Genomic DNA, 57,671 nt, shown 5'->3' with positions numbered 1-57,671 from the left:
ATTCTCTCCGCGGATGGAGGCCTTTCAGGCACGACCTTTGGCGAAGAAGTGACAACAGATCTGCCAGAGAATTTCGCCTCGCTTCTGCGATATGATGCCAATAATGTTTATCTTGATCTCGAAATGAGCATTGGTGGTTTGAATGTAAACCAGCAAAATGTTTCGACAGCGCTCGTCAACTTCTTCGATGAGAATGGTCAAATTCCTGTCGCCTTCGGAGCATTGGACGCGGATGGACTGAGCGCGGTTTCCGGAGAACTTGCAACAGCAGCGCAGCAAACCACCGTTGATGCTATGAGCCAGTTTATGAATACGCTTGCCGATCCGCTGGTGACGGGTCGAGCCGGACGTATCACAGCATCGCAAGTCACGGATGCGAAAGCATTTGAAAATCGCTGGAGTGTTTGGGGTGCTGGCTACGGTAGTGCTCGTTCCACCGATGGCAATGCGAGAATAGGTTCGCATGATGCTCGCGGTCGCGTTTATGGCGTCGCTGTTGGCGCGGACTATCTGGTTTCGCCCGATACGATTATCGGCTTCGCAGTTGCTGGGGGCGGCACCAAATTCAGCCTCGCAGATGGCATGGGTAGCGGTGACTCTGATCTGTTTCAGGCGGGTATTTACGGCAGACACAACATCGCTAATGCCTATATCACTGGTGCGCTGGCTTATGGCTGGCAGAGCGTTGATACCGAACGTACGGTTTCATTCCACGAAACGGATCAGCTCAATGGCAGCTATCGTGCCAATTCATGGTCGGGGCGACTTGAGGCTGGCTATCGCTTTGAAACGCCATGGCTCGGCATAACGCCTTATGCGGCGGGCCAGTTTGTGAGTTTCGACCTGCCATCCTATTCGGAAAAAGCATACGAAGGCAGCGACACCTATGCGCTTACCTATTCTTCTCAAAAGGAGACGGTTGGACGCAGCGAACTGGGCTTGAGCCTCGACAAGTCTACCGCACTCTCGGACGGTGTGTTTACAACCCGTGGACGCCTTGCTTGGGCCCGCAATTTCAACAATGAGCGTAATGTTTTCGCTGCAATAAACGCCCTGCCCGGAGCGGGATTTGGGGTCAATGGCGCATCGCAGCCCAAAGATGTTGGACTTGCCAGCATTTCAGCCGAGATGAGCTGGACCAGTGGCCTTTCACTCGGAGCAGCTTTTGATGCCGAGTTTTCAGGTTCCAGCGCCAATTATGCTGGCAAAGGCGTGATTCGTTACAAATGGTAAGAATAAGAGCCCGGGCTATTGTGGCCCAAGCTCTGCAGCAAGTTCGTGAACGCTTGAGCGAATATCATTGAACATCCCAAAATTAACGCGGTTTGCGACGACGAAAATACCGAGTTTACGGTTGGGTGAAAGTACCACATAAGTCATGAAACCGCCGAGGCCGCCGCTTTTACCGAGAAGCATAGGTGTACCATTGCGCGGCATCGTTACAACCCAGCCGAGGCCCATTCCTTCCCCGCCGGTCACTTCCGTGCCAACGACACGTTCTAGACCGTCGTAAGGCAGCCACATTGTATGATCGAGCGTATGTGCTTCCATTGTTGCAGCGGTTGGATTGAGATGCCATTGCATCCACTTCACCATATCCTCGGCTGTCGAATAAACACCGGCACTGGCGTACATGATGTCTGGTACGATGTTGTTCGGATCATTCTTATTGAATGGATCAAGACCAACCATCATGCGCTTTTTCTGCTCGTCGTTCAGCGCCGTTGTTGTGTCATCCATGCTTGCAGCTTCAAATACTCTCCTCTTCAGCAGGTCGGCAAAGCTGCTATTGTCTGCTTTGGCGAGTGCGTCCCCCATAAGTCCATAACCGAAATTGGAATAGAGCGTGGTCGTGCCGGGTGCATAAGCGGGCGCATTTGATGCGATCCATTTCCAGTAATAGTCGCGATTAAAGCCATCAAACGGATTGTCGGAGGGTTTTGCTCCTGGATCTGCAAGCTCGCGTGGCAAACCTGCAGAATGCGTGGCAAGATCAAGTAATGTAATTGGCCGACCCGTCTGCTTCACGGTTGAACCGTCTGGAGCGTATTTTGCGAGCGGGTCTGTCAGCTTCACTGTACCATCGGCTGCCAGCGAGGTAAGCACATCGGTTGCGAATACCTTCGAGATAGAACCCAATCGAAATATTGATTTCCCATTTGGCTCCGTATCGTTGCCAGGCACGGTCTCGCCAAAACCTTGTACGATACTTTCGTCACCGCGAACCACTGCGATGGTGAGTGCTGGCGCGCCGGAATTGAGAAACAGTGCCATACCAGTCATCGAGACGGCGTCTTTTAAAGCAAGGTCCTCGGCACTGGATTGCTGGGTCGCCATGACGACCAAACTGCTCGATATCAGCAAAGCGCGAATAATGCTTGAAGTACGATAGTCAAACGATTGGCTCGAACGCATCTCGATCCCCTGTACACAGACTGGCGTTACTATTTTGATGTTGCAAGCATTTGAAAACAAGCACCGCCTTGAGCAATGCCAGAAGGATGAATCAACCTACCCGTTGGATGAGTGACCATAAATTTTGGGCATCAAGGATTTGGGTTGTATTAAACGCCAAGTCGTTCGCGCAGGGGTTTCCGATAAACACGCGAAACTGGCCAGGATTGCTTGATTGCACGCATCTTGATCAGCCATCTGTCTGGTTTGCTGCGGTCCACGTCTGAGACATGCAGCGCATTGACGAAAGCCGTGCGGTGAACACGAAAGAAATAGCTTTCCGGTAATATGCTTAGCCAGATGCCAAGCGGGCGTGAATCGAGTACCATGGAACCATCGTTAAGCCAAATTTCACTATAATTTCCCGCCGAACGGACGCCAACGATAGTTTCAGGTGCGACACCGCGCACAACGCCGCGTTTTCGCAGATAAACTACCGGCGTTGTTTCATCCTCCGGAATATTCGCAACCTGATTGGTGCTCTTGCCGTACTTAGCTTGAGCGATCAACCTGGCGCATTGGAACATCGCCTTGATTTGAGCACCTGACCACCGGCGATACTCGCGGGTCATATCGAAGCCAATAATACCCCTTAGGCGTCCCTGATGGCTAATCGGAATGCTCAGTATGCTCTTGTTTCCCTGCCGTAAAAATTCGACCTGAATTGTGCGTGCTACACGCGGCAAGCCATGTATATCATTAACAGCGACGGCTTTGCCATCCATCAGGTGCCGATGCAGCCATCCGATAAGTGTTGTGGGAGCTTCCTGTAATTCTTCAAGAAATGATGTCGTACCTCCACGACACCACTCATGTGTGTTACGAAACCGCAGCATATCCTTTCCGTATTCTATCATCCATGCCCGGTCCGAGTGCGATGCATTGCCAACAAAATTCAAATACTCAGAAATAGCGGTATCTACGGGGTGTTTAAGCAACTCCATAGCGCAGTAATACGGCCAATCAGTTGTTGGTTCATCGACACAATCCTGCTCAGACCAGAACTGATAGGCTACAAATATCTGGTCCAACCCTAACTCCGAAACTGTGTTTATTCCGTTTTGGATAGATGTCAGGAAGATCTCCAAAACCGCACCTGACAAAGGAATGATATCTTGTTGTGCGACAATACTCTTTATGATCACAGTTTTTTGCACATAACAACTAATCATTTTAATTGCATTTATGTTAGCGAGAGAAACGCTAGATTTGATGAATGAGCAACACGAACATTGCGCGCTTACGCAATAATCGAGCGCATTAAATGAAAATCGCGCCTTTCTTTATCTAATCATATGCATGGAATAACGATTATTATCTAACTCAAAGCCAACAAATCTAACGAATAACATTCCATTTAAAATGTCAGCGATCATTACGAGCAGTTGATGCTTTAGGTTCACATAACCGGCTGAGCGTTTTCAATGCGCAGCCGGTTATGTAATATTAAGGACGATTAGAAATGATAATTCAACCCGATCTTCACCGAATGGAAATCCATCCAGTTTGAAGCTTGTCTGCCATTAACGTTTTTGTAAGTTCCATCGACATGAATCGGCAGGAACGAGTGACCGGTTGCTGGGCAACCCTCTGGCCTGTCGCCATCTGTACAGAAAATACTGTCATCGAATTCTGGAGTTGTGCCTTCTCGGGCTCCTTTGAATTCGAATTTTGATCGCCCGAAACGCGTGTATCCGTAATCAGCACGTACTGACCATTTGTCACTTAACGCGTATTCAACACCGCCACCCAACAAGAGACCCGTACGTAGCTTTTCGTCCTGTTCCGAGAATGAGAATTGAGTAACATTACCCGCTGGGCGCGTAAGGTTTGCATCAAAGCCCTTATATTGGCTGCGAACCTGTTGCTCGTTCAGAAGCGCTAGTCCCGCACTGCCATAAATCAACACGTTGTTGAAGGAGTAGCCCAACCGACCCTTAATGCCAGCTGACCAGTCATAGTTATATTGCGTGATTGACTGGAGTTGTCCCGTTGAGCGCTCTGAACCATCGGTAAATGAACGCGTCGAAGACGTAAGATTTGGTCGTGAAACATCGGCTTCAAAACCAGCAACCAATCCGTTGCTCAGCTGATAATTGTAGCCGCCCTGCAAACCAAATGATGCATTTTCAGCTTTAAAGTTGGCCGATTCATCCAACGTATTGCCATTTGTCGAGCCATCAGAAGCTGTTGTAGTGCCGCCGCTTCGGCCCATATCATAACCGATGTTGCCGCCGAAATAGAAACCGCTCCAGTTGTGCTTACTCTTTCTAGAATGCAACAAGTCCGACCACATATCCGTTGAGAACAAAGGAGCGTTACTGCCGAATTTTGTCGTCGCATCAAAACGGAAGGTTCTGCCGGGAGCAGGCATCAACGATGCGTTCAGTGCATCCATGTAGTAGCGGTCCGTCAGATTGTCGATCCCGACGTTGAATTCCCAGCTTTCGTTGGGTTTGTAATTAAGATAAAGATCTACCAGCGTATATGGGTTCCATATCGAGGGATTAATCTGTCCGCCCATATAGGCATCATCGCTACCATCGCCGATATCTTTTACGTTACGCTTGCCGACATACATAACGCGCCCGCCAACGGTCAGCTTTTCATCCAGGAAACGCGCCCCAAGATTAACCGTGATGGTGTCTTTGGGTGGGACTTGCTGCAGGGTATAACTGTTGTAAAGTCCACCTTCCGCGCATTGGGACCGGGTAGATTTCAATGTTCCCGGCTTCGCGCAATAGAGCGTTTCCAGATAATGGTTCCAAGAAATGCCTGCAAAATATTTTCCGGTATCGTAATCGGCATTCAATTCAAGACCGCGTGTTTTCACATAGTCAAGATTGACCATGGTGATTGTCTCGGCATAGAAGCCCGGAAAAATTTGGGTCGATTTGCCGACACGCGAGATGAAATTATCGATATGATTATCGAAATACGCGCCATGGAGGCGGAGTGTGTCACCTGCCAGGAAAACATCTTTGCCAAGATAGCTCGTACCCAGCTCAAAACTCTTGTTACGTTCGGGCTCAATTGCAACTTCCTGCAATGTCGTTGCGACTGAAAAGCCTTTGAGTGTTTCGAAACCACTTGGCGAGCGTAAAACGCTGCCTGCCTTACCGTAGACGAGCCATCCGTCCACTGGTTCAACAGTTAGTGTCGCAGTAGGAGACCAGCCTCCACCCTCGCTTTCTATAGGATCACCATAAGTAACTTCCATCCCATTATCGCCATATGTGATGCCCGAGTTGCGATCGAAAGAATTATAGTGGGAGTAACGGATACCTGGTGAGAATGTCAGCCAGTCTGTTGGCTTCCATTCGGAAGATGCAAAGACATTCCATTCTTTGCGATTGCCTTCGCGTGAAGGACCAAAACCATCATTGTCACTTAGTTTGTAATCATAACCGTCAGGAAAGCCCATATCTTCCCGCAGAAATCCCGCACCATAGTTGAACGAGATTCCGCCAAGGGCTGTATCAAACTTTGAGGTGTTTTCAGCCGTTATGCCTTTGCGCTTATTCGCGCTGTACCACTTAATCGGATTGACCGATGAGCCGTTCATCGTGGCTGCATTCATCTTCAGCTGAAGATCGGTATAATAGGCATTGACCTCGAGATCGATCAGGTCGTTGTCGTCTGGGTTCCAGCGATATTGAGCGGTGTAGGTATCGAGCGAAATATTGTGAAGGAAACCCTGATAGGGGCCACTGCCGAAGGTGGTCCAAATCTGCGTTGGCATGATTTCACCATAGGTACTTCTATAGCTGTTATATCCCAACTCCAGCGTATGACCATCGTCACTCTTTACTTTGCCTTTCAGCAATAGGCTGTCGTTGCTGTTTGATGTGTTGAGGACTTCTTCACCAGCGCGATGCTGATTGAGTCCACCATTGGTTATATTTGTCGTTCCATCGCCTAGTGATGTATAGACCGGATTGGCGGCATCATTGCCTTTGGCACCGGCATAATAATTGCCGTTCTTTCGCCGCGCTTGTGCTGCGACAATCTCGAAATTGTCCGTCTTTGCAGCAATTGCGACGCTACCCGATCCTCCGGTCGGTGTCAGAAATCCAGGGCGATCCATGCCTGCGCTGCCGCCGAACGTTGTAGGAATTTCGGAATTGCCGAATGTACCAATTCCACGTTGACCAGCCAAAGTACCCAGTGCCGGTACAGGTGCACTATTCGTATTGAAGCCGCCTTTGACACGAACGCCTGTGGTTTGTCCGGGTATCAGAATATCATCCGCGTTGATCGTGGTCATACGCACGACGCCACCAATCGCACCATTGGCATCAGCACCCGTGCTTGAACCTTTTTCGATTGACATAGAGCTGATAAAATCTGGATCAATGTAAGAGCGCGACTGAGCGCCGTTATACCCGCGATAAACTGTCGTTTCTTGCGTCGCGCCATCAACAACCACAGGAGCGCGACCCTGTCCTTGAATGCCGCGAATATTAATATCGACGCCGCCCGAATTGCGCGTTTCGGCATTCATAACGCCCGCGATGCCTGTAAACATATCGCCGGGTGAGGTGCCTCGGTTGCGCTCGATTTGTTCAGCCGACAGGTAAACACTCGAACCCGGTGTTTCATAAGGCACATTTGCCGGGTTCACGCCAGCGCCTGATGTAACGGTGATCGTATCGAGAACCGTTGTGCCAGCCCCCACGACATCACCAGTTGTCGTTGCCATTTTCTGTTCAAGAATGATTGAACGAGCGCCTGTCACACGATAGGTCACATTCGTGCCCTGCAAGAGGCGTGAAATTGCTTGTTCGGGTGCCATGTTACCAACAACGGCGGAACTGAAAGCAGACTTTGGGAGGCTAAACGCGTACGCGATGCGCCACCCACTGACCGCTCCAACATCTGCAATTGCCGATGCAAGCGGCTTAGCTGGAATATTAAAGCTAAATGTACCCGCTTCAGCAACTGTCTGCGCATGTGATGCCACTACAAAGGGCACATGAACCAAAGCTGCTGTGGTACACAGCAAAGTCATTGCCAGTTTATTTTGATGCTTTTTATGAAGTGGCCGCGCCATCTGTTAACTCTCCGTCCTGAGCGAGACTGGCTGTCTCTTATTTCAGTAAACGAGCGAGTGCGGACGAACCTCATCGCATTTACAAAATTATTACAAAAAAAGTCATGTTAAAAAATCAGTGTGACAAAAGGAACGCTACGCACAACATTTGCATTGAGCGCAGCAGCCAAGGTATCAACCGAACCATCAATGTCGGTCAATGAAAAGCTGCCCGAAATGGTCTTGCCGGCGAAGCTTCCGCGTAAGAAGAATTTTCTAGTACTGTGACGTGAAAGGGTGGATACGACGTCAGCGACCTCGGCTTGATTGACCACCAGACGTCCTGACATCCAGGTCATCGTCTCATCTGTATTGGCCGGTTGCACACTTCCTGCTGAGCCAGCAGATACCTTTATTTGCTCACCCGCAACCAACCGATCAGGCTTCTCATCGTAGGCACCTTTCACAGAAACGATACCTTCTGATACACTGACGGTTGTGGAATTGGATACATGGTCGACGTTGAAACGTGTTCCGATGACACGAATTAGGTCTCCATTGACATCAATCTGGAAGTCGGGGGCTGACCCCGGAACAACTTCAAAAAAGGCTTCACCGCGCAGCAGCTTCACATGCCTTTGGTTATGGTCAATCTCGAATGAAATGGCTGTATCTGCCCCCATTTTGACCACCGTACCATCTGGAAGTGTTTGTGAAGTCACATAATCACGACCTGATACAATGTCAGCCTGAAAATTCTGGATGAAACTGGGGTCAATTATCCAGACTGCGAGTGTGGCGGCGATGCCCGCTCCAGCGACTGTTATCCAGTTTCGAGACCTCGTAAGATGTCTTGCAACAGAAGTGCTGGGCGGAGACAGGCGTGCCACTCGCTTTGATGGTTCTTCAAGATGCGCCCAAAGCACCCGCATCTCATCCCATGCGAGACGGTTGAGGCGATCTGCATTCAGCCATTCTTCAAGCTCATTGAGATCGCTGGTCGACAAATGACCGCCAGTACGCTTAGCGAGCCACATTGCTGCCATATCGCGTTGCTTTTCAGATGGTTGCTGGCTCTGCGACATTATCCGCTGGCTGACCTTTTTTGAATGGCTATCTTTTTCGACCCGTAAAAGCCGTTTATAAAGATGTTTCTATATTTAGAAACGTTTCACGAGATGAATTCCTCATTTGCATAGCAGGAAATTTACTTGTCAAAATTGGACATTCGTTTTTGGCAATGCCTCATCGCTTTGGCGATATGCTTCTCTACTGAACTGATCGAAATACCATATCGCTGGGCGATTTCGGAATTCGACATGTTATTGACACGACGGAGTAGAAATATATCACGCGAAATTTTCCCCAATTCCATTAATATAGCATCGAGTTTTTCAAGGGACTGGCGTCCCTCAAGAATCGTCTCGGGTGACAATACAGACCCACTGATCTGCTCGGGAACAATTAATTCCATAATTTCACGGCGCCGAAGGGATGTTCTTATGTGATCAATGCTGGCATTTCGCGTTGCTACATAGAGTATTTTAACGTTTTCATCATGACTTTTATCAGATCCACCATCGACTATTTTTGAAAAAACATCCTGAACGATATCAGCGGCAGCTTCCTTGTCGCGCGTCATTCGCGTGACAATGGCTTCCAATCTTTTGCGATGATCTTGAAAGAGAAGCGTTAGTCGATGGCTCCAATTATTCATTTCTACACTCTGAGCCAAACGACCAAAAATACAAGATGGGATAACGACTGCACCTTTTTTGGCAATCCTATCTTCTAAAGTTAACTTCTTTAATCATGTTTATTTTAGTCAAGCAAGCCATGATATAGAAAGGATTGCCACAGCGCCGGACGACAGCACTTTGAGGCACCAGAATCGGTAAGCCCGCAGAATATCAGCAGTTTAAGAGCGCCGTTGCCTCTTAAGAGGATTATCCTTCGTTCAAATGATTTTCCCTCAAACCTCTAACCAGATTTGACCATAAATAGTAAACTGCTTGAAAGACGAAGCCTACCTCGTCCACCTCACAGCGAACTTCCGCGCAATCGTGCGCGGAAGTCCGGCTTTAGTTAATTTAGAAGCTGGCAGTCAATGATGCGTAGAATGTGCGCCCCGGTCCTGGCTGCATAAAAAGGCTCAGTGGATCAACGTAGTACCTATCCGTCAGGTTCTCTACCCGCACAGTGGCCGTGTAGTTCTCATTGAGTTTATACTCCGCAAATACATCAACAAGTGTGTATGGCTCCCATTCAATCAGTTTGATAAATTGCGACGCACCCACTGCAGTTGCGTCACCATGGCCAATCGCGCGATTGGAAACATAAGACAGACGCCCCCCTATAGTCAGAGCATCTTCCAATAACTTCTGGGACAAGGTCAGATCAATGCCATATTTCGGAGGGACGGCATTGGTTGCATAATCCGCATAAAGTGACTTATTTTCGCAAGTGTCAGCGGTACGGCAGAACTCCACGTTCAGATAATAATTGGCTGCAAGCTCTGCGCTAAATCCACCAAGATCATAGCGTGTGGAAAACTCAAGGCCTGAGAATTTAGCGCGATCAATGTTGAAGATACGCATATTCTGGTAGACTTTAGCTGGGTCTTTATACCACTCACGAGCAATATAATCCTGTACATCCCAGTTGAAGTAACCGAATTTCACCATCGCTTGATCGGCCTTGGCAAGAAGGCTTTCTTCCACGAAATTCACACCAACTTCCCAATTGTTGGATCGCTCTGATTTCGTATTTGTATTGACGCTCATATTAAATGCAGAGACCGACTCCATAATGCTCGGTGCACGAAGAGTGCTTGAGTAATTTGCGTAAAGCTGGGTGCCTTTGACTGGTTCAACCGTCACACTTATAGATGGGCTAAAGCCGCCTTCCTTGAAGGTTGCTGATCCATAATCAATTTCGGGTAGCCTGTTCGTTGGATTGCTTCGGTCTTGTGACCACATATGGGAATAACGAAGTCCGCCATTCAGTGTAAGCCAATCCACTGGCTTATATACTGCCTTGACGTAAGTGGCGACTTCTTCACGTTTGCCATCACGTAAGTCGATCATATAATCCCATTCGGCTGTGCCATCACCTGGGGATGTGTCTTCAAGCTTATAAGAGACACCATAAGTGAGATCGATGTCACCATAGGCAGTTACGTGGCGTGATTCATTACTCACATCCGCTCCCCAAGTCCAAAGATCCGGACCAGGTTTGAAACCAGCCGGTGGCTTCTTGCTAGGATCGGAAAACCAAAGTTCATAAGCAGGCGGGCTGCGCTGCTCAAGACGTGTAACCCATATGTTTGATTTGACGTTTATCAGGTCATTATCTTCGGGGTTCCAGCGATATTTGAATGTGCCAGTATGGATATCGGCATCGGTCGTCAAACTCTGCTGTTCAGCACGCACTGTTCTTCCATTAAGATTAGAAGCAATACGATCACCTGAAATGCTCTGGAAACCAGTGTATCCAAGCTGCACGCTATGACCATCTCCAAAGTTGACCTTCCCTTTGACCAGCCATGACTTTGTCTCAAGTTGCGTATTGAGAACCTGCTCACCTGCGCGATAATTTGTTAGTCCGCTCTGCTCCATATATTGGGGATACCAATACGAATTGTATGGGTCATTAGGGATCGTATCACACGAATATCTGCAGATGGACTGCCCGCCATGATTAATCAGCTCTGACGCAGGCCCATTCTTTCCCGCATGATAATTGCCACGTTTGCGATACGCGTAGCCTGCCAGAAACTCGTACTGCTCATCTTTCATTGCAGCAACAATGCTACCGGAGCCGTTTGTTGGCTTGAGAAATGCCGGTCTATCCATTGTGGCATCACTCGCATTTATAACAGGCGGGAAAAGGCTATCATAATCCGGCAAATCAGGATCATTCATTTGCGGGCCAGAGTAGCCTTTATTGATAAGTTCATAACCGGCCTTTTCACCAGCAACAGGCTTGCTTGAATTGGTGCCGAAGCCGCCTTTAACCCGAATGCCAAAACGATTGCCTTCTTTAACAATGTCACCCGCCTCAACTGTGCGCATAGCAACTGTACCGGCTATACCGCTTGATGCAGCATCTGAACCTTTCTGGATTTCAACGCCTGCAAGAAGATCTGGGTCGACAAAGGTGCGGTTCGAAACACCCTGATAACCCTGATAAATATTGATTGCATTCTCCGCGCCATCAATTGTCGTCTTAACGCGACCCATGCCTTGCATGCCGCGGATGTTCACATCAATGGAACCTGCACCATTGCGCGCTTCCGCAGACATCACGCCAACTGTGCCCCGAAAAATATCCGCAGGACTTGAACCTCTGAAACGCTCGATAGACTGCTCAGAGATAAATGCCGTTGGTGCAGCCGTATAATAAGGCGCGTCGACAGCGGAAATGCCGTTGCCGCCGCTCACCGTTATTGTATCGAGCAGAGTGGTGTTCAAAACATCCGGCGCAAGCTGAGTTTCACCAGCCGGGTCAGCAATCGTCACTGTTGTTCCGTTAATACGATAGTTGAGACCAGACCCAGTAAGCAGCCGCGAAAGTGCCTGCTCTGCTGTAAAGTTACCCTGGACACTCGGACTTGTTTTTCCTGCAACCACACTCGATTGCAGCAGCAATTTCAGACCGGCGCGATCCGCAAAGGCAGTCAAAGCACCGCCCATGCTTTGCGAACGAATGTTAAACGCAATTGTTTGTGCAGAAGCTTGTTGAGCATATGCGGCACCAAGCTGGGCCATTGGAGTTGTGCCAATGATTGCAACTGACGCGAATAGGCCAGCTTTAATTACAGCTCTTGAAAGAGACCGCTTATTATTTGTGGTTGATACACTGCGCATAAAATTTCGCCCGTCCTGATCATTATTCTCAGCTGATATCCGGTGCTTGCGCATCTTCAACAGCCCTCTCAGTTTCAAGGACGAAATCAATTTCTGAATCTTACACCGCAAATCTCAAAAAAGTTGATTATTATAATCATCTAATTTCATAGCTTTAAATTTTTATCGAAGGATCGTGACAAAAGGCATGCGTGTCACTGTAACAGGCAATGTTTTCTCAACCGTATCGAGCACTGTGTCAGGCTGTGTTAAATCAAAAACGCCGGTGACATTGAGCGATCGAAGCCGACCATTGGCGATGAAAATCTTACCGTACTGATAGCGCGACAATGCAGCGACAACTTCACCCAAGGGCTTTGAATTGAATATCAGCTTGCCGCGAAGCCAAGCCGTTTCCATTTCCGCATCAATATCCTCCGGCACCGAAGGCACGTTGTCAGGCCGATACGTAACACGCTGATTTGCCACTGCTCGGACACGATCACTATCTTGTTCAATAGGCTTCGAACTATTGGAAACGCTAACAATTCCTTCTGTAACAGTCACGGCAACGTTTTCAGGGCGGATATCGATATCAAACTCTGTTCCAATAGCACGCGTCTCGCCGCCACCAGCTTCAACGATAAACGGACGCGACGCATCTTTCGCCACCTTAAACAAGGCTTGCCCTTCAAATAAGAAAAGTCGGCGTTCGGACCCGGTTAGGCGCGCTGAAAACGCGGTATTTCCATTCATAAACACGGTCGAGCCATCGGATAGTAGTACGGTTTTCTGTTCGGCTGAGCTTGTTACATAATCGGCATATAGGCGTGGGCCAACAATACCGACACGCTCAAACGCTATGCCAGTAGCGCCAAGCACTGCAGCGCCCAGGATGGTCCGGCGCGTAATTCTGGTATTGCGTTCGGTCTTGCGTATATGGCTACCCGTTGAACCTATACCATACCAAAGGCTTTCGGCCTCCAGTGCTGCCAATTCGTGTTCATCGCTCTGCTGTCGCCATAAATCAAATTGTACTCTGTCCTCTGTCGTCGCACGTCCGGAACTGAGCTTCACCACCCAATCAATCGCGGTGTCACTGAGACCAATATCAGTATCAAATTTTTTTCTAGCAGAATTCATCAATTGATCAGCGCTCTAAAAACCGACGCTGCCAAAGAGTTTGGAAAGCGGTCGCATGAACTTACCTTTATAAGACGAAACACAAAGAGCAATCTTACACAGAGGAGGGATAAATTATTGCAGATTTCTGAAATGATCACGGCAATGACGAAGCGCCTGTGCAAGATAGCGAGCAACCATACTTTCAGAAACACCAAGCTGCTCAGCAATTTCCCGATGAGACAGCCCATCACAACGAGCGAGAAGCAAAGCCGAACGTGCCTTTTGCGATATCTGCATAAGCGCGATTACAAGTTGTCGAAGATTGTCACGATCTAAAGCAAACGTTTCAGGCGATGGATAGCTATCAGCTATCGCCGCCAGCACGTCCTCGTCGCTAATACATACAGCATTGTGGCGCCTGTCTTTGCGGAGCAAATCAATTGCGATATTGCCAGCAATTCTGAGGATAAACGCGCGCTGGTCACGAATTTCTGGTGGCTTGCTTTTTAATGATGCGAGCCTCAACCAGGTTTCCTGCAACGCATCTTCCGTCAACTCATGCGAACTTATTCGCCTTTTGAGTGCATCACGCAGCCATTTCAACTGACGGAAATAAACCGAAATAAGCTCTTCCGCGCTGTCTGTTGAATCTAGCTTCATTTGTACGAGATGCCTTGGATGAGGATTATCACAACCAGCATCGCTCATAATCCAAACGAATGAACTTCGCAATACAATACCAATTAACTCAACTTATAATTTGAACTTTCTGAACGTGCCGTTTTTGAAAGTTTTAAGAAGGGGTAAAAACCAGCCGGATAAGGCGTTGGTGTATAAGTACGCCTTTTTTTGCTGAGCGCCTAGGTATAAATCGCAAGGCTTTGGCTTCTTTATATACGAATTATGTCTATGTCTTTCACTTAAGATTTTTCGTCATCCCGACCGCGCTGTCATACGATGTTTTGAATGGCTGAGCCGCTTAACAACAATTCACCCATTCTGAGACAGCCAATTCAACCTTCGATTAACTTCATGCCCATATGTCCGAATCCTCTCGCATGCATTGCTGAAGGGAAAGCGGCGGGCTACTACGTCACGACTTTATCAATACCAGTTTACGCAAAAAGCCTCTTATCTCCTGTTGAAGCGAACGGGGGCAGTGATAGTCTTGTTCACGCCTGGCGGTGGCGCAGGAACGGGTGAAGCGCGCTGTACCAGCGAAAGAACTTCGTTATCCAATTCCGGCCAGCCCGAGGATCTAGCCAGCGAAGTCGATAAGACCTTGCCAGTGTCGTCTATACGAAAGCGAACATATACCACCCCCTCTTCACGACGTGATTTCGCACCGGAAGGATATTTCTTTCTGCGTTCAAGATGCGCCATAAGGCGGGATTGCCAACGCGCCGGTGTCACGGAAGATGCAAACAATCCAGAGGCCGTTTGCCGTGCCGCATTGCGGTTTGATTGGGTGACCTGTGCTTGCGCCTGCACGGCCTGCTTTGAAGCGACTTGCTGTTTCTGGCGTTTTTTTACCGGCTTTTCTTTTTTATCGATTTCTTTTTTTGGTTCAGGTGGCTTTGGTTTAGCAACTGGAAGCGGAACCTGGACGTTATCAAGCTGCGTCAATTCCTGCTCAGGCTCTTCTTGGTCAACAAGCTCCGGTTCGTCCTCAACGACTTCCTGTTCAACCGGCTCATCAATAGGTTCCTCAACTTTTTCAGCGGGAGCGCTAGCATCCGAAGTTTCCTGATCAGGCGAGATTTCATTCTCTTCGGTCATGGCCGCTTCCGGAGTGTCGGCGAGCTCAATCATAATGGCAGCGGGCGGCGTGTTATCAGCAGCCAGCATTTCAGGCTCGCGCAACAACCACATCGCTATTCCAATATGCACAGACAACACGATCAGCCCTGCTCCCACCCAAAGAGCGATATATGCAGCCCGGCTGACGGTTTGTACGCTATCGTCACCACCGGTCATTATGCGCCCTCCCCTGAATCTACCGGACGCTCCAGAAGATTACTACGTCCGCATGCGTCAACGAGAAATCCATGGCGGATTAGCTTCATCACGATCTGCGCTGCATGATTTTTCGTGGCGCTGGTCGCCAGCGCCACCTTATGCGTTTTCACGGCATTATAAGCGCCTGCCCATGCGCAAAGAACGAGGATCTCAATTAAAAACTCAACATTTCTGGCAAATTTCATCGTAAACATATTACTCTGTATCGTCTCTTATATTACTATCCTTCGGCCCCATAAATAGTATGAGAACAGCGCATAGAAGCCCATTCATCGAAAGTTCAAGCCCAGCCATACGCGGGTCAAAAGCCAACCCTGTAAGACAAATCAGGACGACGATTGCAAGCAGGGAGCACCTGAATGCCGAAGGCAAAGCGTTCAAGGCTTTCCATGCATTCATGATACGACGCGTAATACTTGTCGCTCGAACCCAAGCTAATATTTTGGGTGAAAGCTGCAAAAAGCAAAGCAAAGCATAAAAGGCAAAAATGGCAGACGGCATCAAAGGCAGTCTCTGGCCAATTAATGCTGCTACTACCGATAGAAGCCCCAATGAGAGATAGCCTGCGCGTTGGCGATCATTGGGATATGTCGACTGAGGCACACTGGTATCATTCGCGGTTAGATCTGATACGGTCATGAGAGTTTTTCGTTCGCCAAAGCATGAATGCTGCAAAATGCAAACTCCGCATCTTGATAAAGAGCATCACTGTCTCGATGAAACTGGTACTGCTTTTTTACAAGCATCGCAGAACGCTCGTCACTAAGCATCGCGTGCACTTTAAGGCTTGCAGCGCGAAGCAGGTTAACCAGGTGCCCCTGTATGACAGCATCAGTCATGTCGTTTGTCCCTCGTAGCGAGCAGATATTTCTGCCAATTTGGCTCGGAAATCAGCTCTCTATTACTAAGACGTTTGACGGCACTGTTTTTTGCACTGCCACGGCAAAAAAATGCGATGGCAAGAAATATCGGCCTTACGACAGACCTCATCAATAGGCGTGCCATCCTCTGCTTGCTTCAATACGAACGCAATCTGTGCTTCTGACAACTTCGATGCTTTTCATGGAACTCTTCTTCTCCCAGATAAGAGATCATAAGTTGAAAATTCCAGTTCTGAATGGTCTGATTTATCGGGTGTCCTTCGCGCCTGCACGATGTCGAGGCTCATGGCAAGCCGCTCCCAGATCGGTTCCGCCAGCGGTCTGCCACTGCGAAGTGATCTTTCATGACGTATGGCTTATAAGCCTCAGAAGGATATGGAAATGGCAGTGAAAAGACAAAAAGCGTAAGAGATGGTTACGAAATTCCGTCAGGTTGACGTGCTGAATACGCAAGGAAAATCAATGGCTAGTTCGAGCTTGTTAATAGGTGTGACGAAAGCTACATACTACCGGTGGCGGTAAGAGTACAATGGGCTGAGGGCGACAAGCTGATTTTCGCCGCGGTCGCGAAGGAAAACTTCTAAGCCCCGCCCCTCGCCGCGCTTGCGTTGATGATGTGATTGCTGAACTGAAGGTTCGTGAACGTCGGGCATGCCGAGTTCTTGACCAGCATCGTTTTCCTCAGCGCAAGATCGCCAAGCCCCCCGGATGATGAAGCGGCCTTGACCGCAAACATCACGGCGCTCGCTCTCCAGCATGGCCGGAGGATGCAGCCTAATCAGATACCCTCACCACAGGCATGATGCACCTGGGATAGCTTTTCCAAAGCTGGCCCGCACATGAACCTTGACTTTTTTACCACGACAAGCGAGGTCACTCACGCAACAATTGGGTTCCGACAATGGACATTGTATTTGATCACGCCAAGGTGACTTTTGATCGGCGCGTGGTGCTACAGCCGCTGTCGTTGAGATTGACCGAGAGGCGCATTGGCATCATTGGCTTAAACGGCTCTGGGAAAAGTACATTCTCACGGCTTATTAACGGGCTTCTGCTGCCGTCATCTGGCCGCGTCATCACGAACGGCCATGATACGTCAACGAATGCCGCCCAAGCCCGTGCAGCAGTTGGCTACATATTTCAGAACCCGGCAAATCAGATCGTGCTGCCCCTAATAAAGGAGGACATTGCACTTAGCCTCCAGTCGCGCTGTCTTGTCAGGGCTGAGATCGATCAAGCCGTATTGGATGCGCTTGAGCGTGTCGGTATAGTTCACCTTTTGGAGCGACGAGCGCATGAGTTGTCGGGCGGGGAAGTGCAACTTGCGGCCCTCGCGGCAGTACTCGCGACTGCTCCTGACATTATCATCATGGATGAACCCACCAATCAACTTGATCTTCGCAACCGAAACCTTGTCGAGCGGACGATCCAAACCCTCGACGAGGATGTCATCGTCGTAACCCATGATCTGGCGCTTGTTGCGGATTTCCCGCGCGTGCTCCTCTTTCACGAAGGTACTCTCGTTCATGATGGCTCCGCCGCAGAAACTGTCGGCCGTTATCTGAAGCTCGCTGCGTGATGATCTTGAACACCTCGGATAAAAGTCTGATCCACCGAATTTCACCGGAAGCCAAGCTCTTTGCGCTTTTCGCGTTTAGCGTACTGCTGTTCGCGCTGGCCTCCCCTCTCGTCTTGGCCTGGCTGGCTGGAGCGCTGGTCGCAGTAACGCTGCTGTGCTGCCGCCCCGCGTTTGTACAGTGGATCAAGGCTTGGCCACTCCTCCTCACCATTGTCGCGTTGGGCATCTGGACACTGTTTACTCGAGGTCCGGAAGCAACCTCGATCATATTGCTTCGGCTGGGGTCGCTCAGCCTGTTTGCTACTGTCGTCACCGTAACCACGACAGCCGGACAGTTTATAGACACCATTACAAGCCTCGCCCGTCCACTGGAAAAGCTCGGCATTGCCAATGCAAGAGACATCGGATTGGCCATAGGCCTCGTCGTCCGCTTCGTGCCCGAAATCCACGCGCGCTACCGGAATGTCGTCGATGCGCATCGCGCCAGAGGGCTTAAGCTGCGCCCATCCACTATCATCGGGCCAATCATCATCGCTACGATCATGAGCGCCGACGAAATCGCCAATGCCATTGACGCCCGTAATATTCGCACTACCGCACCAAAGCGCAAATAGAGGTTCAAAGAATGTCCACCCGGTCCCTGGTTCTCATCGCTCTGTTTACAGCAATCATCGTCGTTTTGGGGCTGATCCCGCCCATCATGATCGGTTTTTTTCCCGTCCCCATTCATGCGCAAAGCATGGGTGTACTCTTGGCCGGAACCGTGCTGGGCGCCCGCGGGGGTGCCTTGACCGTGCTTCTGCTTTGGGTGCTTGTCGCAGTCGGCCTGCCAGTCTTATCTGGAGGACGAGGCGGTCTGGTAGTATTTCTCAGCCCGACAGCCGGCTATCTTGTCGGCTTCCTGCCGGCCGCGTTTGTAACGGGCTGGTTTTCTGACAAGGTGGCTCATCGCATCACTGGCCGCGGGCAACTGGCCTTCGGCTTTTTCGTTGCAGCAGCCCTGGGTGTTGTTATCGATCACGCTTTCGGGATCGCCTGGCTTGCTTTTGCGGCAGGTCTGACACTCGCAGAGGCAACTATAGGCAATCTGATCTTTGTACCAGGCGATTTGATCAAAGCAGCGATCGCCGCTTATGTCAGCCTCCTTTTAACCGTCAATTTCGGAAGCCGATTTCGGGTTGGCTGAACTGAGGCCATCGCCACCCTAGGCATAATACTTATAGCTGTAAGGTGTTATTTGAGGTCGCCGGAAGAACGGAAGCTTCTAAAATTGCCAACCCGCTCGCGGCCCCTTTGCTGACTTTGAAGCTTCAGCGAGTGCTTAGCGACTAAGTTATATTTTGCAGGAAAGGGTTATTCTGACAAGGTTCAGCGCCTAGCAGCAAATTATTCAAGCAGCGGAAGAATTTCAGGCGCGCAAAATTTCGTCATGTTTGCAATGTCTTTCTCGCTGTAACCAGATCGGCCTTTTTCAAGCGAGGCAGCCAGCTTCTTCAATTCGTCAACGGCATCATCTTTTGTCATACCCAGCTTGCCGCCATAGTTCACAATCTCATACATATAACGTTCAGTAGCGGCTTCAAAAGCTACCGCCAGTTTTTGGTCGTCAATTTTTTGGGCTAGAATTGTGAAGTTTCCCATATAGGCGCCACACTGCAGGGAATGATTGTACTTGCCGCGAAACTCTGAGTTAACGTTATCTTGAGCAAGAGAAACATTTGGTGTCCAAAAAAGTAAAAATGAGATAGCCAAATAAGATAATTTTTTAAGCATTGCTATTCCCCTTTTTATGCACGAAGCAAAATCAAACACCAGAATGATTACAAGTCTTATTATATCCATAACAGATAGACGAGCGAGCACTTGTAAATTGCTTTAGCCAAAGTTGTTATTGTGAGAGAGTTTTGAATTAAGGGGGAGTTTACGGACGTTGGCACGATAAGAGCCGCCGCGGTGTTGGCCCTTATCGTGCGAGCTTGAAGAACCCCTTTTCTTCCAAAGGAGCGATCTCCCTTTGTCGCTGTATTACGAGGTACAGATCAGTCTGTGCTCCTGAGATGGTTCTGCAAATGTTTTTCGACCGTACTCATCTCGGTTTCGAGAATTGATGTTTCTATAATAAAAGGACTTCCAAACCGTCTTGCGAGTGCCTCTGCAGTTTGTTTCGGTCGGCCAGATGGAAGAGATGCAATGTATGTATCTAAATCCTTGTGTAAAATAATGAAAATAGATTTGTTCTTTATCGTGTAACCAGTGAAATCGCTCCATCTTCCAGCAAAACGCCCTGTGAAACCGTCAACAATTAAGCCGTCATCCGAAATTATTACCCTCGGTTTTGGTTTACCCAGGCTCTTCATAGCAAACCAGAGTAACCAGAGAGACAGTAGTAAGCCAACACATCCAAGTCCGTAGACCATTAGAGGTGAACGGTAAAAGCGAAAGATTGAATCAGGATTGGGGCCGATCCAGAGCATAACAACCATGCCAACCGCCATAGCTGCCATAACTAAGCCGCCGATAATTAATTTGGTCTTTTTCTGGTATATAACAAGTTGTTGAGACATATATTGAAGCTCCTGTCATTTTTATTGGCGATTAATGGAAAGTCATGCTGAAGCGCGATTTTTTGCCGTTCTAATTTATGCACAACGATGCTTGTTTACGATTAGTTTTTTTTCGGAAAGATTTGTGCAGTTATTTTATAGGGCAAATGTTTGCGCAGCGTATTGTTGAGGCGATGACAGATGAATGCGAGATCTCGATGACTGAGAGCGAGCGGATCAAGGTTACGGGAAAGCCAGCGTCTTGTGCGCCTATTGGTGTTCTCAACAGCGCCTTTCTGCAAGTGTGGCTGTTAATTACAGAACCATGTTTGCGACCCAATCCCATTCTGCAGATAAGACCATTCTGTGAACTTAGTACCACGATCAGAGGTGATTGATCGGCGGACCATTTGGCACAGGTTGTAGTACCCTAACCACCCTATCCACTACCGATTATCAGCAGCATACAAAAACTGATAGATCGTTTCATGACTAACAGAGCCCAACCGTTTAAATTGAACCAGCACAGCAATTCCGGAAAAAATGACCCTGTATTTATCGGATCTCTTCAAACGAGCGCGGCGCTAGTCTTGACATTTTATATCGGAACAGATAGTGAACAAATTGATGAAAAAGTCTTTTAAAGAACGCTTGGCCATTCTGTCTGACGCTGCAAAGTACGATGCTTCTTGCGCGTCGAGTGGCACTGTTAAACGAAATTCCGCATCATCTGGCGGACTTGGTTCGACAGAAGGCTCCGGCATCTGCCATGCTTACGCGCCAGATGGCCGATGTATTTCGCTTCTGAAAATTTTGATGACAAATTTTTGCATTTACGACTGTGCTTATTGCATCAACAGATCATCGAGCAATGTCGAGCGTGCGAGGTTTACCGCTGAAGAAGTCGTGTGGTTGACGCTGGAATTTTATCGACGCAACTACATCGAAGGCTTGTTTCTTTCGTCGGGTATTATTCGTTCTTCTGATTACACCATGGAAGAAATGGTGCGCATCGCCCGAGAGCTCCGCACCACGCATAATTTTAGGGGATATATTCATCTTAAATCCATTCCGGAAGCCTCGCCGCAACTGATCGATGAGGCGGGGCTATATGCGGATCGTTTGTCGATTAATATCGAATTGCCAACGGACGCAGGTATCAGCAAGTTCGCACCTGAAAAGCGGCCAGAAAACATTCGCAGATCAATGGGAAATCTGCGTATGAAAATTGAGGATATGGCTGAACCGAGCCTACAAACCAAGCGGCGGCGTAGATTTGCGCCGGCAGGTCAAAGCACGCAAATGATTATCGGTGCTGATTCTGCAAACGATGCGACCATCCTTGGTACAAGTGCTCGGCTCTATGGTAGTTACGGATTGAAGCGCGTTTACTATTCAGCATTCAGTCCGATCCCGGATTCTTCAAAAAACTTACCGTTGATCAAGCCTCCTCTCATGCGGGAGCATCGGCTATATCAAGCCGACTGGCTATATCGGTTTTATGGGTTCGATATCAGCGAAATTACCTCTTCATCGGCCGATGGAATGCTCGATTTGGATATAGATCCCAAATTGGCCTGGGCACTTGGCCACCGTGAAAGTTTTCCAGTAGATGTAAATCGTGCTGAGAAAGAGGCTCTGCTTCGTGTGCCAGGCTTCGGCACGAAAACGGTAAACTCTATAGTATCATCACGACGTTTCAAACGCTTGCGGCTCGAAGATATAGGCCGGCTCGGCGTATCTTTGAAAAAGGTACAGACCTTTATTTTAGCCGAAGGCTGGTCTCCACATCGGCTGATTGATCGAACAGATCTAAGGTCAATGTTCATGCCTAAGCCGCAGCAATTGTCGCTGCTATGATAAAAACCTGCTTCCTTGAGGGGCGTGGGGATTTTTCCGAGTGGCGGGATGCTGCGAGACAGTTTCTTCTCGCGAATGTTCAACCGAGACATATTGACTGGCGACTCCGAGATGAACGTCAGGGATTGTTTGATCAGGATAACAACTCAAAATTTGGTGAAACTGCTCAGCAGAGTGGCGCTGCCGCAATCAATGTTCCTCTGGCATTTGTTCGGCTAGCGGAAGCCGTGATTTGTCATTCCGACCCTAGTCGCTTTGGGTTGTTATATAAGCTTCTCTACCGCTTAGGGTCAGAACGACATTTATTGGATTTGAAGTCGGACGCAGACGTTGCGGTTGCACATCGCATGCTAAAATCTGTTAGTCGTGATTATCATAAAATGACAGCCTTCGTTCGGTTTAAGGAAATAGCTCTTCCAATAGACGTCGTAGGTCGTAGGCGATTTATGGCATGGTTTGAACCAGATCATTTCATTGTTGAGAGAGTTGCTCCGTTTTTCCAGCGTCGTTTCAATGATATGGATTGGATAATCACTACCCCCCACGGATCCGCTTCCTGGGATGGTCAAAACCTGCGTTATTCATCTAAGCCAGCTATCAAGCCAGACATTAATGATGAAACGGAGCAACTTTGGCGTACTTACTATGCATCTACCTTCAACCCAGCGCGATTGAAGGTAAAGATGATGATGACGGAAATGCCGAAGAAATATTGGAAGAACCTTCCAGAGGCAGACCTCATTCCTGGCCTGATTGCAGGTGCCGAAGCCAGGGTGGTTGAGATGGGGCAGAAGCAAGCCACTAACCCATTGCCATTCCATGATCGCCTACAAAAAGGTGCTGTCCGTATTCCGACCGCGCCGGTCGATGAGGTCAATACGATTGACGCTCTTAAGAAAAGTGCGCGATATTGTAATCGGTGCGATCTTCATTGCCGTGCCACACAAACGGTGTTTGGCGAAGGTCCAACCAGTGCGCGTGTCATGATTGTCGGCGAACAACCGGGTGATCAGGAAGATCTTGCAGGGCAGCCATTTGTCGGACCTGCCGGGCGCGTCTTGAATGAAGCCCTTTCGGCAGCGGGTTTAGATCGAAATACGCTATACCTTACCAACGCAGTTAAACATTTTAAGTATGAACCGCGCGGGAAGCGACGCATCCACCAGCGGCCAAATACCACTGAGATTGAGCACTGTCGCTGGTGGTTGACACAGGAAATAAATATTGTGCAGCCAAAGCTAATCGTAGCGATGGGTTCCACCGCATTATTTTCTCTCACCGGCCAGAAAGATAAATTGGAGGATATACGTGGTCAGACAATAGCTATTCAAGATAAACGAACACTTCTTGTGACCGTCCATCCTTCTTATATTTTACGAATACCAGACAGTGGAAAACGCAACGATGCGCTAGCACAGTTTCGCGAGGACTTCGACCAGATAAGGCGAATGTCAATCTGACTAAGCTTATTTATCTCATTTGTTGCAATACGGATATCAATTAATCTTAGTGGTAAGATTCGAGCTTTTTACGATCAGTTGTGATACTCAAAGCAAATTATCTCTTGATGTGCTAATCCTTGTGCCATCGGTTAATAAGGAAACGAATAGGATGAGTGGCTTTTTGGCCCTTCTAGACGATGTCGCCGCGATTACTAAAATTGCAGCGGCTTCTGTTGATGATATAGCGGCAAATGCTGCAAAGGCTGGCACGAAGACGATTGGCGTTTTGATTGATGACGCCGCTGTTACACCGAATTATGTCGTTGGCATAACGGCTGCGCGCGAATTACCAATGGTCGGAAAAATCGCGCTCGGGAGCTTGCGTAACAAGGCTTTGCTGATCCCTGCGCTTTTATTGCTAGATTATTTCATGCCGATAGCAATCACCGCACTTTTGATGATCGGTGGTGCTTATCTTTGTTTTGAGGGCGCTGAAAAAGTCTGGCACAAGATATTTCCTAGTCACGACCACGCAAATGCTGAAGGAAGTCTCGATAAAGACCCTACCGCACTTGAAGAGAAGCGCGTCGCAGGTGCCATTAAAACCGACCTTATTCTTTCTGCTGAAATCATGACGCTGGCGCTCTCCATGATCGAAACAAATTCTATCTGGGTCGAGATTGGAACCCTGATTACGGTCGGTATCATGATTACCGTTTTAGTTTATGGCGTTGTCGCAGTCATCGTGAAACTTGATGATTTCGGTGTCTTATTGGCTAGAAAGGGGCGTTTTTCGGTAACGCGAACCATCGGCCGATTGACAGTGCATGGAGTACCAAAATTACTGCACCTTTTGACCATCATTGGAACGGCAGCAATGCTTTGGGTTGGTGGTAACATCTTTATACATAGTCTCCACGAATTTGGCATTCACCAACCCTTTGAAGGTATCTCTACTTTAGCAGCTATGCTGTCCGGCCAGGTAACCATAAATCTTGCAAGCATGATAAATTGGATTGCTACGGCTTTTGCTGATGGAGTTTTTGGGTTCATATTAGGTACTGCAGTTGTAATATTCATATCGAAAATTATAAATCCAGCTTTGAAGTTTGTTTCACGATCGGCATGAAAAATTAATCGAACTTCTGGAGGGGCAATATACGCCATATGAAACTAAACAATGGATCTGGCCTATGCTTTGACCACAGAATGATGAACATGATGCCGGTTAATTTCGGCATAAGTATCGAAAGGCATCCTGCGGTAAACGCAAAACTGTTCTTGAGTAATTAGCGAGATCTAATCCGACTTTTCCAGAAGGTTGCGACCTATGACGATAGGATTTCATGAATATTCATCGCATCAAATCCCTATTTTTTACAAGGAGGACCTTAACCTTCAAATACGATGGCCCGTTTTCTCATCAAACAGGTGGAGTGCAGACAAATCGAATGAGAGTCCAATCTGATCACCTGCCTGTACATCACTTCGTCCTTGCAGCACAAATGAAATTTCAGGTTCAGTCTTCAACGATATGAACGTTGATGAACCGGTTGTCTCAACTGCTGCAACTTCAAGATTCAAGCGCCCATCTCCGAATGGCACGACGCTAATATGCTCAGGTCGCAGGCCCGTAATAACACGTCGGCCGGCCTCCAAAGTCTGCGGCGAACGCAATGGCTTCGTCACAATTGTTCCGATCTCCAGCATAAGCGCCTGCCCATCAGCGCCCACACTTGCAGGTATGAAATTCATCGCAGGCGAACCAATAAAACCGGCTACGAAACGGTTCACCGGTTTGTCATATAGTTCTACCGGCGATCCTTGCTGCTCAATCATGCCATCGCGCATGACCACGACATGATCGGCCATTGTCATAGCCTCTATCTGATCATGGGTCACATAAACTGATGTCGCATGAAGGCGATCGTGCAGTGCTCGGATCTCCTTTCGCATATGAACGCGCAATGCAGCGTCGAGATTGGAAAGCGGCTCATCAAATAAAAACGCCTGCGGGTGCCTGATAATAGCTCGGCTCATTGCAACACGCTGACGCTGACCGCCTGACAACTCGCGCGGGTAACGCTTCATAAGATGGGAAAGCCCGGTTGTCGCTGCAACCTCTTCTGCCGCTTTCCGAGCTTCGGCTTTGTTAACGCCACGTATTCTCAGGGAATATGTCAGGTTCTGTTCTACTGTCATATGCGGATAAAGTGCATAAGACTGAAAGACCATCGCTACGTCACGCTTGCGTGGTGGCACACCATTCATCAGCGCCCCCGCAATCCGCATATCTCCGCCCGATATCGTTTCAAGCCCGGCAAGCGAACGGAGCAACGTGGATTTCCCGCAGCCAGATGGGCCAACGAGAGCGACAAAGGTACCTTTCTTGATTGCCAGATTGATATCTTTGAGTGCGTGGAAATTACCATAATGTTTATTAACGTTGGACAGTTCGATTTGCAGGCTCATTTGAGCGCTCCCGAGGTTAGGCCGGACACAATGCGGCGCTGCAAGAGAATGAACAGAGCGAGAATGGGCGTTACATACATGGTCGCGTAAGCCATGATGTTGTTCCATTCACTTGTATTTGGCCCCATAAAGGAGTTCAGTCCAACACTTGCCGGTTGAAACTCCACAGCCTGAATGATGGACTTAGAATAAACGAATTCTCCAAAGGCCTGCATGAAAATCAAGATAGCACTAACAAGAATACCATTGCGGGCTAGCGGCAATACGATGTGAAAAAATGCCCCCACTCTCGAATTACCATCTACAAGTGCAGCTTCTTCCAGTTCCTGCGGAACAGCCATGAAAGTCGCCCGCACCAGCACAACAAAGAACGGCATGCTTTTGGCAGCAATAGCTAAGATAACGGCAAAGCGCGGATAATCGAGCAAGCCGAACTGAGAAAAGCCAACAAAAATTGGCGTAATCATCAATGAGGCAGGCAGCACCTGAAGCATCAGGATCAGGAACAATCCAATATCAACCCAGACATTGCGATAGCGGGCGAGCACATAAGCACAGCCAACACCGAGTATGCTGATGAGGCTGACGGCCCCCAATGCTATGACCACAGAATTCCACAAATATCGGCCCATATTCCGGCTTTGCCATACATTGGAATACGTGTCCCATTGAGCGGAATGAGGCAATAGAGTTGGTGGATTCGCAAACATTTCCGACCCGCTTTTGAGAGATGTTATATACATCCAGTAAAGCGGAAAGAGATAAATAGCTGCTAAAACGAGGGCAATTGCCAGCATGAGACGGTTGCGGGTTTTCATGTTCATCCGCGTACCTCATGTCGTGTTGAACGCACATACACGACCGAAGCCAGCATGACGAAAACAATCATGATGACAGAGATAGTCGCACCTTTACCGAAGTCATATTGTCGGAACGACAGATCCCATGCCCAATATTGTGCAACATTTGACGTATTATTCGGCCCGCCATCGGTAATGGCTGCAAAAAGATCAAATTGCTGGAGCGTAAAGATCAATCCAAGTGCAATGATTGCGCCAATCGTGGACCGCATCATTGGCAATGTTATTGTATAAAAGCGCTGCCATGCATTCGCGCCGTCAAGCTCAGCGGCTTCATAAAGATCATCCGGGATCGCAGCCAATCCAACCGACAACAGGATCATATTGAAGGACGTGCCTAACCAAACATTGGCTATTATCACAGCCCATAGCGAGAATGACGGATCTGAGCGCCAAAAAATGTTGGCATTAATAATACCTCCCTCACGCAGAAAAAAATTCAGAACTCCAAAATCGCCTGAAAGTATCCAGTTCCAAACTGCTCCAACCACAAGTCCTGGCATCACCCAGGATACGAGGAACAAACCACGAAGCCATGTCGAACCCGGAAAATTTGTCCAGAAAAAGAGTGCCAATCCAAACCCGATCAGAAACTGTCCCGCGATTGAAGCGACAACAAATACAACTGTATTCGTCAAAATCGGAAGAGTTTCGGGCTGACGAAAGAGATCGATATAATTTTTAAAGCCAACAAAAGGCCTGACAAACGTGCCAAGACTGAACATGTCGACTTCCTGAAAACTCATGATCACATTATAAATCAGCGGCAAGCCAGCCAGCACGAACAAAAATAGAAACGGTACGGCGATCAACATAATGTCGAAACCGCGACCATCTCTCATGCTGGAAAACAACTTCTTCATCAAACACCCATTTGTTCGGATCGGGCTGCCCATCGATAAGCGACAGACAGCCCTGCCCGGGGAGGATAAGGTCGGTTTTTGAAAGCCTTAGACGCTTGATAACAAGCCAGCGTCTTAATTAACCTTCAGTAAGTTTGATTTTCTCCGCAGCCTGATCAAGCGCTTCTTTCGCAGACATCTGACCTGTCAAAGTGGCCTGGACGGCATCTTGAATCGCTTTGGAGATTTTGGGCCATTCTGGCGAGGGGCCACGTGGCTGCGCATATTGCAACTGCTCCACAAACACCTTCAGAGCATCGTCCTTCGTCTGATTGCCGGTTAAAGGTGCAGCGATGTCGGCACGAGCGGGTAGTTGTCCAAAATTTTTGAACATATCCTTGTCCTGAGACACAAAATATTCAAGCACTTTAAAGGCTTCATCAGGATGTTTGCTGTTGGAGAAAATTGCCCAGTTATAATCTCCCATCGCCGACGATCTTGGAGCATCTGCACTTGGCACTGGCAACAAAGCCACACCCCAGTCAAACTTGGCATCGGTGATCATTCGATCAATTTCCCAGGGCCCTGAGATTGCCATGCCAGCATTGCCGGCATTAAATGTCGCGGTCGCATCCCACTGACTGCGCGTCAACGTATCGGGAGACGCAAGTTTCTCATCAATAATTGTTTTCCACGTATCCAGCGCTTTAACTGCGCCATCAGCATTAATGTCTTTATATGAGGCACCAGCCATCTGCACCCACGGCAAGAACTGGAAAGTCCCCTCCTCGTTCGCTTTGGCGGAGAAGGCAAGTCCATAAACATTTTTGGACGGATCTGTCAGCTTGCGGGCGGCTGAAACCAACTCATCCCATGTTGTTGGGGGACTTTCAGGATCAAGCCCTGCTGATTTAAACATGTCCTTATTATAATAAAGTGCAATCGTGTTGGTTGCTTTTGGAATGCCAAAATACTTGTCATCCCACATTGTCGACTTAAGTGGGCCCGGAAAATAGTTGTCTGGCTTCACAACGTCAGATGCCGCAATCTTATCGGTAAGATCAAGAAATGCATTGCGCGCTGCAAACATGGCATGATTTGGATTATCGATCGCAATAATGTCAGGGGCATTACCGGTCGAATACGCCCGCATTGCTTCGCTCACGAGATCATCAAACTGAACCTGCCGAAATTCAACATGAATGCCATTATTGAGCTTATTAAATTCCTTGGTCATGTTTGGCACAGGCTGAATCTCACGATCCACAGCCCAAACAGTAATTGTTACGTCTTCGGCATATGCTGAAACCGCGGTGGCCGAAACACTCGCCAACGCCAGCACACCCACAGTTAGGTTCTTTACGATTCCCATAGTCTCCTCCTCCTTGGTTATCGCTTGCCAAATCTTAATAAACGGCCGCTCCCCCGGCCGTTTATTTTTTCACTCAAGCCGGATAGTTAACAAACTCTCCGCCCCGGCATTTTTTTAGATAATTTAGTCCATGAACCTGACCGGTCATTTCAAGATCACCACGGTAAACGGGATCATGCCAACCTTCGATGTCTATTGAACCGGACCAGCCAGCCAGACGTAGTTCTGAAATCACATCAGTCCAGTTGGTATCCCCGAAGCCCGGGGTACGCATGAATACGAATGGCTCTTTGCCAAAGATTCCATGCTCTTTGATCACATCCCAACGGATTGTCGCATCTTTTCCATGAACGTGGAAAATCTTACTTGCCCATTTGCGAATTTGCGGGATGGGATCGATGAGATAAACCATTTGATGGCATGGCTCCCATTCAATACCAATATGATCATCTGGCGTTGCGTTGAAAATCAATTCCCATGCATCTGGATTATGCGCAATATTCCAGTCACCTGTCGCCCAATTACCATCCATAGCGCAGTTTTCGAACGCGATTTTGATACCTTTGTCAGCGGCACGCTTAGCAAGCTCACTCCACACCTCTTTGTACCGTGGCAGACTATCTGTCAGCGGCTTGCCCCGTACACGCCCCGTAAAACCTGCAACACAGGTAGCGCCAAAATGATGCGCATTATCAATGCAATCTTTCCAACCTTGAAGCGTTTCGAGATCAATGTCGGTCGTTTCCAACGGATTGCCAAACATGCCGAGTGTCGAAATCGTAATATCACGATCACCAATTGCCTCTACGCATCGCTTGCCCAAGTCTGCAAGATCCTGGCCATTTGTAGTCTGCCAGAAAAATGGCTCGAAACTCTCAAAGCCCAGGTCAGCTATCTGACTGATGCGTTGCGCCGCATCTTCCTTAGTTCCTCTGACCATCGTTCCCATGCGAATAGATTTTGCCGGATTGCTCAATGTCTAACCCTCATGCTGCAATTGTTACACGTTGACGAAGATTGGCACTTTCAATCGCACCAACCACCATCGCCAGACTGTTAATATTGTCGTAAGACGCTGTTTCCGGAGAATTTCCACTTTTGATAGCATCCAAGAAAGAAGACAGAACACTCGCATGCCCGTGTGTTTCTGCATCATTTTCGGGTCCAGAAACGTTTACGAAATCAGATCCATGAAGCAGCCCAGCATCCATGCCGGCTAAGGATGCCTTTAAGCTATCTTCTCCGTCCCAGGTAATCATGCCTTTGGAGCCAACCAACCGCCATGCACTTTCCCAACTCGTACGCTCACCTTCTGCGCACCAAGAGCCGCGATACGTGAAAACGACATTGTTAGAAAATTCAAAAACGGCATTTGCCGCTGCACCATGGCTATACCATGATCCCTTGGGATTGGTTTCAAGGCAATAAACGGCATTTGGAACTTCACCAGCTACAAAACGCGCGGCGTCAAAGGTGTGAATTGCCATATCAAGAAGAAGAACATTACGCATTTCTTCGCGGAAGCCGCCAAAGTGTGGCGCTAAGAAAAAATCACAATGTATCGCAGAAAGATCGCCAATAAGGCCTTCTTTAACAGCGCGCCTCAAACGCCGGATACCAGCAACAAAGCGTCTATTTTGTACAATAGCATGCACTTTACCGGCTTCTTTAGCCAAAGATATAAGCTTTCGCCCTTCTTCGATAGAAGAGGCCATCGGCTTTTCGCTTAATACATGACAGCCAGCGGCCAAACCTGTCGATACAACTGCAAAGCGTGCGGCAGGAACAACGATGTCAAATAGGACATCTGCATGTGTTGCTTTGAGCACCTGATCAAGATCTGAACCAATCAGAGCATTGGTGAGGCCAAACTCCTGCGCCAAAGCCTCCGCTGCCTCATGATTGAGATCCACAAGCCCAACGATACGCAGCGATGAAGACAGTTCTGGAGACGATGCGATTGCGCGCAACCAACCTTTGGCCATAGCTCCGCAACCGCATATAACGGCATTCAATGTCACGATTTCCTCCCGGTTACAGTGCACGTTCTCCTTAACGCGCATATTCCGTAAACGTTTACGACGCTATGCGATTAATGCTATATGTGTCAAGACCTGTAAAAAGCCGAACCAAAAAAATCGCTTGGGGAGTGAATCATGAAGGGCATTCGTCAGCTTGCCGAGCATCTGAATATTTCCATTGGCACTGTTTCCAGGGCGCTCAATGGCAAACCTGATGTGAACGAAGAAACGCGCCAGCGCGTTCTGGAAGCTGCTGAAACCCTTGGTTATGTCGCCAACCAGTCAGGGCGCAGCCTTCGACAAGGAACAACCAACGTCATTGGGCTCATGACTGGAAGTACGCCCGAAACAGTCGAAAATGCTGATAATTTTTTTACAGGCCTGACAGACGGGCTGCAGAGCGTACTGACTCAGCACAACCTTGACCTTGTTATTCTTCCTTGCCCCGAGGATGAAGACAGCGAAGAATATCTAAAGCGCATGGTAGCGCGTCGCATGGTGGATGCTATGATAATCTCTTCAACAAAACGCATTGATCGACGCATTGATTTTCTGATCCGTGCCCGCCTGCCATTTATAGCTCTGGGCCGGTCTCAATCTGGCGGCGCTCACACGTGGATTGATCTCGATTTTGAAGGTGTCGCGCGGCAAGCGGTTAATCGGTTTGTCACCAACGGGCACCGTCGCATCGCAATCGCCATACCAGACAATGATATGAATCTTGGCTATCTTTTTATGGATGGCTATAAAAAAGCTCTTCAAGAAAACGGCATTCCATTCGACCCCTCTTTGATCATCAGGGCGCGTTCGAGTGAACAAGGCGGCTACCACGCTGGCAGTGAGCTTCTACAAATGAGCCCTCGTCCGACCGCCGTGGTTTTGATCTATGAGTTAATGGCGCTCGGCTTGTATCGGCGACTTGAAGAAGTGGGAATTGTGCCAGGTCGCGATGTTGCCGTGATCGGCTTTCGGGAAGAGCCTCGTGGACGCTTCATGCAGCCACAATTAACGAGCTTCAGATTGTCTCTCCACGAATTGGGAATATCTGTCGGCCAGGTCTTATTATCAACTATGCCAGCTTACGCAGATATTTATAACAGACAAGAGCAGCATATTATCTGGCCTATGGAACTGGTTGCTGGTGATAGCGGCTAGTTTGATCGCACCCGTCCGATTAAGCTTTCAGATCGGCTAATTTCCACCGCTGATCTTTGACCGGGGAGAATGCGTGTTGAGCGAAAACATTGAAAATTCAGGGCGCACATTGAGCTCCTTACTATTTTTGATCCAAGGCATTTCCTTTTCTATTCCAGCGCTATAAATTGAATTTAACAATCAAGTTTTTGAACACTCGTGGTCTTAATAAAATTTTCTTGCCGGCAAGACAGCGAAGTCAATGCTGGCCAGTACGGACACAACTCACCATGAGCGCCGCCCTTCCGGTAAGTAATTTCACAGCGCGTGATATTCTGCAACATAGTGCGTCTCTGTCGCTTGAAGTGGAACCTTCCGATATTTCAGCAACTGTTATGGAAACGCCGTTTTTCTCCGGACAGCTCCTTGTAAGAGAAGTGCAGCCCGGATTGACTGTTACAGCAAGTGACGTCACCTACCTCACGGATGAAGAGGTTATCGTCAACGTTGACACAGCACTCTCCTGTGGCTTTCTACTAGACGGAGATGCCGAAGAAATTTTAATCGGCGAAAAACATCGTGTCCGCAAACGTCTTAATTGCCCAGTGCTTGTCGGCTATGGAACACGAAGTTCTTGCCGCTGGCGCCCCGCGCTTCATCACAGAAGTATCGGCAGCGGCTTTATGATTAGGCTCAGGACCCATTGATTTCAGAATGGTGAGATGATTCAGTTTCGCTTGAGGAGACTGATCGATGAGTAATCTTTACTGGCTGAGCGAAGGACAAATGTCACGCCTTCGCCCCTTTTTCCCTAAAAGTCATGGACGTCCGCGCGTTGATGACAGGCGTGTCTTGAGTGGAATTATATTCATTCTTCGCAATGGGTTACGGTGGTGTGATGCCCCTCGGGAATACGGGCCTTGTAAAACGCTCTATAATCGTTGGAACCGTTGGTGTCACAAGGGGATATTTGCTCAAATATTGGAAGGCCTGTCTTCCAAGTCGCCGGTTGGAAAGACCGTCATGATAGATGCGACCTATTTGAAAGCACGCCGCACGGCTTCAAGCCTACGGTTAAAAAAGGGGGCGATGGACGCCTGATCGGTCGGACGAAAGGTGGCATGAATACCAAATTGCACGCCGTCACCGACACGCAGGGGCGTCCTATCAGGTTACACGTCACGGCGGGACAAATCAGCGACTATACCGGAGCTGCAGTCTTAATCGAGACGTTACCGAAGGTCGACTGGCTGCTTGCTGACAGAGGCTATGATGCCGACTGGTTTAGAAAACGGTTAAAAGACAAAGAGATAAAGCCATGCATCCCGGGGCGCAAAAACCGCAAGAAGCCTATCAAGTATGATAAACGCCGATACAAGCGGCGCAATCGTATCGAAATCATGTTTGGAAGACTGAAAGACTGGCGCAGAATTGCCACCCGTTATGATCGCTGCCCGATTGTGTTCCGAGCAGCAATAGATCTCGCAGCAGCCGTCATCTTCTGGCTCGGAAACCAATGAGTCCTGAGCCTAACATCCCAAGCTCCTGTGACTTCCTCAAGCTCCACTTCTACACTTTTTGCGCGATTCTTTATATAAGTCAACAAAGATTAACATTTATAAAATTTCAATAATTATGATTGGACAGCAAAAGTATGATCAGCACGGCTCGCTGCTCGGTGCAGCAAAATCGACAAGACATTCGCAGCGCAATTCGGATCTTAATTAAGGGCAAAAAAAGAGGGCCATCGGAAACCGAGGCCCTTTAAATTTAGAAGGTTAAACCTTCAGAGGGGAACAGCTGGACGCAAAATGGGAGGAGTGCGTCACAGCTGACGTGCTTATGCCTAAATAATTATCATAAAGCATCTATTTTTTGTGCATCTCAGCTATGAACTACACGCAAAGCTAACACCATAAACGTCAGCAGAAGTTGAATCGATTGTGAAGCAACGGTTTATGGTATGCCTGTTTAAAAGTTTCGAGCTACGGAACCGGCAGATGGGACGTGTGTTAAGTGGCGACCTACGGTCATGCGCTTTGCAGGCTGGCAGAGAAAATCATCGGCCCGCAGCGCCGGTATTTGGTTTGGGGTATCGGCAGCAATAGCAATCCGATGGAGCGTGGTTCAAGGCTTGACGTGCACAAAGATTTCATTCTGAGAATGATCGAAGGCCGCAAAAATATAACACTTAACGGGATAGTTGCGCAGCTGGCTAAAGACCGTAGCGTTCAGATTGTACGAAGTGCTTTAAGTATTTGGCTTCTGGCGCGTTGCTTTAGATTTTAAATAAGGCAGCACTTGCAGTGGCGCAGGAGTGACATGTCTTGATCAACCGACGTTAAGATTGATTTGAACATAAACTTGAGCCTGATCCTGAACGTCTCGTATTGTTTGACGGTAAGTTGGAAAGCAAACAATCCAGTGAATCGAGTGCTTGCCCAACGGCCTGAATGCGAAGATTTCGAGACTGCGGAGACCCTCTCAACGCGGCGAAACCTGACATGTTGGCATTCCACGTGGACACTGGCAAAAAACTACATTCAGCGGTAAGCTTCGCATGTGAGGTATTCACCGCCCTATAGTCCATATCGCAATCCAATCGAAACTATATTGGATGAAGCAACTCACCCATAGCATTTTCAAAGTATATGCCCTTTAGAAAAGGTTGCACAGATTACCGACCAACGTGCGCTTTATTACTTCAACCGCACCTTTTAACTCTCTGATCGGTTTCGGTTTTGAGAAAAACCAGCCTTGAAAGTCATCACATTTCATATGATGCAATTTTATCAGTTGTTCTTTGGTTTCAATACCTTCGGCAACAACGCGTTTTCCCATCCTATGTGAAATATGGATTATGCCTTCGACAATTGCCTGATCTGCGAAAGATGTCTCAATATTCTGCACAAAGGAGCGATCGATTTTAATATGATCAATCGATATTGTTCGCAAATGAGACAGAGAGGCGTAGCCGGTTCCAAAGTCGTCGAATGCGACCTTGACACCAAACTCATGAAACTTCTTTAGCCCGTCATAAACATGCTCTCGATCTCGACTTAAAAGCATACGCTCCGTAATCTCGATACAAAAACGGGAAGCAGGCAGGCCAGTTAACCTCAAGAGTTCTATAAAGCGTTTAATATAAACGTCTGATTTTAGGTCCGAATTCGTAATGTTTATAGCGATGAAGTCGGTTTCAATGCCAAGTGTTCGCAATTCGATTGCATCGAAAAATACTCTCTCAAGGACAAACTGACCGATTAGCTCAGAGGTTTGATCGTCTTCCAATGCGGCTTCAAAATGCTCCGGAGTGAGTATCTTTCCACTTGGATGGTTCCAGCGTAGCAAAGCCTCAAAAGAGATTTCTCTGTCAGCTAAAAGCGAGACAATGGGTTGATAGAACAATTCAAACTGCCCATTCGCTAATCCTATTTTCACCTCTTCTAACAGGGAAACACGCGCATTCAGATGAACCAGAAATTGCTTTTCAAAGACCGAGACTTGATTTCGCCCCGTTGACTTAGCACAATAAAGTGCGATGTCTGCCGCTTTAAACAAAGATGTCAGGTCTTGTCCGTCATCAGGGTAATGAGAGATACCTATGCTTGCACTACAATGCCTGGAGTTAATACCACTTGTTGGGATAGCTCTTATTTTTTCCAGTAGGTTATTTAAAGTCGCAAGTGTCTCTTGTTGATTATCATTCGCGAAAACCAATCCAAACTCGTCTCCGCCCAAACGCGCCACAAATGTTGATTGCTCGAGACTTTCTCTCAGTGTTCTTGAAATTTTCGCCAATAAAATATCACCAGCGTCGTGGCCATATGAGTCATTTACATATTTGAACGAGTCGATATCGAACAATGCCAGCGTCAATTCTGACCTGTTTGCTTTGCAAACTACCAGTGCTTTATTCATCTGCGCCTGAAAACTTCGCCTGTTGCCTAACCCGGTCAGCGCATCACTATTCGCGAGTTTATCCAGCTCAGTCTCATTGTTACGTAATTCGGCCTCAACCGCTTTTTGATGGGATATATCAAATCTAATTGCCGTATAGCTATCGATTTTCCCGTCAGTACTGCGATGGGGGACTATTGTGGTATCAACCCAGTAATGGCTACCGTCTTTGGCTTTGTTGCAAATTTCGCCATGCCAGACATGGCCATTCCCGATCTGATGATACATGTCTTTAAAGATTTTTAACTCGTGGAGACCCGATTTGAGCAACCTATGGTTCTGGCCAACTAATTCATCCCGCCGATAGCCGCTTATCTCACAAAATTTACTATTTACATATGTGATCGTGCCCTTAACGTCTGTTATGGCAACTATTGCGGCACTATCTAAAGCATAGCGGATAAAGGCCTCTTCACGCTTATAATCATCCAGGTCTGCTTCAGGAAGGGGTGACAAAAGAGACGGATATTCGACCAGAGGCTTAGAGCCAATATTTGAGGTATTCTTCATCTTTGCATTCCATCAAATTATGCAAAAAGCCTTCATCTTTGAGCAAATCAATTTGCAGATGCCATATTAATAATATTATATATAGCTAATATAGTAAAATCCTACAGAAATTATTATTTAAATACATTCATGCTTTGGTAAAATCTATTTATCTCTCCGTTGGTTCATTTAAAAGCCCATCTTTATGCCAAACAAGCCCCTCGCCATTTGAGAATATTATTGGCATTTATTCTCACCAGATAGATACCATCGCGTCGATAGCAGCACCCTGCGGTGCTGCTATCGCTATAGCGTAGTGTAGGTTAGTCAACTGTATATGCGATCACGGAGTCCCCAGGAGTTGTTCCCAGAGAACCGTGGCCTCCAGCAGCAATAACGACATACTGCTTTCCATCTTTACCACGATACGTCATAGGAGTTGCCTGCCCCCCGGCTGGAAGTTTATGGGACCACAGTGTTTCGCCAGTTTTCATATCGTAACCGCGAATGATGTCATCAAGAGCTGCCCCAGTAAAGGCAATGCCACCAGCTGTAGTTAGTGTTCCACCATGTGCGAGCATACCCATTTCGAATGGTATGGGGAACTGAATACCGGCAATTTTTTGACCCGCTACCGTACCATTACGATATTTCCAAGCTGTCGTGCCGTCTGCGAGGTTGACACCAACACGAACGCCCCACGGTGGAGTATTGCATGGTACGCCCAGGGCAGAACGCATGTGACTAATTGAAACGGCATAGGGTCCGCCGAGATTTTCGTTGCCCGGCTTGGATTCTCCACCTGCGTCGCCCGCATTTCCAAACATGCGTTTATCAGGTTCACCTTCAGGCCGTTTATACAGCCGGTAAAGGTAAGGAAGGTACTGAGGTGTTGCAATCATCCATCCGTTGACAGGATCTACAGCCACCGAACCCCAGTTAAAGACACCGATATTTCCCGGCCATACGAGCGAAAGACCTTCTGTCTGCGGTGGAGTAAAAGGATTTCCGTCATAACGCGCCTGACGGTAGGTAATGCGACAGGCGATCTGATCAAATGGCGTTGTGCCCCACATGTCAGCTTCAGTTAATGGCGCTGGAGTGAAAGATAGGGCGGACATTGGTTGTGTCGGCGACAGCTTTTCATTTGGAATGTCTGTCTTTGTCGAAACATTCATTTCATGAACGGGCATGATTGGATCGCCAGTGCGACGATCTAAAACCCAGATGTTACCGATTTTTGTAGGAACGAGAATTGCAGGAACATCCTGCCCGTCATGCGGCAAGTTCAGCAACACAGGCTGTGAAGGAATATCGCGGTCCCAAAGGTCATGATGGGTTGTCTGAAAATTCCAAACCAAACGGCCCGTCCTGAGGTCGAGTGCGGCGAGCGAATCTACCATCTTCTGGTCTGCTTCAGACCTTGATACACCGACCTGGTCGGGTGATTTATTTCCAAATGGGACATAAACCAAGCCAAGCTTCTCATCTGCCGAAAGCTGCGTCCAGGCAACAGCCGAATTGGGCTCGTAAAGCTCGTCACTCGCGAGTGGGGCGGTTTCATCTGGCTTACCCGCATCAAACTTCCAAACGATATCGCCAGTGCGTACATCATAAGCGCGAATAACACCTGACGGGTTATTCTCGTAATAATTATCGGCGATGGCGCTCCCAAGAATAATCAGATCAGCAGTTACCAGCGGTGCAGAGGTTTGCTGATAAGTTGCGCGTTCCATGTTTGGCATCTGCGCTTTAAGATCGACATAACCATTATCGCCAAAGCTTGTGCACAATTCACCATTGTCGGCGTTCAAAACATAAAGGCGTGCATCGACGGAAGAAGCAATTATGCGGCGCGGGCATTGCAAAATTGCAGCCTTTATTGCTTCGGCCTTTACAGGATCAGTATCTGCGGGAACGACATACTCTGATGAATCATTATAAGAAACGCCACGGCATGTCTGATGCTGGTATTGGTTGTCGCGTTGCATCTTCGGATCAAAGGACCAGGCCAGTTTGCCTGTTTCCGGCTCCAATGCCTGTACGATATTATGTGGCGTACAGAAATAAAGAAGACCATTCACTTTAATTGGGGTCGCTTCAAAAGTGTATTCTTTTGAATCGACGGCATCACCTTCACGCAGATCACCTGTGTGATGCTCCCACGCGACTTTCAGTTTTCCGACATTGTCACTATTGATATCTTTTAGCGACGAATAACGCTGACCAAGGTTCGTTCCACCATAAGCAACCCAGTCATTTGCTGGATAAGGGACGCCACTTGGATCAATACTCGCCTCTTTAGCACCAGCGACTGTTTGCAATGTCCCCTGTTTTTCGATGGGATCGATAAACCATGCAACAAGCGCCATCGTTGCAACCAGACCCACGACAGAACGTAAAATAAACGGGCCATTCGCAAGGCCGGGCGACCAAAGCTTTACAGGCTTGTCACGAAGCCCGCGCACAATAAAGGGCAACGAAAGTAGCAGGCCTAAGAAGATTATGAGCGCACCACGTGGTATCCACTGCCACTTGTCCATCCCAACTTCATAAAGTGTCCATATGAAGGTCACAACAAGTGTTAATGCGTAGAATACAAGCCCATTCTGACGTAGCCGAAAAAGCTGTACGCCTGAAATCAGAAGCCCTAAAGCCATAATGACATAGAAAAAACTGCCGCCAATAATTGCCAGCTGCGCACCATAATATAAAATGGCAGCGCCTAATAAAGCAGTTATTAAACCGCCTATACGAGTTAACATGGAACTCACTCCAATCCGACTGAATACTGAACCCGGCATCAATCATATCGTGGTTTAATGCTATAGGCAGAACGGTCACAAATTTTTGATTATTAATTCGAATATCAAAAAACAGCTATCTGACAGGATATTACGCCGACATACGCTCGCCTGCATTATCCTTTTAAACCTGTGAATTGAGCACAAAAGGTTTCTGTGCAGCGGCCCTATCGACCGCGATAAACAAAGGGTGGTGGCTCAGCAAGGCTATCCGCTTCAGCTTGCTCTGCCAGGAGTTGACGCAACGGAGAGCGAATACAGACAGGGTCGGTTGCAGAAGCATCGCCCGCAAGCGCCATTGCCTGACAGCGGCAACCACCAAAATCTATCGCCTTGCGATCGCAACTGCGGCAGAGTTCCGGCATCCAGCTATCACCGCGAAAAGCGTTAAACGCCTGCCCCTCATACCAGATCGTTTCGAGGTCTTTGTCGCGCACATTGTCAAATTGCAGTGTCGGGATTGTTTCTGCGGCATGGCACGGTAATGCTTTACCCGAAGGCGTAATGTTCAGACCTGTGCGCGCCCAGCCACCCATACAGGCCTTTGGATAAGATGCATGATGATCTGCGCCAACATAGTCGATGACAATGATCCCTTCGAGACGTTTCCGCGCGCTTTCAACAAATGCATTTGCTTTCAGAAATTGCTCTTTTGTCGGCATCAAAGCTTTACGGTTTTTGTCGGCCCAGCCATGAAACTGAACCGTCGCAATCTCGATGCGTCGCGCCCCAAGCTTAACTGCAAGTTCCAGCATTTCATCCATCTGGTCCATGTTCTGCTTATGACAGACGGCATTGACCGTAAGGGGAATACCAGCCGCATGAGTCCATTCGGCAACGGCAATTTTGCGTTGATAGCCACCCTTATATCCGCCAACACGGTCGGCTCGTTCAGGTGTCGATCCCTGAATTGAAAGTTGCAAATGGTCGAGCCCTGCATCGGATAGTTCTGTAATACGCTTTTCCGTAAGGCCAATGCCGGATGTAATAAGATTGGTGTAAAGACCGGCTTTAGCGGCAGCCGCCGTCAGTTCCACAAGATCCCGACGTGCCGCAGGCTCTCCACCTGAAAGGTGCAAATGTAATACGCCTAAAGTCGCCGCTTGCTGGAAGGCTTTAATCCATTCCTCGGTAGAAAGCTCAGTTTTAACACCTTCAAGCTCAAGAGGATTTGAGCAATATGGGCAGGCAAGCGGGCAGCGGTGTGTCAACTCCGCAAGCATAGCGATGGGAGCAGGAATACGAATACGTCCCCCATTCCATTCGCTTGTCGGCCTGACACTTACATGCTCGTTCAAGACTTCAACTCCAGCATCCTGCGTTTTGAAAACTCATCCACAAAAGCAATAACGTCACTGAGGATCTGATCCTTGGGCGCTTCAAATTTAACCGCAAATTCACCGGCGATTTCATCCAGCGTGCGCTCACCATCAAGCGCATTCACGATCATCACCGCAATTTCATCCAAAGCCAGCGCGCGCTCAGGTGCCAATAACACATTCTGAGCGCGTACCGGATCCTGGCGCAAACGCACGCCCCGCGCGAGCTTGGCTATTGTACCACCCGATACGATAACGGCTGTGGGTTCTGTCATTGCGCCGCTCCCTCAACTTCCAGCTTGCGAGCAGGCTGGTCGAGTTGGCCAATTACACCTTCGCGCCCATCCCAACCACCGGGCGGCAACAAGGCTGGCGCTACATATGCCTGATGCAGAGCATCCAGCTGCGCCCAAAGCACATCGGTCTTAAACGTCAGCGCTGCGGCAGCCGCGTCCTGCTTTTCTTTCGTGTCAGCATGATTGAGCACATAGTTCAGACCGAAAGCCACATCGACGGGCGCTTCATCCAGACGTTTACGAAAATAGGAAAGAGCCTGCTCGTTAGCGAAAGCATAATGTTCAATCAAACCAGCGATGCGGTTTTTATGAATGGCAGGGGCGAAGAGTTCAGTCAGCGAGGCTGCGACCGCATCCAGCATCGGCATATCGCGCACAAAACGTACATATGCATCGCAGGCAAAACGCGTGCCGGGAAGAACACCACGATTTGAGGCGACATAATCCGGATCAAGACCCACAGCCTCCGCGAGCTTGAGCCAGCGTCGAATACCGCCACCCTCTTCTACACCACCATCATGGTCTTCAATGCGCTTGCGCCATGCGCGCCGTATCGACACGTCTTCGCAGCGGGACATAAAAGCAGCGTCCTTTAACGGGATACGGCTCTGATAATAGAAACGGTTGATGACCCAGGCACGAACCTGCGTGATGTTGCACCGTCCGCCATGCAGCATATCGTGAAAAGGGTGCTTGTCGTGATAGCGGGCATCACCGATTGCACGCAAGCGTGCTTCGAAATCAGTTCTGTTTTGAGCTTCAGTCAAGATCAATCTCCATGCCGTCAAATGCAACGGCCATTCCAGCTGCCTCTACGGTTGCGCGCTCTGGTCCCGACAGCCAGATCGGGTTGGTATTGTTGATATGGACATAAACCACCTGAGCAATGTTGAGAGCGCACAACAGTGCCAGACTGCCATCGGGCCCGGAAATCGACATATGCCCCATACGTTGCCCGGTTTTGAGACCGGTTCCGGCCGTAATCATTTCGTCATCAGTGAACAATGTGCCATCAAAAAACACAAGGTCCGCACCGCGAATGCGCTCTGCCAGCCAATCGGGTAGTTCCGCACATCCGGGGATATAATATGCGCGTTTGGTGCCTGCGATAAATTCAATGCCGATAGTTTGCTCGCCCTCGACGCCGAGTTCCGGCTCGCCCTCTTCCTGAAAAAGTGCAACCTTTCCCGGCACAGCAAAAATGCGCGCTGTCAGTCCTTCCAGCGGTGTAAACTCTTCATCAAGCTGAAAAGTTTTTCGCTCTACGAAGTCAGGATCAAGCACTTTAAAAACCGGGTTTTCGCTCAGGACTTTCTGAATAGCGGATGTTGCCAGCAACCGGAAGGGTTGCTTCTCACGTACCGTTAGCAATCCGCCAATATGGTCCACATCAGCATTGGTAATAACGATGCTTTTGACAGGGCTATCACGTAAGGCTCTTGGATGCAGTGCCTTGGTTTGTATCAACTGCTGCCGAATATCGGGCGACGCATTGAACACTGCCCAGTTTTCGCCATCGACGCTTACAGCAAGTGATGATTGCGTTTGTGGAGTTACCCCTGATCTGGGATCGCGTGCGGCAGCGCAATTGGCACAATTGCAATTCCATTGTGGAAGGCCACCACCTGCGGCGGCGCCGAGCACGAGAAAACGCAGGCTGCTCATGAAATCTAATTCCTTGTCCGAGTTGTCATATACATGTCGGAATAACTCGGTCGCGCCGATGCGCGATAACTCAAAATGTTGATGGCAACCGTAACCCGCAACCAATGTGACGCGGACGATTGCCACCAACAAAATTATTTCTCAAATGGTCTTGCTGCAAGCGGCAAAAACCATGCTTCTATGATTAGAACAGGATCGGTTCATCGCCGTCAGCCGGAGCATAGCGATTGATTTCCATTCCGCAGGTAACTTCAACGAATTTTGGTGCAGACCACTTCATTTCGATACTCCTTATTCAAAAGCAGATACCACTGCTCGTATTTATTATAAGGCTTAGATTGCGTTTTGGGCAAAGCCTCACACAAAAGTTATAATTCATTCACATAACATTATTTCGCACAAAATTTGAATCAGTGTGATCAAAATTATGTGCGTGACATGGCCGATTTTCGTCGGCCATGTTCGTTGATGCCTTTAGTCAGGCAACGCATAGGCAATGACATAGTCACCGCGATTGTCATTGGTACCGGTACGTGTGGCACCACCAGCAACAACAACGATATACTGCTTGCCATCTTTTCCGACATAGCTCATCGGCGCGCCCTGACCACCAACGGGAAGACGTCCACGCCAGAGTTCCTCACCCGTGTCACTGTCAAGCGCACGTGTATAGTAATCCAGTGTACCGTGGAAGAATGTCAGGCCGCCCTTCGTGACCAATGGTCCACCCATCGTTGGCATACCGAGTGGAATGAGAACGCCCGGAACGATACCGCGAACCGGCGCGTCCTGGATCGATCCCATAGGAACCTGCCACTTTGTCTTTCCGCTTTCGAGGTCAATGGCTGTCATAGTGCCAAATGGTGGCTTAAAGCACGGAATGCCTAGCGGTGAGACGAACATCGAGCGTTCTACACCCCAAGGGGTGCCAAGTTGTTCAGAATATTCCCCTTCAGTTGAAGGTGTCAGTCCGATGCGCTTGGCTTCATCCTGCTTGATAAAGCGACCCCACTGAGCCATGCGAATATCATTGACGATGAGCGTACCTGTCGCTGCGTCAATGGCACCGCCACCCCAGTTAAAGCCACCATAATAGCCCGGATAGATCAGAGTACGCTGCTTGTCGGAGAGCGGTGTAAACTCACCTTCCCAACGCATATCCTTAAACTCAATGCGGCAATACAACTGATCAAAGATTGTTGCGCCCCACATATCCCGCTCAGTCAGCTTGTCAGTGCCAACTGAAATCGCGGAATATGGCTGCGTTGGTGCAACATTCATGCCTGGCATGGAATCTGTTGACACCGGACGTTCTTCAACCGGCACAACAGGTTCACCCGTGCGACGGTCGAGAACAAAAATCTGACCACGCTTGGTAAGCTGAATGATGACCGGTGTTTTTGTGCCATCGGCACGTGGAAGATCGTAGAGAATTGGCTGCGATGAAACATCGTAGTCAAACTGATCAATATTTGCGGTTCGGAAATGCCAGCGCTCTTTGCCTGTCTTCATATCGACAGCAACAATTGCATCATTATATTCATCCGAATACGGATGACGATTTCCAGTCCAGAAGTCAGGCGTCTGATTTCCCGTTGGGAAGAATGCGAGGCCAAGCTCTGGATCGTAGGCAGCCGTGCCCCAGAAATTTGGTGTTTCTGGCGCGTAGGTCTGGCCTTCTGGCAGAGGCGTGCTATCGGTTGCGCCGCGAGCGGCATCCCAGGCCCACAGGATTTTTCCTGTACGCGCATCAAAGCCACGCACAACACCCGAAGGCTCGCCGACGGTCAGATTGTCGTTCAGTCGACCGCCAACCATCACAACGCCATCGGCAACCAGAGGTGCGGATGTCACGTTGTAAGAGCCCTGCTGACCACCAACCGGATCGGGCGTCAGGCCGACACTCAGATCGACAGCGCCATTCACACCAAAATCTTCGCAAAGCTTGCCGGTATTGGCATCGATTGCGAGAAGGCGTGCATCAATGGTCGATGTAAATATGCGCTTACGACAAACAGCAGGTGCAGATGCCTGAATGGCGTTTGCATTGACATTCGCGTTTTCGCTCACAGGTGCTGGAAGCGCTGTGAGATCAGCGTAGCCAACACCACGGCAACGACGCCAGCCCTTCGTGCTTTCAAAGACAGTTGCCTGTGGGTTAAACTTCCAGCGTTCCTGTCCAGTCGTCGCATCAATTGCAATGACTATGTTGGACGGCGTGCAAAGATAAACCGTGTCGTCAATCTTAAGCGGCGTAACCTGATATTCCTTACCATCGACGGCAAGGTCGCCGGTGCGATAGGTCCAGGCAACTTTCAGATCTTTTACGTTCGACTTGTTAATCTGGTCGAACTGAACAAAACGGTTACCACCCGTGTTCCGGCCATAAGCTGGCCAGTCATTGCCGCTATCTTTGCCTGCATCAGCATTTATGACAGGTGCTGGGCCATCGCCCGCCGCAACGACCGTTGGATGCGGACGGAACATGCCAAAAAGCGTAGCGACAAAAGCTGCGGCAAGCACAACTGACAAACCAGCCGAAGATTTACACGACAGCGCTGCGCGGCCTGACTTGCGTACCAGAGCCGGTGAAATGACAGAGGTGGCGAGCGCGATGACGAGGAACGTTAGAGTGCGTGGAACGAGCTGCCAGAAATCGAAGCGGACTTCCCACACACCCCAGATGACGCTTGCAACGAAAAGAGCAAGTGCGATCCACAACGTTGCGCCACGTTTGCGAAATGCAAAATAGCCAATCGCCAACATGGCGATACCTGCAACGAGATAAAACCACGAACCGCCCAGCGAGAGAAGTTTAACCCCTCCCCAGACGAGGCCGAGTCCGAGCAGTGCAACGACCACCCCCAGAACACGGAGTATCCATGTTAAAACATTGTTCATGTTGAATAATCCATTTGAACTACAGGAACTTCAGATGCTTTTCAAAATGGCAGTACGATTGCGATAAAGCTTTTGGTTTGGGCGTTTGCATAGCCTGAAAACTCTTACGAGATCCGCATCGCGCATCTGAAGCTGCTCCATATTTGGATCGCTGAAATCTCTATTCAGCAACCAGTCAATAACGCACAACTGTGCGCACATGCCCTCGTCCTGATTGAGCCAGACTTAGGATCGGATATGCAACACAGTTGAGCTTTCCTTCGGAGGAAAGCGCTCTTATATGGCGCGTTAAAAAGTGCGACAAGTCGTCACCAGGCACCGTTTGGACGGATTCACGTCATCTGAGCTATTGACATTTTATTATGTTCTAAATTGCCAGCGTGTGTTAATCGCTCTCTTCGGGAGGACAAGTGAATCATAAAGAGGCCATTTTGATTGACGCGTCCAAAAACCCCGGATTTCGGGACGTCGCTGAATTTGCTAAGGTAAGCATCACAACAGTTGAGCGGGTCCTGAACGAGCGCGGCAGCGTATCCCCAAAAACACGGGAAAAAGTTTTACACGCGGCCTCACAGCTGGGTCTTAGACGTGTTTTGCCTCTTCCCGACTACGGAAACCTGAGGATAGAGGTGATCCTCCCAACGAATCCAACGCCATATTGGGCCAGGCTTTCAAACGGTTTTAAGAACGCAGCAAAACTACTGCCGCGCGGCATAATGCTTCATCGCACTTTTGTGCCGGAAAACGATCCGCAGGCAATGATCCGCGCGATTAATGCATCGCAGTTAAAACGCAGCGCTCTGATCGTTGCAGCAGAACTGGACAGCGAAGTTGCAAAAAGCCTGGCGGGCGTCATGGAGAAGGGTGAAATCCTTATCTTTGTATCAACACGTATTCCCGGCTTGCCAGCTCATGCATTTAGTGGGGTCAACAATATGGCTGCGGGACGTCTGGCAGCATCCCTGATAAATTTCGCACTGCGTGAAAGGCCAGCCAAAGTTCTGATCCTCCAGGCAAATACGACCTTACAATCGCACCGCGACAGAGTGGAGGGCTTCAGAGCAGAGTTGCATACAAACCATAAGAGCGATGTCTTTGTCACTCACGAGGCCCCAAATGCATCTTGGGGCCATTTGGCAGAATTGGCAAAGTACGGCCGCTTGCCCGATGCAATTTATGAAACTGCCGACTCTGGTGGCGAAATTGCGACTATACTAAGAAAACTTGATCGGAAGCCAATCTGGATTGGCCATGAGCGCAATGATGCGCATGAAGCTTTAATCAGGGAACGCATTTTAGATTTTGTTCTCGATCAAGATCCTGAAAAGCAAGCACGTTGGGCGTTGAAGGCAGCCCTTACAGAACTCGGCGTCGAAAATTCTGATTTTTCATATGTCGAAAAACCAGAACTCCGCGTTTTTGCTAATGCCAATCTTTAGCTGGCACACTATTGTTCATATCTGCTGCGATTGAATAATGTGTAGTTTGTATCATCGTTGCAGTAGTTCAAATATTGCAGTCTCAATGGTTTTGGTATCAGCATCATTCAAACCTTCGCCAGCAACATGTCCCCATACGGTTTCCAAAATACGCAGCTCGGCTTTCGCAATACGGGAAGCTTCCCAAGCGGCATCTTTGACCGGAAAATACAGGTCACTCGACGCAGGCATGATCATTGTGTCAGCTTTTATTGCAGCCAGCGCCTGATCAAGGTCACCAAGATATTTTTCGTTAGCGCTTATGTCTGCATGTTGGCCGGTCCATAGGTGCGCGAGAATATTATTCGCATCGCGCTTCAAAAACCAATCTTCCCAGAAATTTACGAGAAAATCGTCAAGCGACTTATAACCGAGCGCGCGCTCATCGAGCTTCTCTCGAAAAAACGCCTGCGAAAAACCCCATGCTGCATAAATACGCGCGGCAACACGAAGGCCGCAAAGCGGTTGCTTCGTATAGAAACCGTGTTCAAAATTTGCATCAAGTTCAATAGCGGCTCGCACGCTATCAAAGAACAAATAGAAGTGTCGTGAGGTGCGCGCCGCGCTCTGAAAAGTGAACAGGCGCTCAACCATGTCTGGAAAGGACGATGCCCAATCAAATGCTTGTGCTCCGCCTAAAGACCAGCCTATAGCTAGTTTTATTTTTTGAGTTTTGAACCTTTCGGTCAAGAGCCGATGCTGTTGCTTAACATTGTCATGGATCGTCACACGGGGGAATTTCCCAGCATCGATGCACGATGGCATATTACTCGGGGAGCTGGATACACCATTACCAAACATATCTGGAACAATGATGAAGTACTTATCGGGATCAAGAGCACGCCCCTGACCAATCAACCAGGCAGCATCATCGTGCGTGGCCGCAAAAGATGTAGGATAAATAATGACGTTTTCTCTCTCATTATTGAACCGACCATATGTTTTGTATGCAAGCTGCGCATTACGGATATATTGTTTTGATTGAAGTTGGATATCGCCTAAGTCAAAGATATCATGACCCATTTTAATTTCTCCGCAGAATGAGAAGCAAAAACGATAGGGCTAATGCCGCAAAAATTGCCGCGACAGTTAGGGTGGTATGTAAATCAAAGCGGTCGGTGACTTGCCCACCAATCAATGCCCCTAAAGCGATAGCACTATTAAAGACCGACACAAAAAGCGCTGTCGTAATCTCAATGGAGGTTGATGCCGCTTTCATCATCCATATTTGCAGAGTGACCGAAACTCCACCATATGCCCCGCCCCACAAGATGAGGATTTCAACCGCTGAGATAGTCCCTTCCCCAACAAAGGCGAACCCAGGAATTGCTATCAAAAGGCTGAAAATAATCGTTCCCAGTGTCATTCCGAGTCTTGCTGAAGCGAACCTGCCTGCCAGAAAATTCCCAATAATTCCTGCAGCGCCGTAAATGAACAGCAACATGCCGATCCATTCCGTCTTAACACCAGATATAACCTCTAAAATTGAGCCCACAAATGTATAGGCGATGAAATGCCCCGTAACGAGCAACAGTGTAAGGAACAGTCCCGCCTGAACACGAGGTCTTTTCAATTCGCCGATCATCTGGCTTGCCCGGACAGACTGATTGACACGCAAGGCTGGCAAGAGACGAAAACCAAGCCCGAAGACAATCAGGCTAAATCCTGCCATGACTGCAAATGCCCCTCGCCATTCTGCAATGTCGGAAATCATCACGCCAAGCGGCACCCCCACGACTGACGCGGCAGCAACCCCGCCAAAAATAATTGCTGTCGCCACTCCTACCGATTGCGTGGGAACCAACTTCGGGGCCAGTCCGCCAGCGACTGCCCATATCCCGCCCATGCAAAATCCTACAATAACTCTCGCTACAAGCAGCCATTCATATGATGGTGACAAGGCCGTAGCGAGATTGGCGACGGTCAGGAGCATAAGCAGCCCGACTAGAACTCGACGTCTATCAATTTCACCTGCCATGAGAACAACCATGGGTGCGAAAAAAGCGGCAAACAGTGCGGGAACTGAAATAACTAAACCAGCAGTGCCAAGCGAAATATCCAGTTCCTTTGCAATTGGCATCATCATGCCTATCGGCAACATTTCAGTTGTCACAACTGCAAAAGTCGTAAGGCCCACAACATAAACCGCCGACCAATCCGTATGCTGAGCGCTTTGTCTTAATTCCGTGATCTGTGCCATTGGACTGCCTTTTATTGCGAAGCTTTTTGAGATTCACCTCAATCATTCGGCAGTCTTTACCAGGTCCAAAAAATTGATAAAGTAGCTCAGGACCGCATCAGATGGGACAAATTGGAACCAATGGTTGATCATTTCGGAGACATTCTGGCTTTCGTGCGCGTTGCAGATACCGGGAGTTTTACTCAAGCAGCGACGAAGTTAGGGATTACACGTTCGGCTGTCGGAAAGAGTATCGCCCGGCTCGAAGAAAATCTCGCCACACGTCTGGTTCATCGCACGACACGAAGCGTGAGCCTCACAGAGGAGGGAAAATTATTTTACGACCACGCTTTGCGTATCATTTGTGAAGTCGATGACGCAGAAGCGACACTGGCTATGCGCAATCAGGCGCCTAAGGGGCGACTTCGCATTGATATTCCAACAGCGTTCGGTCGTCTGCACGTCATGCCCGTATTACAAAAGTTTCTAGCCGAATGGCCTGAACTGGAGGCGGATGTGACATTCTCTGATGACTATTGCGATCTTGTCTCAGATGGAATTGATGTCGCAGTTCGCATTGGTGGACCAACCAACAGCGGTTTGATCCGGCAGGTTCTGGCACCCCACAGTTTTTTCACCTGTGCAACACCTGCCTATCTGGAACATCATGGCATGCCACAAAGCCTTGATGATCTGCAAAACCACAATAAAATTGTGTTTACCTATGCCAACTCGCCAATGCCATGGCGTTACCAAATTGGTGGTGAGGTTCGATACATTTCTGTCGAAGGACGCCTGAAACTCAACAACACGGAAGCAATCCGCGATGCGGCTTTGAATAACCTTGGAATTGTGCAGCTCGGCGCTTTTCTGGTTGGAGATGATATTAAAAAGGGGCGCCTGATACCAATCCTCACACATTTACGTCACGAAGAACTGCCCATTACTGCTGTTTATCCTACGCGGCGCCATGTTTCGCCAAAAGTAAGACGTTTCATCGAAGCCATTCGCAAAGAATGGGCAAGCGGAACGCCATGGGACCAAAACAAGTGATAACTCTATAATGTAAATGTTGCCAACACTGTCGTTTTTCCGGGACAGGATGTTATACTGAAACGTCCGCCGATACGCATAATGCGCATCGACATACTGCGGGTACCGATGCTCATACTCGCCAATTGAACAGCCGAAACATCAAAGCCAGCACCGTCATCTTCGACCTCCAATGTCAGTTCATTGGTTGCAGGCTGTTTAAGACGCACGATCACGTGCTTCGCGCGACTATGTTTAATGACATTCGTCAAAGCTTCTTCAACGACACGCGCCAATGCCAAACATTGCAATGTCGTTGGAGACTTTTGCCAGCGAGCGGGAAAACTCCATTCAGCAGCAATATCCAATTCATCAAAAAGTGCAGTGAAACGGTGTCTGAGTGGAGCTGCCCACTCGATCGGCGTTGCAGGAACCTTGATACTTGGGCTTGAATTGCTATCAATTGTCTGACGCAAGTCATCCCTTATCAGCTTCAGCATCGAAACAACTTGCGAACGGTTTACGGGCCCGCTCCCCTGCTCAATTGACGCCATCATATGAACCAGCGCGCCGCCTAAACCATCATGAAGGTCATGGGCAATTTCCAACCGATCTTTTAAACGGGTATTGGAAAGTGCGAGTGAATATTCACGTTCAAGTGTTGTTGCGAGTTCGGAGCGGGCACTGTCTATGCTTTCAGCAAGCTCGACATTGAACTGCTCAATACGGCGAACATTATGAGCATGACGGAGACCTAATATGCCTGACAAACTCAAAGTAATGACAATGTTGGAATAGGGCAACACCGTAAAATCTCCCGGAATAGGCCCAAAAACCATAACGATATCATGCAATATTGTTAAGATGAGCACAAGCAGGCAGCCACCAAGCATAAGGTGTTCTGGCTTTTTCGTTTGCCATGCATAAAGCGGAAAATGAATACAATTGAATAAAAAGAAAACGGCGGCAATGATGACACCAGCTATTTGAATATAAACAAAAAAGGCTTGCGGCATAAAAAGCGACGCAAAGACTAATATGGCTACAAAAACCCAAAGCGTTCGCTCATACAGCCTGGGAAAAAGCTCTCCGAAACGCATAACAAACATACAAAAGCATGCCACACATAACATCAAAGCAACGACGTTGACCCGGGATGCGGTCAATGTGTCAGGCCATGGCCATGGCGTCGTAACAAGAGTATTCGATATAAACACAACCCAGAATAAGGACGAAAAGGCGTACCAGCCATAAGCCGAATGATCGCGCCGAACGAACCAGATACAAAAGAACAAGATCCCAATAACACCAGAAACGATAATATTGGCGATATATAATGTGCGGTTGCGCCACCATAGGTTTTCGTATTGCGGATAGAGAGAAGTGGCCTCGCCCACAGCAATTGGTCCGAGACCCAGCATTTGTCCTTTGACACCTACAACCCTGATCCAAATTGTGTTGGTACCGTCCTGGAGCCAGGCATCTGGCAAAACCCAATAACGCGGCATATTCATGCTGCGTGATAGTGGCTCAACCAAATGCTCATCGCGCCAAAGAAAATGATCATTGATATAAATTTCACCGGCCATGATGATTGAACGCAACAGCAGTGCAATACGCTCTTCCGGTGCAGGCTCGCAATCTTGACCCCAGCTTATACGATACCAGATATTATCTGCCTGCTCCTTGTGGCGCCAATTCCAGTCATCGGGTAAAGTAACGTTTTCCCATTGCCCCGTATCATCGGGCCTTTGACCATTTTCAAGTGATTGAGCTGCCTGAATACTAACAATCTGAACGGGGCAGACCGGGACATCGCTGGCTTCCTTAGCCCAGGCGGATGGGCCAAGACCACACAAGAATAAAACGATTAACAGCCATCTCACGCCAACAAACCGCGCTGCCGCGCAGTATGAATGGCGCGGGTACGTGAAGAAACAGCGAGTTTGCGATAGATCCGCTTGATATGGCATTCCACCGTATAGCGGGACAGACACAGCGTGTCAGCAATATCTTTGTTTCCCAGCCCTTCAGCAACCAACGACAATATTTGGCTTTCTCGTGCAGTCAGCGCCTCCATGGAACTTTGCGGTTCGGGGCGCTCCTGCGTTTCAGCTGGCAGCTCTTCAATGATCCGTTTCGCCACAAATGGATCTATCGGTGCTCCACCGCGCAAGACACTGCGTATTGCCAGAGCGACTTCGATATCATCTCGCTCCTTTAACACATAACCAATTGCACCTGCTCTCAACGCAGAAAGAATGACGTCCTGTGTGCACCAAGCGGAAATTACCAAAATCGGCAGTGCCGGCTCACTAACATGTAATTCTTTAATCAGATCCACGCCATTGCCATCAGGCAGGCCCAAATCAACAAGCGCCAGAGAAACTGGTTCTTCGGCCAGATAAGCGCGCGCCTCCGCCAAAGATGCCACAAAGATAATAGCCTCAATCTTATAGCCAAATTGCAGAAGTATTCCCTCAAGCCTGCGACGGACTGCCAGATCATCTTCAACGAGAAGAACTGGCGCAGGTAAAGCTATATCGACTGCAAATGTGCTCAGAGACATCTGAGTTTCCTTTTTTGGCAAGACACAGTGAGAAAATCACTGATCAGTCGAATTAAGTTACAACCGCTCTGATTAACAGCAGGCTATTAGTCCCCATCATATCCGCTCACACGATATCACTTGTAATGAATATCAACATTGTTTGTTACTTGACCCCTTTGTAAGCATCGCCGAAGCCTTTAAGCGGTAACTTCAGGCGAATATCATTTTGCGCTGTATCCTTGAAGGACACCTCAACATTTGCGCCCTTGATCATCGCTGCAAGCTGGTCTTTATCGATGGCTTCACCAACAAAGCAGCCATCATTATTGCAGGTCTGTAACGGATAGCTGGACGTTTTACCATCGTCCACCTTCAGATTGAGACCCGCAGTTAATGCTACTTCCAGAGGAACACGCACCAACATAAGCGGTTGCGCTTTTGCATCAGGAATACGAATAGAAAAATCCGTCAAAAGCTGTCCATTGTTGCTAAGCACGGCACTCGCTTCAATGACACATTCTAACGGAGCCTGACGATCTCTGGCAACACACTTGCTCTGCCAGCCGCTCGTCTTAAGTTCAAGGGTCTGCTGCGTGTTGGATGCCGCAGCTGACTGTTCGTTTTGCGCTCTGGCCGAAACAATGATTGTCGCCGATAGGCCCATAACTATTAAACAAAGGGTTTTCATTCGTATTTGCATAATCACATACTGCCCTTTTACCATCGTAACCGGAAACCACCCGAGCGAGATATATCGTTTGACGATCTGGAAAGGTTGCCTGTCACTTTGCCGTAGAGAGACAATCCCGTCTCGATCTGCACATTGAAGCCTGCCGGGAGTTGTGCCGAGTCGCGCGGCGCTTCCGCACGATGCACGACGAACTCATAGCCAGGAGCCGCTGTGAAACCTGCTTCAACCGAGCGTTTATTTGAGAATTCATGAACCCAGGATGCACGCATGTAAGGCGTGAAATACGCATTTTCACTCAGTTGTACACGCGTATCGAACTGAGCTCCGAGCGTGAGAGGAACAGAATTGATCGTCCGGTTTTTATAGTAAAGTGCGAGACGTCCATCTGTCACATCCGCACGTTCTGTTGAGCCATTCATGTGAAACGACGACAATTGCAACGCCGCAAAGGGGGTAAACTGAACGCCTCCAAGCTATGTACGGTAACCGCCTTCCAGGCGCATGTTAAAGCCATAGCCAGAAAAATCATTTTGCATCCAGTCATGCACCCCAGCATTGGATGCAGTGGCTCCTATAGCTGCGAAACGCCCGGTACTGACATTGAACCAATCCAACCCAAGCAAACCGTCAATGTAGAAATTATCCCGCTTATATGCGCCATAAATCGCGCTTCGTTCCGTCTGCATGTCGCCGCTTGTCAGGCGATCAGTGACTTTAAAGTCTGTTTCGCCAACACCGATTGCAAAGCCAAGCAGTGCCTGCTGGCTGAGCTGATAATCAAAGCAAGCCGCCATGCCTTTGCTGTGGCTTCGCAGATCACCCGAGCCAACAACCGTTGGATCACCGTCGACACTTGTGCTGCTTCCGAAGCCCGAAAACCAGCCGCGCCATCTGCTTGACGCACAGGTTTGATCTTTTACCAAGCAATCGCGATCCGGTTTCGCATTCGCATCCATCTGGCGATATGGATTGCTCCAAAGACTGGTCTGTTGCGCAATTGTGCCAATAAATGCATTGGTTTCGGAGAAGTAAGCCTGCTGAGAACCCGCCGTTCCCTCACCATCGATCAGATCAAACACCGTTTCCGCCCCAAAATGTAACTTTAACTCCCTCGCCAAAGGAATTCTCTCTCAGTCGATTATAGTGTGCGCGACAGTCATCACCCGTGGCCAGCTAATTTGAAGGCGCATATTCTTTCGCAAAGCTGCGACGTGGTCTGTCAGTCTAGGCAGTCATAGATTGCTACGGTATTCGTGCAAACTATCAATCTTCGTGGCGCATTTGTTGACACGTCGGGACCGCTTGTGCAGCCTTTGCACAAAGATGATTGACCATGTATCCGGAATAGGCTGATATCATTGAGCCATGCAGAGTTCGGCGCTTTACTTGCATGACTTGGCTCGCAACAAGTTCGCGCCAGACTATGCTACAAAATCCCACGGCGGTGTTTACCCAGAAATGCAGACTTGACGCCGGTAAACGAGGCACAGTCGACTGCCCTCGCCAACGGAATCATTTACTTAAAATAGCTTTTCTGAATGCTGTGTGGCTCCGTGATAAAGTTTTTATCCTAACGAATTCTACGCTGCAAAGCTGCAAGCACAGAGCGTTCGGAACGCAAGAGATAAGAATCGAGTTGCTGGATTGCAGTCCCGATATCACCCGCTTCAAGAGAGGACAGAAGTTCCGCATTCTGTGCGATGTAAGGTTCGTGCAGATGTGCTGTGTCTTCCAGTTGCACGAAGACGAGACGCAATTCAGCCAGCACCAGATCAAAGCACGTACTTAGTCGTGGGCTATCGCAAAGCTCCACCATTGCACGGTGAAACTCCATATTGATCGTTCCGACTTGTCGCCAGTCGCCGGCTTCCTGTGCTGATGCCGTTTGTGTCAGCAGTGCTCTCATCCGGATCAATGCAGGATGGCCGGGGATGGCAACCTGAACAGCACCCTTCTGGATGACGCGCCGCACACGATAAATATCGACGACCGTGGCCTCATCGGGTGTTGCAACAAACACGCCACGATTGGGAATATAAGTCAGCAGGCTCTGACTGGTCAGCAGACGAAAAACTTCGCGAAGCGTGTTGCGCGAGATGCCAAACTGCGTTGAAATCTGCTGTTCGGAAAGCTTGGTGCCGGGCGAGAGTTCGCCGGTAATCAGCATCTCGCGAATTTTGGCAGCAGTCTGGGTCGCCAATGTCTGATCATCTGCAGGCGGCAAGATTTCGCGTGTCATGAATATCCTTCAAAACCCTGTCAATTCAGGACAGCTTTGCGGGCTAAACTCTCAGAGCCATGCTAACCATAGCGTTCTGGAAGTGGTTTGTAGCAAACGTACTCGAATTACTGCACGTCTTGACCATTGTCCGTATCAGCTATTTCACATCATATTCCTGCAAATATACGATTTCATATTGTTGAACAATCCATAATAGGTTATTCAACAATAACCCGTATTACATTTATGTTCAACAGGGGCGCGACATGGCAGCTATCGATCTCAACAGCGATCTTGGAGAAGGCTTCGGCCCATGGCCTATGGGAGACGACACAGCAATGCTGGCGATCGTGACCAGCGCCAATATTGCTTGTGGCTTTCATGCGGGCGACCCTGCCGGAATTCTCACTGTGCTACGCGAAGCTGCCCGACGCGGCGTGTCGGTTGGTGCGCATATCGGCTATCGTGATCTCGTCGGCTTTGGCCGTCGGAACATGGATCCTTCGAGCAGTGAACTTATCGCCGATACGATTTACCAGATCGGCGCATTGCAGGGGCTGGCACGGGCTGCCGGAACAAAGGTGCGTTATGTGAAACCACATGGCGCGCTTTACAACACAATCGCGCATGATGCGCGGCAGGCAGCTGATGTCATTACAGGGATTAAAGCAATCGACCCTTCGCTTATTCTGATGGCACTGGCGGGTGCGCCAATCGTTGAACAGGCCCGCAAAGCCGGTTTGAGTGTCGTGTGCGAAGCCTTTGCCGACCGCGCCTATAATGTCGATGGCAGTCTGGTTAATCGCCGCCTTGAAGGTTCCGTCATCCACGACCCTGAAGTGATTGCAGAGCGGATGCTGCGCATGGTCAATGAGCAGCGCGTAACCGCCATTGATGGAACCGATATTGCGCTCGATGCGCAGTCGATCTGTGTGCATGGCGATAATCCGACCGCTGTTGCAATCGCCGCCGCATTGCGTGAGCGCCTGGAAGCACGCGGCGTGGAACTCAAGCCCTTCGTTGATGTCACATCATGAGTGAACGCCTGCGCTTTCTGCCATCTGGCAGCGATAGTTTTCTGGTCGAGCTTGATGATCTTGCCATAACGCTCACGCTGCTCGACGTTTTGCAGGCAGCAAAGCTTGAAGGTGTGTGCGAAGTCATTCCCGGCGCGCGCACGATTATGGTTCGCTTTGATCGCTGGCTGACAGATCGTGCCAGGCTTACGAGCCAGATTGCAGCGCTTGATCTTTCGATCCGCAGCACCCGCAGTGGCGAGATGTTTGAAATACCCGTCACCTATGATGGAGAAGATCTGGGCGACGTTGCAGCCATGCTTGGCTGTACGATCAACGAGGTCATTGAGCGCCATACTAACGCAACCTATACCGTCGCCTTTACCGGCTTTGCGCCCGGCTTTGCCTATATGACCTGTGATGATCCGGGTTTTGATGTGCCGCGCCGCAAAAGCCCGCGCGTGAAAATTCCGGCCGGATCGGTGGCGCTGGCAGGCAAGTTCGGCGGTATTTATCCCTCGGACAGCCCCGGCGGCTGGCAATTGCTTGGCACCACACCGCTTGCCATGTGGGACACGACGCGAGA

Annotated in this window: 48 protein-coding genes and 2 pseudogenes (2 of these 50 cut by a window edge); 15 read left to right on the top strand and 35 right to left on the bottom strand. The window is 48.9% G+C overall.

The genetic code is table 11. The features are described 5' to 3' along the window. A protein-coding gene (locus WH356_RS14525; protein ID WP_339511967.1) for an autotransporter domain-containing protein crosses the window boundary here: on the top strand, positions 1–1,233 show its final stretch. Its footprint begins 5,166 nt before the window's first position; 1,233 of the gene's 6,399 nt are visible here — the last part of the coding sequence; its start codon lies off the left edge, out of view; its stop codon occupies positions 1,231–1,233. A gap of 15 nt (positions 1,234–1,248) precedes the next feature. On the opposite strand, the gene ampH is transcribed toward WH356_RS14525, so the two are convergent. The 12 genes from ampH to WH356_RS14465 all read right to left on the bottom strand — a co-directional run bounded on the left by ampH (position 1,249) and on the right by WH356_RS14465 (position 16,316). After that, complete coding sequence (gene ampH, locus WH356_RS14520) at positions 1,249–2,415, bottom strand: D-alanyl-D-alanine-carboxypeptidase/endopeptidase AmpH (protein ID WP_339511965.1); 1,167 nt, start codon at positions 2,413–2,415, stop codon at positions 1,249–1,251. A gap of 149 nt (positions 2,416–2,564) precedes the next feature. Then, the gene (locus tag WH356_RS14515; RefSeq protein WP_339511963.1) at positions 2,565–3,485 is read right to left on the bottom strand and encodes a GAF domain-containing DNA-binding protein; all 921 of its coding nucleotides are present in this window, start codon (positions 3,483–3,485) and stop codon (positions 2,565–2,567) included. Positions 3,486–3,910: 425 nt separating this feature from the next. Further along, complete coding sequence (locus WH356_RS14510; protein ID WP_339511961.1) at positions 3,911–7,507, bottom strand: TonB-dependent receptor domain-containing protein; 3,597 nt, start codon at positions 7,505–7,507, stop codon at positions 3,911–3,913. Positions 7,508–7,614: 107 nt separating this feature from the next. After that, a complete protein-coding gene (locus tag WH356_RS14505) occupies positions 7,615–8,571 on the bottom strand; it encodes a FecR family protein (protein ID WP_339511959.1) in 957 nt (318 codons plus the stop codon). Between the two features lie 122 nt (positions 8,572–8,693). Further along, positions 8,694–9,203, bottom strand: a complete 510-nt coding sequence (locus tag WH356_RS14500; RefSeq protein WP_339511957.1) for an RNA polymerase sigma factor — start codon at positions 9,201–9,203, stop codon at positions 8,694–8,696. A gap of 373 nt (positions 9,204–9,576) precedes the next feature. Next, positions 9,577–12,255, bottom strand: a complete 2,679-nt coding sequence (locus tag WH356_RS14495; protein WP_339511955.1) for a TonB-dependent receptor — start codon at positions 12,253–12,255, stop codon at positions 9,577–9,579. A 261-nt stretch (positions 12,256–12,516) separates the two neighbouring features. Beyond that, positions 12,517–13,476, bottom strand: a complete 960-nt coding sequence (locus tag WH356_RS14490) for a FecR family protein (protein WP_339511953.1) — start codon at positions 13,474–13,476, stop codon at positions 12,517–12,519. Positions 13,477–13,590: 114 nt separating this feature from the next. Beyond that, positions 13,591–14,118 carry an RNA polymerase sigma factor gene (locus tag WH356_RS14485; RefSeq protein ID WP_339511951.1) on the bottom strand — a complete coding sequence of 176 codons (528 nt, stop codon included), beginning with the start codon at positions 14,116–14,118 and terminating at the stop codon, positions 13,591–13,593. A 471-nt stretch (positions 14,119–14,589) separates the two neighbouring features. After that, complete coding sequence (locus WH356_RS14480) at positions 14,590–15,435, bottom strand: energy transducer TonB (protein ID WP_339511949.1); 846 nt, start codon at positions 15,433–15,435, stop codon at positions 14,590–14,592. Continuing rightward, positions 15,435–15,662, bottom strand: a complete 228-nt coding sequence (locus WH356_RS14475; RefSeq protein WP_339511947.1) for a hypothetical protein — start codon at positions 15,660–15,662, stop codon at positions 15,435–15,437. Before WH356_RS14475 ends, WH356_RS14480 begins: the two co-directional genes overlap by 1 nt. Before the next feature lie 10 nt (positions 15,663–15,672). Next, the gene (locus WH356_RS14470) at positions 15,673–16,116 is read right to left on the bottom strand and encodes a DUF454 family protein (RefSeq protein WP_339511945.1); all 444 of its coding nucleotides are present in this window, start codon (positions 16,114–16,116) and stop codon (positions 15,673–15,675) included. Then, a complete protein-coding gene (locus WH356_RS14465; RefSeq protein WP_339511943.1) occupies positions 16,113–16,316 on the bottom strand; it encodes a hypothetical protein in 204 nt (67 codons plus the stop codon). Before WH356_RS14465 ends, WH356_RS14470 begins: the two co-directional genes overlap by 4 nt. 453 nt (positions 16,317–16,769) lie before the next feature. On the opposite strand from WH356_RS14465, the pseudogene WH356_RS24105 reads away from it, so the two are divergent. From WH356_RS24105 to WH356_RS14450, 4 genes and pseudogenes are all read left to right on the top strand, one after another. Further along, positions 16,770–17,122, top strand: a pseudogene (locus tag WH356_RS24105) (IS3 family transposase); the annotation flags it as partial. Between the two features lie 137 nt (positions 17,123–17,259). Next, positions 17,260–17,937 carry an energy-coupling factor ABC transporter ATP-binding protein gene (locus tag WH356_RS14460; protein WP_339511941.1) on the top strand — a complete coding sequence of 226 codons (678 nt, stop codon included), beginning with the start codon at positions 17,260–17,262 and terminating at the stop codon, positions 17,935–17,937. Next, a complete protein-coding gene (locus WH356_RS14455) occupies positions 17,937–18,551 on the top strand; it encodes an energy-coupling factor transporter transmembrane component T (protein WP_339512084.1) in 615 nt (204 codons plus the stop codon). The genes WH356_RS14460 and WH356_RS14455 overlap by 1 nt, the downstream gene beginning before the upstream one ends. Positions 18,552–18,562: 11 nt before the next feature. Further along, positions 18,563–19,123 carry a biotin transporter BioY gene (locus tag WH356_RS14450; protein ID WP_339511939.1) on the top strand — a complete coding sequence of 187 codons (561 nt, stop codon included), beginning with the start codon at positions 18,563–18,565 and terminating at the stop codon, positions 19,121–19,123. Positions 19,124–19,323: 200 nt separating this feature from the next. On the opposite strand, the gene WH356_RS14445 is transcribed toward WH356_RS14450, so the two are convergent. After that, complete coding sequence (locus WH356_RS14445; protein WP_339511937.1) at positions 19,324–19,710, bottom strand: hypothetical protein; 387 nt, start codon at positions 19,708–19,710, stop codon at positions 19,324–19,326. Between the two features lie 266 nt (positions 19,711–19,976). Further along, positions 19,977–20,501 (bottom strand): STM3941 family protein, encoded by a 525-nt coding sequence (locus tag WH356_RS14440; protein WP_339511935.1) that lies wholly within the window; start codon positions 20,499–20,501, stop codon positions 19,977–19,979. 606 nt (positions 20,502–21,107) lie between these two features. Here WH356_RS14440 and WH356_RS14435 point away from each other — a divergent pair. The 3 genes from WH356_RS14435 (at position 21,108) to WH356_RS14425 (ending at position 24,911) form a co-directional block, all read left to right on the top strand. Next, positions 21,108–22,340, top strand: a complete 1,233-nt coding sequence (locus WH356_RS14435; RefSeq protein ID WP_339512082.1) for a putative DNA modification/repair radical SAM protein — start codon at positions 21,108–21,110, stop codon at positions 22,338–22,340. Further along, complete coding sequence (locus WH356_RS14430; RefSeq protein ID WP_339511933.1) at positions 22,337–23,800, top strand: UdgX family uracil-DNA binding protein; 1,464 nt, start codon at positions 22,337–22,339, stop codon at positions 23,798–23,800. Before WH356_RS14435 ends, WH356_RS14430 begins: the two co-directional genes overlap by 4 nt. A 151-nt stretch (positions 23,801–23,951) precedes the next feature. Further along, positions 23,952–24,911: a DUF808 domain-containing protein gene (locus tag WH356_RS14425; protein ID WP_339511931.1), complete on the top strand. Its 960-nt coding sequence runs from the start codon at positions 23,952–23,954 to the stop codon at positions 24,909–24,911. A gap of 269 nt (positions 24,912–25,180) precedes the next feature. On the opposite strand, the gene WH356_RS14420 is transcribed toward WH356_RS14425, so the two are convergent. From WH356_RS14420 to WH356_RS14395, 6 genes are all read right to left on the bottom strand, one after another. Continuing rightward, positions 25,181–26,254 (bottom strand): ABC transporter ATP-binding protein, encoded by a 1,074-nt coding sequence (locus WH356_RS14420; RefSeq protein WP_339511929.1) that lies wholly within the window; start codon positions 26,252–26,254, stop codon positions 25,181–25,183. Further along, entirely contained in the window at positions 26,251–27,078 is an 828-nt protein-coding gene (locus WH356_RS14415; RefSeq protein ID WP_339511927.1) for a carbohydrate ABC transporter permease, read from the bottom strand. The genes WH356_RS14420 and WH356_RS14415 overlap by 4 nt, the downstream gene beginning before the upstream one ends. After that, positions 27,075–27,977, bottom strand: a complete 903-nt coding sequence (locus tag WH356_RS14410) for a carbohydrate ABC transporter permease (RefSeq protein ID WP_339511925.1) — start codon at positions 27,975–27,977, stop codon at positions 27,075–27,077. Before WH356_RS14410 ends, WH356_RS14415 begins: the two co-directional genes overlap by 4 nt. 118 nt (positions 27,978–28,095) lie before the next feature. Continuing rightward, the gene (locus WH356_RS14405) at positions 28,096–29,328 is read right to left on the bottom strand and encodes an ABC transporter substrate-binding protein (protein WP_339511923.1); all 1,233 of its coding nucleotides are present in this window, start codon (positions 29,326–29,328) and stop codon (positions 28,096–28,098) included. A 73-nt stretch (positions 29,329–29,401) separates the two neighbouring features. Continuing rightward, the gene (locus WH356_RS14400; protein ID WP_339511921.1) at positions 29,402–30,304 is read right to left on the bottom strand and encodes a sugar phosphate isomerase/epimerase family protein; all 903 of its coding nucleotides are present in this window, start codon (positions 30,302–30,304) and stop codon (positions 29,402–29,404) included. Between the two features lie 10 nt (positions 30,305–30,314). Next, on the bottom strand, positions 30,315–31,349 hold the full coding sequence (locus tag WH356_RS14395) for a Gfo/Idh/MocA family protein (protein ID WP_339511919.1): 1,035 nt from the start codon (positions 31,347–31,349) through the stop codon (positions 30,315–30,317). Positions 31,350–31,484: 135 nt separating this feature from the next. Here WH356_RS14395 and WH356_RS14390 point away from each other — a divergent pair, with 135 nt between their 5' ends. From WH356_RS14390 to WH356_RS14380, 3 genes are all read left to right on the top strand, one after another. Continuing rightward, a complete protein-coding gene (locus tag WH356_RS14390) occupies positions 31,485–32,504 on the top strand; it encodes a LacI family DNA-binding transcriptional regulator (protein ID WP_339511917.1) in 1,020 nt (339 codons plus the stop codon). 269 nt (positions 32,505–32,773) lie between these two features. Then, on the top strand, positions 32,774–33,190 hold the full coding sequence (locus WH356_RS14385) for a hypothetical protein (protein WP_339511915.1): 417 nt from the start codon (positions 32,774–32,776) through the stop codon (positions 33,188–33,190). Positions 33,191–33,236: 46 nt separating this feature from the next. Further along, positions 33,237–34,003, top strand: a protein-coding gene (locus WH356_RS14380; protein WP_339511913.1) for an IS5 family transposase whose coding sequence is annotated in 2 segments (ribosomal slippage) — positions 33,237–33,558 and positions 33,558–34,003 — 768 coding nt in all. Because the reading frame shifts where the segments join, the coding sequence is not laid out codon by codon here. 1,138 nt (positions 34,004–35,141) lie between these two features. Here the strand turns inward: WH356_RS14380 and WH356_RS14375 are convergent. From WH356_RS14375 to WH356_RS14340, 8 genes are all read right to left on the bottom strand, one after another. Continuing rightward, positions 35,142–36,953 (bottom strand): putative bifunctional diguanylate cyclase/phosphodiesterase, encoded by a 1,812-nt coding sequence (locus tag WH356_RS14375; protein WP_339511911.1) that lies wholly within the window; start codon positions 36,951–36,953, stop codon positions 35,142–35,144. Positions 36,954–37,255: 302 nt separating this feature from the next. Beyond that, positions 37,256–39,697 carry a membrane-bound PQQ-dependent dehydrogenase, glucose/quinate/shikimate family gene (locus WH356_RS14370; protein ID WP_339511909.1) on the bottom strand — a complete coding sequence of 814 codons (2,442 nt, stop codon included), beginning with the start codon at positions 39,695–39,697 and terminating at the stop codon, positions 37,256–37,258. Between the two features lie 206 nt (positions 39,698–39,903). Further along, complete coding sequence (pqqE, locus tag WH356_RS14365; RefSeq protein WP_339511907.1) at positions 39,904–41,034, bottom strand: pyrroloquinoline quinone biosynthesis protein PqqE; 1,131 nt, start codon at positions 41,032–41,034, stop codon at positions 39,904–39,906. After that, positions 41,031–41,330, bottom strand: coding sequence for a pyrroloquinoline quinone biosynthesis peptide chaperone PqqD (gene pqqD, locus WH356_RS14360; RefSeq protein WP_339511905.1), 300 nt, complete (start codon positions 41,328–41,330; stop codon positions 41,031–41,033). Before pqqD ends, pqqE begins: the two co-directional genes overlap by 4 nt. Further along, complete coding sequence (gene pqqC, locus WH356_RS14355) at positions 41,327–42,118, bottom strand: pyrroloquinoline-quinone synthase PqqC (protein ID WP_339511903.1); 792 nt, start codon at positions 42,116–42,118, stop codon at positions 41,327–41,329. The genes pqqD and pqqC overlap by 4 nt, the downstream gene beginning before the upstream one ends. After that, positions 42,111–43,016: a pyrroloquinoline quinone biosynthesis protein PqqB gene (pqqB, locus tag WH356_RS14350; RefSeq protein WP_339511901.1), complete on the bottom strand. Its 906-nt coding sequence runs from the start codon at positions 43,014–43,016 to the stop codon at positions 42,111–42,113. Before pqqB ends, pqqC begins: the two co-directional genes overlap by 8 nt. 184 nt (positions 43,017–43,200) lie before the next feature. Next, positions 43,201–43,296, bottom strand: coding sequence for a pyrroloquinoline quinone precursor peptide PqqA (gene pqqA / locus WH356_RS14345; RefSeq protein WP_310014034.1), 96 nt, complete (start codon positions 43,294–43,296; stop codon positions 43,201–43,203). Between the two features lie 194 nt (positions 43,297–43,490). Beyond that, a complete protein-coding gene (locus tag WH356_RS14340; protein ID WP_339511898.1) occupies positions 43,491–45,917 on the bottom strand; it encodes a membrane-bound PQQ-dependent dehydrogenase, glucose/quinate/shikimate family in 2,427 nt (808 codons plus the stop codon). 410 nt (positions 45,918–46,327) lie between these two features. On the opposite strand from WH356_RS14340, the gene WH356_RS14335 reads away from it, so the two are divergent. Continuing rightward, positions 46,328–47,356 (top strand): LacI family DNA-binding transcriptional regulator, encoded by a 1,029-nt coding sequence (locus WH356_RS14335; protein WP_339511896.1) that lies wholly within the window; start codon positions 46,328–46,330, stop codon positions 47,354–47,356. Positions 47,357–47,407: 51 nt separating this feature from the next. On the opposite strand, the gene WH356_RS14330 is transcribed toward WH356_RS14335, so the two are convergent. Both WH356_RS14330 and WH356_RS14325 read right to left on the bottom strand, forming a co-directional pair. Next, positions 47,408–48,418 carry an alpha/beta fold hydrolase gene (locus WH356_RS14330; RefSeq protein WP_339511894.1) on the bottom strand — a complete coding sequence of 337 codons (1,011 nt, stop codon included), beginning with the start codon at positions 48,416–48,418 and terminating at the stop codon, positions 47,408–47,410. Between the two features lies 1 nt (position 48,419). Next, positions 48,420–49,595 (bottom strand): MFS transporter, encoded by a 1,176-nt coding sequence (locus WH356_RS14325; RefSeq protein WP_339511892.1) that lies wholly within the window; start codon positions 49,593–49,595, stop codon positions 48,420–48,422. A 120-nt stretch (positions 49,596–49,715) separates the two neighbouring features. On the opposite strand from WH356_RS14325, the gene WH356_RS14320 reads away from it, so the two are divergent. Next, entirely contained in the window at positions 49,716–50,627 is a 912-nt protein-coding gene (locus WH356_RS14320) for a LysR family transcriptional regulator (RefSeq protein ID WP_339511890.1), read from the top strand. Between the two features lie 5 nt (positions 50,628–50,632). On the opposite strand, the gene WH356_RS14315 is transcribed toward WH356_RS14320, so the two are convergent. The 5 genes and pseudogenes from WH356_RS14315 to WH356_RS14295 form a co-directional block, all read right to left on the bottom strand. After that, on the bottom strand, positions 50,633–52,579 hold the full coding sequence (locus WH356_RS14315; RefSeq protein ID WP_339511888.1) for a sensor histidine kinase: 1,947 nt from the start codon (positions 52,577–52,579) through the stop codon (positions 50,633–50,635). Beyond that, positions 52,489–53,175 carry a response regulator transcription factor gene (locus WH356_RS14310; RefSeq protein WP_310014021.1) on the bottom strand — a complete coding sequence of 229 codons (687 nt, stop codon included), beginning with the start codon at positions 53,173–53,175 and terminating at the stop codon, positions 52,489–52,491. The genes WH356_RS14315 and WH356_RS14310 overlap by 91 nt, the downstream gene beginning before the upstream one ends. Before the next feature lie 145 nt (positions 53,176–53,320). After that, positions 53,321–53,845, bottom strand: coding sequence for an invasion associated locus B family protein (locus tag WH356_RS14305; protein ID WP_339511885.1), 525 nt, complete (start codon positions 53,843–53,845; stop codon positions 53,321–53,323). Between the two features lie 29 nt (positions 53,846–53,874). Beyond that, positions 53,875–54,804: pseudogene (locus WH356_RS14300) on the bottom strand (autotransporter outer membrane beta-barrel domain-containing protein). Between the two features lie 614 nt (positions 54,805–55,418). Further along, positions 55,419–56,087 (bottom strand): GntR family transcriptional regulator, encoded by a 669-nt coding sequence (locus WH356_RS14295; RefSeq protein WP_339511883.1) that lies wholly within the window; start codon positions 56,085–56,087, stop codon positions 55,419–55,421. A gap of 248 nt (positions 56,088–56,335) precedes the next feature. On the opposite strand from WH356_RS14295, the gene WH356_RS14290 reads away from it, so the two are divergent. Next, on the top strand, positions 56,336–57,106 hold the full coding sequence (locus WH356_RS14290; RefSeq protein ID WP_339511881.1) for a LamB/YcsF family protein: 771 nt from the start codon (positions 56,336–56,338) through the stop codon (positions 57,104–57,106). Beyond that, positions 57,103–57,671, top strand: partial view of a 5-oxoprolinase subunit B/C family protein gene (locus WH356_RS14285; RefSeq protein WP_339511879.1) — the 5' portion only. Its footprint extends 1,021 nt past the window's final position; the window shows 569 of its 1,590 coding nt (coding positions 1–569); the start codon lies at positions 57,103–57,105; the stop codon falls past the right edge of the window. The genes WH356_RS14290 and WH356_RS14285 overlap by 4 nt, the downstream gene beginning before the upstream one ends.

The organism is Ochrobactrum sp. MYb379 (genome assembly GCF_037479515.1).
In the GTDB taxonomy this organism is placed as follows: domain Bacteria; phylum Pseudomonadota; class Alphaproteobacteria; order Rhizobiales; family Rhizobiaceae; genus Brucella.
Note: the sequence above shows the minus strand (reverse complement) of the source record. Positions and strands in the feature narration are given on the sequence as shown.

Coding starts and splice junctions, on each gene's coding strand:
- ampH (WP_339511965.1), bottom strand. CDS start 2,415: ATGCGTTCGAGCCAATCGTTTGACTATCGTACTTCAAGCATTATTCGC.
- WH356_RS14510 (WP_339511961.1), bottom strand. CDS start 7,507: ATGGCGCGGCCACTTCATAAAAAGCATCAAAATAAACTGGCAATGACT.
- WH356_RS14505 (WP_339511959.1), bottom strand. CDS start 8,571: ATGTCGCAGAGCCAGCAACCATCTGAAAAGCAACGCGATATGGCAGCA.
- WH356_RS14500 (WP_339511957.1), bottom strand. CDS start 9,203: ATGAATAATTGGAGCCATCGACTAACGCTTCTCTTTCAAGATCATCGC.
- WH356_RS14495 (WP_339511955.1), bottom strand. CDS start 12,255: ATGGCCCAGCTTGGTGCCGCATATGCTCAACAAGCTTCTGCACAAACA.
- WH356_RS14490 (WP_339511953.1), bottom strand. CDS start 13,476: ATGAATTCTGCTAGAAAAAAATTTGATACTGATATTGGTCTCAGTGAC.
- WH356_RS14485 (WP_339511951.1), bottom strand. CDS start 14,118: ATGAAGCTAGATTCAACAGACAGCGCGGAAGAGCTTATTTCGGTTTAT.
- WH356_RS14480 (WP_339511949.1), bottom strand. CDS start 15,435: ATGACCGGTGGTGACGATAGCGTACAAACCGTCAGCCGGGCTGCATAT.
- WH356_RS14475 (WP_339511947.1), bottom strand. CDS start 15,662: ATGAAATTTGCCAGAAATGTTGAGTTTTTAATTGAGATCCTCGTTCTT.
- WH356_RS14470 (WP_339511945.1), bottom strand. CDS start 16,116: ATGACCGTATCAGATCTAACCGCGAATGATACCAGTGTGCCTCAGTCG.
- WH356_RS14465 (WP_339511943.1), bottom strand. CDS start 16,316: ATGACTGATGCTGTCATACAGGGGCACCTGGTTAACCTGCTTCGCGCT.
- WH356_RS14460 (WP_339511941.1), top strand. CDS start 17,260: ATGGACATTGTATTTGATCACGCCAAGGTGACTTTTGATCGGCGCGTG.
- WH356_RS14455 (WP_339512084.1), top strand. CDS start 17,937: ATGATCTTGAACACCTCGGATAAAAGTCTGATCCACCGAATTTCACCG.
- WH356_RS14450 (WP_339511939.1), top strand. CDS start 18,563: ATGTCCACCCGGTCCCTGGTTCTCATCGCTCTGTTTACAGCAATCATC.
- WH356_RS14445 (WP_339511937.1), bottom strand. CDS start 19,710: ATGCTTAAAAAATTATCTTATTTGGCTATCTCATTTTTACTTTTTTGG.
- WH356_RS14440 (WP_339511935.1), bottom strand. CDS start 20,501: ATGTCTCAACAACTTGTTATATACCAGAAAAAGACCAAATTAATTATC.
- WH356_RS14435 (WP_339512082.1), top strand. CDS start 21,108: ATGAAAAAGTCTTTTAAAGAACGCTTGGCCATTCTGTCTGACGCTGCA.
- WH356_RS14430 (WP_339511933.1), top strand. CDS start 22,337: ATGATAAAAACCTGCTTCCTTGAGGGGCGTGGGGATTTTTCCGAGTGG.
- WH356_RS14425 (WP_339511931.1), top strand. CDS start 23,952: ATGAGTGGCTTTTTGGCCCTTCTAGACGATGTCGCCGCGATTACTAAA.
- WH356_RS14420 (WP_339511929.1), bottom strand. CDS start 26,254: ATGAGCCTGCAAATCGAACTGTCCAACGTTAATAAACATTATGGTAAT.
- WH356_RS14415 (WP_339511927.1), bottom strand. CDS start 27,078: ATGAACATGAAAACCCGCAACCGTCTCATGCTGGCAATTGCCCTCGTT.
- WH356_RS14410 (WP_339511925.1), bottom strand. CDS start 27,977: ATGAAGAAGTTGTTTTCCAGCATGAGAGATGGTCGCGGTTTCGACATT.
- WH356_RS14405 (WP_339511923.1), bottom strand. CDS start 29,328: ATGGGAATCGTAAAGAACCTAACTGTGGGTGTGCTGGCGTTGGCGAGT.
- WH356_RS14390 (WP_339511917.1), top strand. CDS start 31,485: ATGAAGGGCATTCGTCAGCTTGCCGAGCATCTGAATATTTCCATTGGC.
- WH356_RS14385 (WP_339511915.1), top strand. CDS start 32,774: ATGAGCGCCGCCCTTCCGGTAAGTAATTTCACAGCGCGTGATATTCTG.
- WH356_RS14375 (WP_339511911.1), bottom strand. CDS start 36,953: ATGAAGAATACCTCAAATATTGGCTCTAAGCCTCTGGTCGAATATCCG.
- WH356_RS14370 (WP_339511909.1), bottom strand. CDS start 39,697: ATGTTAACTCGTATAGGCGGTTTAATAACTGCTTTATTAGGCGCTGCC.
- pqqD (WP_339511905.1), bottom strand. CDS start 41,330: ATGACAGAACCCACAGCCGTTATCGTATCGGGTGGTACAATAGCCAAG.
- pqqB (WP_339511901.1), bottom strand. CDS start 43,016: ATGAGCAGCCTGCGTTTTCTCGTGCTCGGCGCCGCCGCAGGTGGTGGC.
- pqqA (WP_310014034.1), bottom strand. CDS start 43,296: ATGAAGTGGTCTGCACCAAAATTCGTTGAAGTTACCTGCGGAATGGAA.
- WH356_RS14340 (WP_339511898.1), bottom strand. CDS start 45,917: ATGAACAATGTTTTAACATGGATACTCCGTGTTCTGGGGGTGGTCGTT.
- WH356_RS14330 (WP_339511894.1), bottom strand. CDS start 48,418: ATGGGTCATGATATCTTTGACTTAGGCGATATCCAACTTCAATCAAAA.
- WH356_RS14325 (WP_339511892.1), bottom strand. CDS start 49,595: ATGGCACAGATCACGGAATTAAGACAAAGCGCTCAGCATACGGATTGG.
- WH356_RS14320 (WP_339511890.1), top strand. CDS start 49,716: ATGGTTGATCATTTCGGAGACATTCTGGCTTTCGTGCGCGTTGCAGAT.
- WH356_RS14315 (WP_339511888.1), bottom strand. CDS start 52,579: ATGCCATATCAAGCGGATCTATCGCAAACTCGCTGTTTCTTCACGTAC.
- WH356_RS14310 (WP_310014021.1), bottom strand. CDS start 53,175: ATGTCTCTGAGCACATTTGCAGTCGATATAGCTTTACCTGCGCCAGTT.
- WH356_RS14305 (WP_339511885.1), bottom strand. CDS start 53,845: ATGAAAACCCTTTGTTTAATAGTTATGGGCCTATCGGCGACAATCATT.
- WH356_RS14295 (WP_339511883.1), bottom strand. CDS start 56,087: ATGACACGCGAAATCTTGCCGCCTGCAGATGATCAGACATTGGCGACC.
- WH356_RS14290 (WP_339511881.1), top strand. CDS start 56,336: ATGGCAGCTATCGATCTCAACAGCGATCTTGGAGAAGGCTTCGGCCCA.